The organism is Myxococcales bacterium (assembly GCA_016717005.1).
In the GTDB taxonomy this organism is placed as follows: Bacteria; Myxococcota_A; Polyangia; order Haliangiales; family Haliangiaceae; genus UBA2376.
In genome coordinates, this window is record JADJUF010000001.1 from 865,074 (window position 1) to 922,744 (window position 57,671).

Annotated in this window: 47 protein-coding genes and 3 pseudogenes (2 of these 50 cut by a window edge); 23 read left to right on the forward strand and 27 right to left on the reverse strand. The window is 74.9% G+C overall.

Annotated features, from left to right (window positions below; genetic code table 11):
• From IPL61_03665 to IPL61_03680, 4 genes are all read left to right on the forward strand, one after another.
• Nucleotides 1-1,688 carry the 3' portion of an ATP-binding protein gene (locus IPL61_03665; protein MBK9030430.1) on the forward strand. The gene continues 142 nt to the left of window position 1, outside the view, so only the last 1,688 of its 1,830 coding nucleotides appear in the window; its start codon lies off the left edge, out of view; it ends in the stop codon at nucleotides 1,686-1,688.
• Nucleotides 1,689-1,752: 64 nt separating this feature from the next.
• Nucleotides 1,753-2,037, forward strand: a complete 285-nt coding sequence (locus IPL61_03670) for a hypothetical protein (GenBank protein MBK9030431.1) — start codon at nucleotides 1,753-1,755, stop codon at nucleotides 2,035-2,037.
• Entirely contained in the window at nucleotides 2,034-2,576 is a 543-nt protein-coding gene (locus IPL61_03675; GenBank protein MBK9030432.1) for a hypothetical protein, read from the forward strand. The genes IPL61_03670 and IPL61_03675 overlap by 4 nt, the downstream gene beginning before the upstream one ends.
• Nucleotides 2,555-3,199: a class I SAM-dependent methyltransferase gene (locus tag IPL61_03680; protein ID MBK9030433.1), complete on the forward strand. Its 645-nt coding sequence runs from the start codon at nucleotides 2,555-2,557 to the stop codon at nucleotides 3,197-3,199. The genes IPL61_03675 and IPL61_03680 overlap by 22 nt, the downstream gene beginning before the upstream one ends.
• Nucleotides 3,200-3,576: 377 nt before the next feature.
• On the opposite strand, the gene IPL61_03685 is transcribed toward IPL61_03680, so the two are convergent.
• The 6 genes from IPL61_03685 to IPL61_03710 form a co-directional block, all read right to left on the reverse strand.
• The gene (locus IPL61_03685) at nucleotides 3,577-4,263 is read right to left on the reverse strand and encodes a hypothetical protein (protein MBK9030434.1); all 687 of its coding nucleotides are present in this window, start codon (nucleotides 4,261-4,263) and stop codon (nucleotides 3,577-3,579) included.
• 224 nt (nucleotides 4,264-4,487) lie between these two features.
• Complete coding sequence (locus IPL61_03690) at nucleotides 4,488-4,847, reverse strand: hypothetical protein (protein ID MBK9030435.1); 360 nt, start codon at nucleotides 4,845-4,847, stop codon at nucleotides 4,488-4,490.
• Nucleotides 4,844-6,985 (reverse strand): transglycosylase domain-containing protein, encoded by a 2,142-nt coding sequence (locus tag IPL61_03695; GenBank protein ID MBK9030436.1) that lies wholly within the window; start codon nucleotides 6,983-6,985, stop codon nucleotides 4,844-4,846. The genes IPL61_03690 and IPL61_03695 overlap by 4 nt, the downstream gene beginning before the upstream one ends.
• A gap of 259 nt (nucleotides 6,986-7,244) precedes the next feature.
• Nucleotides 7,245-7,715, reverse strand: a complete 471-nt coding sequence (locus IPL61_03700) for a hypothetical protein (protein MBK9030437.1) — start codon at nucleotides 7,713-7,715, stop codon at nucleotides 7,245-7,247.
• Nucleotides 7,712-8,293: a hypothetical protein gene (locus IPL61_03705; GenBank protein MBK9030438.1), complete on the reverse strand. Its 582-nt coding sequence runs from the start codon at nucleotides 8,291-8,293 to the stop codon at nucleotides 7,712-7,714. The genes IPL61_03700 and IPL61_03705 overlap by 4 nt, the downstream gene beginning before the upstream one ends.
• Nucleotides 8,294-8,356: 63 nt before the next feature.
• Nucleotides 8,357-9,028 carry a sigma-70 family RNA polymerase sigma factor gene (locus IPL61_03710; GenBank protein ID MBK9030439.1) on the reverse strand — a complete coding sequence of 224 codons (672 nt, stop codon included), beginning with the start codon at nucleotides 9,026-9,028 and terminating at the stop codon, nucleotides 8,357-8,359.
• A 152-nt stretch (nucleotides 9,029-9,180) separates the two neighbouring features.
• On the opposite strand from IPL61_03710, the gene IPL61_03715 reads away from it, so the two are divergent.
• Genes IPL61_03715 through IPL61_03735 form a run of 5 tightly spaced genes read left to right on the forward strand, consistent with a single transcriptional unit; the run spans nucleotide 9,181 to nucleotide 17,976 of the window.
• A complete protein-coding gene (locus IPL61_03715; protein MBK9030440.1) occupies nucleotides 9,181-12,192 on the forward strand; it encodes a hypothetical protein in 3,012 nt (1,003 codons plus the stop codon).
• The gene (locus tag IPL61_03720) at nucleotides 12,189-13,787 is read left to right on the forward strand and encodes a hypothetical protein (GenBank protein MBK9030441.1); all 1,599 of its coding nucleotides are present in this window, start codon (nucleotides 12,189-12,191) and stop codon (nucleotides 13,785-13,787) included. Before IPL61_03715 ends, IPL61_03720 begins: the two co-directional genes overlap by 4 nt.
• A gap of 48 nt (nucleotides 13,788-13,835) precedes the next feature.
• Nucleotides 13,836-14,927 (forward strand): MoxR family ATPase, encoded by a 1,092-nt coding sequence (locus tag IPL61_03725; GenBank protein MBK9030442.1) that lies wholly within the window; start codon nucleotides 13,836-13,838, stop codon nucleotides 14,925-14,927.
• 50 nt (nucleotides 14,928-14,977) lie between these two features.
• Nucleotides 14,978-15,880 carry a DUF58 domain-containing protein gene (locus tag IPL61_03730; GenBank protein ID MBK9030443.1) on the forward strand — a complete coding sequence of 301 codons (903 nt, stop codon included), beginning with the start codon at nucleotides 14,978-14,980 and terminating at the stop codon, nucleotides 15,878-15,880.
• Complete coding sequence (locus tag IPL61_03735; GenBank protein MBK9030444.1) at nucleotides 15,877-17,976, forward strand: BatA domain-containing protein; 2,100 nt, start codon at nucleotides 15,877-15,879, stop codon at nucleotides 17,974-17,976. The genes IPL61_03730 and IPL61_03735 overlap by 4 nt, the downstream gene beginning before the upstream one ends.
• Before the next feature lie 9 nt (nucleotides 17,977-17,985).
• Here IPL61_03735 and nagZ read toward each other — a convergent pair whose 3' ends face one another.
• Entirely contained in the window at nucleotides 17,986-20,127 is a 2,142-nt protein-coding gene (nagZ, locus tag IPL61_03740) for a beta-N-acetylhexosaminidase (GenBank protein ID MBK9030445.1), read from the reverse strand.
• Between the two features lie 1,067 nt (nucleotides 20,128-21,194).
• On the opposite strand from nagZ, the gene IPL61_03745 reads away from it, so the two are divergent.
• A complete protein-coding gene (locus IPL61_03745) occupies nucleotides 21,195-22,394 on the forward strand; it encodes a radical SAM protein (protein MBK9030446.1) in 1,200 nt (399 codons plus the stop codon).
• A 16-nt stretch (nucleotides 22,395-22,410) separates the two neighbouring features.
• On the opposite strand, the gene IPL61_03750 is transcribed toward IPL61_03745, so the two are convergent.
• Genes IPL61_03750 through IPL61_03760 form a run of 3 tightly spaced genes read right to left on the reverse strand, consistent with a single transcriptional unit; the run spans nucleotide 22,411 to nucleotide 24,927 of the window.
• Complete coding sequence (locus IPL61_03750; protein ID MBK9030447.1) at nucleotides 22,411-22,962, reverse strand: hypothetical protein; 552 nt, start codon at nucleotides 22,960-22,962, stop codon at nucleotides 22,411-22,413.
• 12 nt (nucleotides 22,963-22,974) lie between these two features.
• The gene (locus IPL61_03755; GenBank protein MBK9030448.1) at nucleotides 22,975-24,132 is read right to left on the reverse strand and encodes a radical SAM protein; all 1,158 of its coding nucleotides are present in this window, start codon (nucleotides 24,130-24,132) and stop codon (nucleotides 22,975-22,977) included.
• A gap of 15 nt (nucleotides 24,133-24,147) precedes the next feature.
• A complete protein-coding gene (locus IPL61_03760; protein MBK9030449.1) occupies nucleotides 24,148-24,927 on the reverse strand; it encodes a putative metal-binding motif-containing protein in 780 nt (259 codons plus the stop codon).
• A 335-nt stretch (nucleotides 24,928-25,262) separates the two neighbouring features.
• Between IPL61_03760 and IPL61_03765 the strand changes: the two genes are divergently transcribed.
• The 5 genes from IPL61_03765 to IPL61_03785 all read left to right on the forward strand — a co-directional run bounded on the left by IPL61_03765 (nucleotide 25,263) and on the right by IPL61_03785 (nucleotide 29,782).
• On the forward strand, nucleotides 25,263-27,059 hold the full coding sequence (locus IPL61_03765; GenBank protein MBK9030450.1) for a radical SAM protein: 1,797 nt from the start codon (nucleotides 25,263-25,265) through the stop codon (nucleotides 27,057-27,059).
• A gap of 31 nt (nucleotides 27,060-27,090) precedes the next feature.
• Nucleotides 27,091-27,621, forward strand: a complete 531-nt coding sequence (locus IPL61_03770) for a hypothetical protein (GenBank protein ID MBK9030451.1) — start codon at nucleotides 27,091-27,093, stop codon at nucleotides 27,619-27,621.
• Nucleotides 27,618-27,842, forward strand: coding sequence for a hypothetical protein (locus IPL61_03775; protein ID MBK9030452.1), 225 nt, complete (start codon nucleotides 27,618-27,620; stop codon nucleotides 27,840-27,842). The genes IPL61_03770 and IPL61_03775 overlap by 4 nt, the downstream gene beginning before the upstream one ends.
• The gene (gene hxsB / locus IPL61_03780; protein ID MBK9030453.1) at nucleotides 27,839-29,341 is read left to right on the forward strand and encodes a His-Xaa-Ser system radical SAM maturase HxsB; all 1,503 of its coding nucleotides are present in this window, start codon (nucleotides 27,839-27,841) and stop codon (nucleotides 29,339-29,341) included. The genes IPL61_03775 and hxsB overlap by 4 nt, the downstream gene beginning before the upstream one ends.
• 75 nt (nucleotides 29,342-29,416) lie before the next feature.
• Nucleotides 29,417-29,782, forward strand: coding sequence for a hypothetical protein (locus IPL61_03785; GenBank protein MBK9030454.1), 366 nt, complete (start codon nucleotides 29,417-29,419; stop codon nucleotides 29,780-29,782).
• A gap of 69 nt (nucleotides 29,783-29,851) precedes the next feature.
• Here the strand turns inward: IPL61_03785 and IPL61_03790 are convergent, their stop codons facing one another.
• Genes IPL61_03790 through IPL61_03800 form a run of 3 tightly spaced genes read right to left on the reverse strand, consistent with a single transcriptional unit; the run spans nucleotide 29,852 to nucleotide 31,719 of the window.
• On the reverse strand, nucleotides 29,852-30,418 hold the full coding sequence (locus IPL61_03790) for a hypothetical protein (GenBank protein MBK9030455.1): 567 nt from the start codon (nucleotides 30,416-30,418) through the stop codon (nucleotides 29,852-29,854).
• Nucleotides 30,415-30,999: a hypothetical protein gene (locus tag IPL61_03795; protein ID MBK9030456.1), complete on the reverse strand. Its 585-nt coding sequence runs from the start codon at nucleotides 30,997-30,999 to the stop codon at nucleotides 30,415-30,417. Before IPL61_03795 ends, IPL61_03790 begins: the two co-directional genes overlap by 4 nt.
• A 36-nt stretch (nucleotides 31,000-31,035) precedes the next feature.
• Nucleotides 31,036-31,719 carry a hypothetical protein gene (locus IPL61_03800; GenBank protein ID MBK9030457.1) on the reverse strand — a complete coding sequence of 228 codons (684 nt, stop codon included), beginning with the start codon at nucleotides 31,717-31,719 and terminating at the stop codon, nucleotides 31,036-31,038.
• Between the two features lie 23 nt (nucleotides 31,720-31,742).
• On the opposite strand from IPL61_03800, the gene IPL61_03805 reads away from it, so the two are divergent.
• The gene (locus IPL61_03805; protein MBK9030458.1) at nucleotides 31,743-32,729 is read left to right on the forward strand and encodes a hypothetical protein; all 987 of its coding nucleotides are present in this window, start codon (nucleotides 31,743-31,745) and stop codon (nucleotides 32,727-32,729) included.
• A 227-nt stretch (nucleotides 32,730-32,956) separates the two neighbouring features.
• Nucleotides 32,957-33,457, forward strand: a pseudogene (locus IPL61_03810) (DUF4157 domain-containing protein).
• A gap of 1,000 nt (nucleotides 33,458-34,457) precedes the next feature.
• Here the strand turns inward: IPL61_03810 and IPL61_03815 are convergent.
• The 5 genes from IPL61_03815 to IPL61_03835 all read right to left on the reverse strand — a co-directional run bounded on the left by IPL61_03815 (nucleotide 34,458) and on the right by IPL61_03835 (nucleotide 38,211).
• Entirely contained in the window at nucleotides 34,458-35,201 is a 744-nt protein-coding gene (locus IPL61_03815) for a hypothetical protein (GenBank protein ID MBK9030459.1), read from the reverse strand.
• 14 nt (nucleotides 35,202-35,215) lie between these two features.
• The gene (locus tag IPL61_03820) at nucleotides 35,216-35,410 is read right to left on the reverse strand and encodes a hypothetical protein (GenBank protein ID MBK9030460.1); all 195 of its coding nucleotides are present in this window, start codon (nucleotides 35,408-35,410) and stop codon (nucleotides 35,216-35,218) included.
• 14 nt (nucleotides 35,411-35,424) lie between these two features.
• Nucleotides 35,425-36,213 carry a hypothetical protein gene (locus tag IPL61_03825; GenBank protein MBK9030461.1) on the reverse strand — a complete coding sequence of 263 codons (789 nt, stop codon included), beginning with the start codon at nucleotides 36,211-36,213 and terminating at the stop codon, nucleotides 35,425-35,427.
• A complete protein-coding gene (locus tag IPL61_03830; protein MBK9030462.1) occupies nucleotides 36,210-37,622 on the reverse strand; it encodes an OmpA family protein in 1,413 nt (470 codons plus the stop codon). Before IPL61_03830 ends, IPL61_03825 begins: the two co-directional genes overlap by 4 nt.
• A gap of 295 nt (nucleotides 37,623-37,917) precedes the next feature.
• Nucleotides 37,918-38,211: a hypothetical protein gene (locus tag IPL61_03835; GenBank protein ID MBK9030463.1), complete on the reverse strand. Its 294-nt coding sequence runs from the start codon at nucleotides 38,209-38,211 to the stop codon at nucleotides 37,918-37,920.
• A gap of 84 nt (nucleotides 38,212-38,295) precedes the next feature.
• Here IPL61_03835 and IPL61_03840 point away from each other — a divergent pair, with 84 nt between their 5' ends.
• The gene (locus IPL61_03840) at nucleotides 38,296-39,162 is read left to right on the forward strand and encodes a hypothetical protein (protein MBK9030464.1); all 867 of its coding nucleotides are present in this window, start codon (nucleotides 38,296-38,298) and stop codon (nucleotides 39,160-39,162) included.
• A 53-nt stretch (nucleotides 39,163-39,215) separates the two neighbouring features.
• On the opposite strand, the gene IPL61_03845 is transcribed toward IPL61_03840, so the two are convergent.
• Nucleotides 39,216-39,983 carry a hypothetical protein gene (locus tag IPL61_03845; GenBank protein MBK9030465.1) on the reverse strand — a complete coding sequence of 256 codons (768 nt, stop codon included), beginning with the start codon at nucleotides 39,981-39,983 and terminating at the stop codon, nucleotides 39,216-39,218.
• A complete protein-coding gene (locus IPL61_03850) occupies nucleotides 39,980-41,068 on the reverse strand; it encodes a radical SAM protein (GenBank protein MBK9030466.1) in 1,089 nt (362 codons plus the stop codon). Before IPL61_03850 ends, IPL61_03845 begins: the two co-directional genes overlap by 4 nt.
• Before the next feature lie 287 nt (nucleotides 41,069-41,355).
• Here IPL61_03850 and IPL61_03855 point away from each other — a divergent pair, with 287 nt between their 5' ends.
• The 3 genes from IPL61_03855 to IPL61_03865 are packed head-to-tail and all read left to right on the forward strand — an operon-like array spanning nucleotide 41,356 to nucleotide 43,951.
• Nucleotides 41,356-42,174: a hypothetical protein gene (locus IPL61_03855; GenBank protein MBK9030467.1), complete on the forward strand. Its 819-nt coding sequence runs from the start codon at nucleotides 41,356-41,358 to the stop codon at nucleotides 42,172-42,174.
• Nucleotides 42,171-43,034, forward strand: coding sequence for a radical SAM protein (locus IPL61_03860; protein ID MBK9030468.1), 864 nt, complete (start codon nucleotides 42,171-42,173; stop codon nucleotides 43,032-43,034). The genes IPL61_03855 and IPL61_03860 overlap by 4 nt, the downstream gene beginning before the upstream one ends.
• Nucleotides 43,031-43,951: a radical SAM protein gene (locus IPL61_03865; GenBank protein ID MBK9030469.1), complete on the forward strand. Its 921-nt coding sequence runs from the start codon at nucleotides 43,031-43,033 to the stop codon at nucleotides 43,949-43,951. The genes IPL61_03860 and IPL61_03865 overlap by 4 nt, the downstream gene beginning before the upstream one ends.
• Here IPL61_03865 and IPL61_03870 read toward each other — a convergent pair whose 3' ends face one another.
• Together IPL61_03870 and IPL61_03875 are read right to left on the reverse strand one after the other, a co-directional pair.
• Nucleotides 43,952-44,587 (reverse strand): DUF4291 domain-containing protein, encoded by a 636-nt coding sequence (locus tag IPL61_03870; protein MBK9030470.1) that lies wholly within the window; start codon nucleotides 44,585-44,587, stop codon nucleotides 43,952-43,954.
• A gap of 53 nt (nucleotides 44,588-44,640) precedes the next feature.
• Nucleotides 44,641-46,823, reverse strand: a pseudogene (locus tag IPL61_03875) (radical SAM protein).
• 290 nt (nucleotides 46,824-47,113) lie between these two features.
• Between IPL61_03875 and IPL61_03880 the strand changes: the two are divergent.
• Nucleotides 47,114-48,935: pseudogene (locus IPL61_03880) on the forward strand (radical SAM protein).
• Here IPL61_03880 and IPL61_03885 read toward each other — a convergent pair.
• The 5 genes from IPL61_03885 to IPL61_03905 all read right to left on the reverse strand — a co-directional run bounded on the left by IPL61_03885 (nucleotide 48,922) and on the right by IPL61_03905 (nucleotide 57,265).
• Complete coding sequence (locus IPL61_03885) at nucleotides 48,922-49,494, reverse strand: SUMF1/EgtB/PvdO family nonheme iron enzyme (GenBank protein ID MBK9030471.1); 573 nt, start codon at nucleotides 49,492-49,494, stop codon at nucleotides 48,922-48,924. The pseudogene IPL61_03880 and the gene IPL61_03885 overlap by 14 nt on opposite strands.
• 157 nt (nucleotides 49,495-49,651) lie before the next feature.
• Complete coding sequence (locus IPL61_03890; protein ID MBK9030472.1) at nucleotides 49,652-50,398, reverse strand: hypothetical protein; 747 nt, start codon at nucleotides 50,396-50,398, stop codon at nucleotides 49,652-49,654.
• Nucleotides 50,398-53,805: a VWA domain-containing protein gene (locus IPL61_03895; GenBank protein MBK9030473.1), complete on the reverse strand. Its 3,408-nt coding sequence runs from the start codon at nucleotides 53,803-53,805 to the stop codon at nucleotides 50,398-50,400. The genes IPL61_03890 and IPL61_03895 overlap by 1 nt, the downstream gene beginning before the upstream one ends.
• Nucleotides 53,806-53,948: 143 nt before the next feature.
• The gene (locus IPL61_03900; protein MBK9030474.1) at nucleotides 53,949-54,365 is read right to left on the reverse strand and encodes a hypothetical protein; all 417 of its coding nucleotides are present in this window, start codon (nucleotides 54,363-54,365) and stop codon (nucleotides 53,949-53,951) included.
• Entirely contained in the window at nucleotides 54,362-57,265 is a 2,904-nt protein-coding gene (locus IPL61_03905) for a radical SAM protein (GenBank protein MBK9030475.1), read from the reverse strand. The genes IPL61_03900 and IPL61_03905 overlap by 4 nt, the downstream gene beginning before the upstream one ends.
• A gap of 13 nt (nucleotides 57,266-57,278) precedes the next feature.
• Between IPL61_03905 and IPL61_03910 the strand changes: the two genes are divergently transcribed.
• Nucleotides 57,279-57,671, forward strand: the start of a protein-coding gene (locus IPL61_03910) for a hypothetical protein (protein MBK9030476.1). It continues 693 nt past the right edge of the window; the window shows 393 of its 1,086 coding nt (coding positions 1-393); the start codon lies at nucleotides 57,279-57,281; the stop codon falls past the right edge of the window.

Below are 57,671 nucleotides of genomic sequence, written 5' to 3' on the forward strand. Positions count from 1 at the left end.
CCGGCACGACCTCGATGTTCATCCTGCACGGCAACGTGTTCGACCTGGCCCGCCTGGGCCCGGCCGACGGGCCCGACCTGCGCTGGGGCAGCCTCGCCGACTTCCTGGCCGAGCAGCTGTTCGGGCGCTGGGACCTCTTGCTCCACTACGACCTGGCGCGCGGCATCCGGTGCGTGGCCGGCAGCAACGGCAAGCGCCTGACCGAGATGGTCGAGAAGGTCAACCGCGTGCTCGGCGACGTCCGCCAGCTCAAGCGCGACCCGGTGACCGCGCTGGCCGCGCTCGACCTGTTCATCCAGAAGAACGTGATGGCGGACCCCGACCGGCGCCTGTCGGCGGCGATCGTGATCGATCACGCGTCGTTCGTCGCGCCGTCGGGCGATCGCCTGGCGCTGTCGGATCAGACCCAGCTGGTGACGCTGCTCAACTGGTCGTCGTCGCCGTACATCAAGCGCCTGAACCTCGCGGTCGTGCTGATCGATCCGCGGCTGTCCGAGATCAACGACCGCCTGGCCGGCAACCCCCACGTCGCCGCGATCGAGGTGCCGATGCCCGACGTCAGCGAGCGCGAGGCGTTCCTCGAGGCCGCGGTCAAGGGCGTCGACATCACCAGCTTCTCCGACTACGGCGTGGCGGAGCTGGCCAAGCTCACCGCCGGCATCGCGCTGACCGACCTCGAGGTGCTGGTGCGGTCGTCGCGCGAGAGCGGCCGCCGCCTCGACGCCACCTACTTCCGCGACCTCAAGAAGCGCCTGATCGAGCGCCAGGCCCAGGGCATGCTCGAGTTCGTCGAGCCCAAGTGGGGCCTCGACACGGTCGTCGGCCACGAGGCCGCCAAGCGGCGGCTGCTCGACGACGCCGCGCTGATCAAGAAGGGCATGCTCGACACGGTGCCGATGGGCTACCTGTTCAACGGCCCGGTCGGCACCGGCAAGTCGTTCCTGGCCCAGTGCGTGGCCGGCTCGATCGGCGTGCCGGCGGTGGTGCTCAAGAACTTCCGGTCCAAGTACGTGGGCGAGACCGAGGGCAACCTCGAGCGGGTGCTGGGCCTCTTGCGGTCGATGGGCCCGGTCGTGGTCGTGATCGACGAGGCCGACACCGTGCTCGGCGATCGCGACGGCGGCGGCGGCGACTCGGGCGTGTCGGCCCGCATCTTCGGCATGATCGCCAACCAGATGGGCGACACCCGCTACCGCGGCAAGATCATCTGGATGCTCTTGACCGCCCGCCCCGACCTCCTGCCGATCGACATCAAGCGCCAGGGCCGGGCCGAGGTCCACATCCCGCTGTTCTACCCGAGCGACGACGCCGAGCTGCGCAAGATGCTCAAGGTCCTGGCGCGCAAGTCGGGCGCGACCTTGCTCGACGAGGACCTGCCCGACACGCTGCCGCACAAGGGCAACCTCAGCGGCGCCGACATCGAGGGCATCGTCGGGCGAGCCTGGCGCACGTCGCTCCTGGCCGGCGCCGACCGGATCACCAAGGCCGCGCTGGCCCAGACCCTGGCCAACTTCATGCCGTCGACCCAGACCCTCGAGCGCGAGCTCCAGGAGCTGGCGGCGATCATCGAGTGCACCGACGTCGAGTTCTTGCCCCAGGTCAAGCGCGACCGGCTCGAGCAGCTCGGCGGCCGCGAGAAGGCCCAGGAGCGGGCCACCGCGATCAAGCAGATCATCGACGGGCGCTAGCCCGACCACGCTCCGCCCACCGCTTCTGGACCCGACAAACTCCGAGCACCTGAGAGGTTTCGCCATGGCCCGTGCCAGCTGGATCGACGACGACAACCACCCCGACCTCGACGCCCACGTCGGGCAACTCGAGCACTTCGCCGACGCCATCGCCGACGGCGTGGTCGACGAGGCCGAGCTCGCGACGCAGGAGGAGAACCTCAAGACCGCGATGCGCGCGGCCGAGGCGGCGCTGTCCGACGACCAGCACGCGCTGGTGACCAAGGTCCTGGCCGAGACCGTCGCCTACGCGGTCATGCAGGTGCTGCACGACATGGCGGCGGCCAAGGTCCAAGCCGCGGCCAAGTGACCGCGCCCTACGCCGACCGCGAGCGCTTCCTCGAGGCGTTCCGGCTGATCGAGCGGCGGATCGAGGACCGCTGGGAGATCCCGGTGGTCATCAGCGACGTGCCGGCGCCGTTCACCGGCGACCTCGACGGCGCCGAGATCCGCGTCGACCACGACCTCGATCCCGAGGACGCGCTGTTCATCGTCGTCCACCTGTTCGGCCACACCGTGCAGTGGAACGTCTCGGAGGAGGCCCGCGCGATCGCCAAGCACCCCGGCCCCTGGGACGACGCGAACCTGGCGGCGCTGCGCGCCTACGAGCGCGAGGCCTGCCAGTACTCGCTGACCCTGTTCCACGACGCCGGCGTCCACGATCTCGATCAGTGGCTCGCCGACTTCTCGGCCTGCGACTACGCCTACCTCGAGCACGTGTTCACGACCGGCGCCAAGCCGCCGTTCCGGACCTTCTGGCGGGCCGACCAGCCGGCGCTCGCGCCCCTGCCCATCCCGCCGTTCACGCCGACCCGCTGGTGGAACCGCTGGGACGGCGTGGTGGTGTGACCGACGACGCGCTGCGCGACGGCTACGATCGCTTGGCGGCGACCTACGCCGCGCGGCTCGGCCACGAGCTCGACGGCAAGCCCCTCGACCGCTGGCTGCTCGAGCGGGTCGCGCGGACCGCGGTCGGCCCGGTGCTCGACGTCGGCTGCGGCCCCGGCCACGTCACCGGGTTCCTCGCGGCCCACGGCGCGGACGCCCGCGGGCTCGATCTGGCGCCGGCGATGGTCGCGATCGCCCGGGCCCAGGTGCCGGCGGCGCGGTTCGAGGTCGGCGACCTGCGGGCCTTGCCCGACGCCGACGCCACGCTCGGCGCGGTGGTCGCGATGTACAGCCTGATCCACCTGCCGCGCGCCGAGGTCCCGGCGGCGATCGTCGAGCTAGCCCGGGCGCTGCGGCCCGACGGCCTGCTCTTGCTCGCCGTCCACGCCGGCACCGAGACCCTGCACCCCGACGCGCTCTGGGACATCCCGGTCGACATCGACTGGAACTTCCTCGAGCCCGACGCCCTGTTCGCCGCGGTCGCCGCCGCCGGGCTGGTCGCGCTCGAGCAGCTGGTGCGCTGGCCCTACCCCGACGAGCACGCCAGCCGCCGCGCCTACGTGCTGGCGCGCAAGCCGGGGTGATCGCACGCTCCCTCGGCGAGGTGCGCTGGCGGCGAGCGGCACGCGGCCCCAACCGACGGGGGCGCGGACCACCCTGCACGCCGAGGACGACACGGGCCCGGGCCGGCTCATTGGTCCACCATCCGGTCGTGGCCGCCGCGAAGGTGCGCGCGCGATCGCCGAGGACGTCGTAGTGGACGACGCGGAAGTCGCCGCGGTGGCCGCCAGCGCTGATCGCCGCGTGCACGACCCGCATGACCGCGGCGCGCCGGAACGACGGCAGGCCGCCAACGACCTTGAGCGTGACGTGCACCGGCACCGACGCCGGGAAGCGCGTGCGCGGCAGGTGCGCGCAGCTGCCCAGCGCTTCCGCGTCCATCCAGGTCGCCCGTTGCCGCTCAGTTCACCGGCGGCACCGCCTGGTCGAACAGCGCCGGCAGGTCGAGCAGCGAGCGGGCGCCGGGCGGGGCCTGATCGATGTCGGCGAAGTCGACGCTGCCGACCTTGGTCGCGAGATCGTACTCGCCGATCGCGTGATCGAGGACGACGTACAGCGGCCGGGCCATGGCCTCGGCGGTGGTGAAGCCGGGCACGAACAGGGTCAGCTCGAGCCGGCCGCCGGCGCGCGCGACCACGACCTTCATCTTCGGCGGCGTCAGCGTGAGGCCGTCCATCGTGATCACGATGTGCGCGACGTCGATGCGCTGGCGGAACGCGACGATCCGCCAGCCGGCCACCTCGGGCCGGGCGCCGTGGAGCGCCAGCACGACCGGGAACAGATCGATCACTCCGTCGGCGGTGAGCTCGAGGGTGTGGGCGTCGGGGCCGGCCGACAGCTCGGCGAACACGCCCTCGTGGACCCGCGCCAGCTCGGCGTTGATCGACGCGAGCGAGCGCCGCAGCTCGGGCTCGGCGCGCAGCTCGGCGGCGTGGCGCCGGAACCAGGCCCAGAACTGGGCCACGCCGGCGTCGGGTTCGACCGCGCCGCCGCTGGCCATCGCCGCGGCCCACGGGCGCAGGAGCAGCCGATCGCCCACGAGCGCGAGGGCGACCAGCGCGACGGCGCCGATGACGAACCACCACACGCCCGCCACCCTACCACCGTCGGCGCCGCCTGGCACCGCGACCGGCGTCAGCCGCCGAGGATGAGCGCCGGATCGCCGAGGGGCACCGAGCCCACGAGGCCGCCCGCGTCGACGGGCTCGGCCCGATCGACCTGCGTCACCCGCCGAGGTTGAGCGCCGGATCGTCGGGTGGACCGAGCCCCCGCGGCCGCCCGCGTCGACGGGCTCGGCCACCGCGACCTGCGTCAACCGCCGAGGATGAGCGCGGGATCGTCGAGGTGCACCGAGACCACGAGGCCGCCCTCGTCGACGGGCTCGGCCAGATCGTCGATGTGGACCCACCGGACCACGATCGATCGACCGGCGGCGTCCTCGACGGTGAGCGCCAGCGCGTCGCGGGCGTCGCGGTACGCGCGCCAGCGGGGATCGTCGGGGGCCACGGCCCCGGTCAAGCGCGCGCCCTGGGCGAACACCGCCCGCACCGCCGCGTAGGCCGCCGTCGGGGTGAACCGGCCGGTGACCACGACCTGGCCGACGTCGAACCCGTCGAGCGGCGACGTGCCGATCACGAACCCGGCGGCGCGGATGCGGTACGGGCCGGTCACGGCGACGGCGGCCGGGCCAGCGGGTTGGTCGGCCGCGCGTTCTTGAGCGCCCGGTCGGCCCGGCGCAGGCACTCGCCCTCGGTCTCGGTGCCGTCCTTGACGAACACCAGCGGCGTCGCGATCGCGGCGTCGTACTCCTCCTGGGTCAGGCGCTGGCGCTCGAGCATCTTGGCCAGGATGCGCGCGATCTTGCCCTCGGTCTGGCGCCGCAGCTCGCCCTTGCAGTACTGCTTGTAGCGGTCCTTGGGGTTGGGCAGGATCGACGAGAAGAACGCCGCCTCCTTGGGCGTGATCTCGGCCGCGGTCTTGCCGAAGTACTCGCGCGCGGCCGGGCCGATGCCGTACAGCGCCGGGCCGTACTCGATCGCGTTGACGTAGATCTCGAAGATCCGATCCTTGTCGAGGAACTTCTCGATCGCCCAGGTCAGGAACAGCTCCTCGAACTTCCGCACCAGGGTCTTCTGCCGGTACAGGAGCACGTTCTTGACCGTCTGCATCGTGATCGACGACGCGCCGAACTTGAACTTGCCGGCCTCGAGGTTCTTGACCAGCGCGGTGCGGAACTCGCGCGGGATGAACCCGTGGTGCTTGTAGAACGCCGAGTCCTCGGTGGTCTGCAGCGACAGGAGCAGGTACGGCGACACCTCGGGCAGCGGTACGAAGTCGGGGTTGTCGGGGCCGATCTCGAACGACAGCCACTCGCCGGTCTCGACCTCGACCCAGTGCTCGAACGGCTCCTTGAGCCGGGTCATGGCCGGCGACACCCGGCGGGCCCGGCACCCGTTGATCGCGACCGAGCCGCCGAGCTGCGTGGCCTCGAGCTCGGCCCAGTCGATCGCCAGGTGCAGGTCGGTGGCGAACATGCCGGTCAGCGCGAACCCGGCCAGGTCGGCGGTGACCTGGGGCGGCAGCGCGTCGAGCACCTGCTGGCACGGCACGGTCGGCACGACGAAGCGGCCGGCCAGCCGCGCCGGGCGCAGCCGCGGCCCGACCGTGACGTCGCCGGTGAGCGAGAACGGCAGCCCCCGGGTCCCGAACTCGCCGCGGGTGAGCGTCAGCGTGCGGGTCGCGCGATCGTAGGTGGCCGCCACCTCCCCCGACAGCGACTCGATCTGCACCGGCTTGTCGGCCAGCATCGGGTGGTTGATCGTCAGGTCGGCGACGTGGACGCCGCCGGCGATCGTGCCGACGTCACCGCGCCGCGCGATCGTGAGGTCGGCGTCGACGGTCGTCTTCGGGTAATCGACCAGGAGGTCGCGGCCCTCAAGGATCGGCCGGAGCCGGTCGAGGCTGAAGGCGTCGGCCTTGACCCGGACCTCGCCGGCGCGGGCCCGCGGCTCGACCCAGCCGCGCGCGGTCCAGAGCGTGCCGGCCACGCCGCCGTAGCCGCCGGCGAGGTTGACCGCGAGCTGCCCGGGCGCCGTGGCCTCGGCGACGGTCCCCTCGATGCCGGTCAGCGACAGCCCGGTCCAGATCCGCAGCTCGCCGCCAGCGACCGTCGCCTCGATCTTGTCGTCCTCGCGGCTGACCTCGAGCGTGGCCGCCCGCGCCGACGGCCCGGCGCCGCTGGTCGCGGCCAGGTCCTCGAGCAGCAGCTCCGTGCGGCCATCGCGGCGCACGCCCGAGACCGCGCCGACGGTGGCGCGCACGTCGTCGTCGTCGTCGACCAGCTCGATCGCGAGCTCGCGGAAGCGCACCGGCGCGCCGGCGCCCGCCGGCCGCGCGCCCGGCGTCTGCGGCGGACGGCCGAGCCCGTCGAAGTTGTGGGTCCCGTCGGCGCGGCGGTGGATCGTCACCTGGCCGCCGCGGATCTCGATCGCCGAGATCTGCGCGGCGCCGAGCAGCGACGCGTTGCCGTCGAAGGTCACGTCGATCCGATCGAGGCGGACCACCGGCTCGGCGCCGCCGCGGGGCCGGACCCGCACGTCCTTCAGGGTGGCGTGGCCGAACGACACGTCGATCGAGCCGACCTTCACCTCGGCGCCGTAGCGCGCGGCCAGGCGCGGGATCGCACGGGTGCGCACGTACCAGGCGCCGATCCGCGGGTACGCCAGCACGGCGGCGACGACCAGCACGACCACCGCAAGGACGCCGCCGATGAGCCATCGCTGGCGCCTGGAGAACCGAGAACGTCGCACGAAGACCGGCGCAGCTTACCGCAACCGGGCGCGCAGCGCCGGCGCCCGGTTGTTGCGGCCGGTCGGGCGTGGGCCCCGGGCGACGTGCCGTTGAGCCCGATCAGGTGGTCCGTGTGCCTGCGGCGGCGGGCCCGAGCGGACGCCGTGGAGCCCACGTCGCAGGCCACCGGATCGGGTCAGGGCGGATCGCGCGCCAGGGCCAGTGCGAGCTTGAGCGCGGCCCACCAGGTCGGGCCTCAGGCGGATCGAGGCCCCGGCGCTACTTGCAGTTGAGCGCGATCAGGTGGCCCTTGTTGCCGGGCAGCGACCGCCCGAGCATGAACCAGTCGCCCGCGTCGACGTTGATCTTGGTGTCGACCACCCGACGGCCGGCGGCGTCGTCGAGGGTGACCGCCATGGCCAGCCGCGGGCGCTTGCCGCCGCGCTCGGACACATCGCGGAGCATGACGCCGAGCTTGCCGTGGACCAGCTGGGCCTCGCCGACCTTCGCCGGCGCCAGCGTCAGCGACGTCGCGCCGAGGCGCTTGAACGCGTTCCACGACGAGAACGGCGGCTTCTTGAGCTTGCGCTCGAGCGCCTTGAGGTCGGGATCGACCGAGGGCCGATCGGTCACGGTCGCCTCGATCTCGACGATCGAGCAGGCCACGTCCGCGCGCGCGATCGGAGCCGCGGCGACGGCCGCCAGCCCAAAGACCAGGACCGCGATCACGCGGTGCGAGATGCTGCTCATATGCCCTCCGTGGGGTCGAGCTCGGTCGGCTCGATCCAGATGACCGCCGCCACCCCATCGTCGTCGCTGTCCTCGAACGTGAACACGGTGCCGGAGCCGTCGGTGACGTCGAGCGACTCGACCTCCGGCGGCGTACGCGCCAGCATGATCGGGGCGACCGACGGGACCTGGACAGTCTTGACGACGACCCGCTCGCTCGGCGGCGGCCGCAACGCCAGGGCCAGGGCCGCGACCGCGCCGGCGCTCACCAGGCCGGTCGCGATGTGGCTGCGGTGGCCGCCCAGCCAGCTCCAGAGCCGGGCCCAGGTCGACGGCGCGGGCGCCGCCTCCGGTCGGGCCACGGGCACGAGCGCGGACTCGTCCTCGCGATCGAGGCGGCGCTCGACCAGGTCCCACAGCCCCGCCAGCCGCGGCTCGGCCTCGTCGGCGGCCAGCTCGAGGTCCCCGCGCACCAGCTCACCCAGCTCGTGGATGGCGGCGGCGGTGCCGGCGGCGTCGGGGCCGAGGCGGGTGGCCGCGTCGGTGCCGAGCTCGCCGTCGGCGGCGAGCATCGAGTCGAGGGGATTGATCTTGGACACGGCAGGTTCGCGCTGGTTAGAAGAACGGGTCGAAACTATGACGCGGGAGCCAGGGGGCAGAATTCAATCACCCGGCGAATCTTCGGGATCACCCGGATCGTCACCGGCCGGGCCCGGCCCCGAGTACAGATCCGCCAGCTGGCGCTGCATGTTCTTCCGGGCATGGAACAGGCGCGACATGATCGTGCCCTTGCTGCACTGCATGGTCGCGGCCATCTCCTCGTAGGACAGGCCCTCGAGCTCGCGCATGACCAGGACCGCGCGGTGGTTGTCGGACAGGCCGTCGAGGGCCTCCGAGATGCGCTCGCGGATCTCGCGGTCCATCAGCGCGCGGCCCGGATTTCCGCCAATGATCTTGGGGAGTAAGGCGTCTTCGGAGATGGCGCCCTCGACCGCCGCGTCGGTGAAGTCGACCGGCTGGTGGCGCTTGTGCTTGCGGATGTGGTCGATCGCCAGGTTCATGACGATCCTATAGAGCCAGGTATAGAAGGACGCCTGGCCCTCGAACTTGTCGAGGTGGCGGTGGGCCTTGATGAAGGCGTCCTGGACCACGTCGAGCGCGTCGTCCTGGTTGCGGACCACGCCGAAGGCCAGGGCGTAGGCCCGACGGTGGTAGCGCTCGAACAGGGCGCGGAAGGCGTCCCGGTCCCCACGCTGGGCCCGCTCGACCAGCAGCCGATCGTCGGACGGCACCACGGCGGCCGGCCCAGGGCGCGCCGCCGCAGGTTGCCCCACGACGGCGGCGGTCGCCAGCCCGGCACGCTTCGTCACCCGCCGGTTATACCTACGCGACCGCGCGGCCGCTACCACCTGCGCGACCGCACGTGCCGCGCCACACTCAGCCCGATCAGCGCGCACATGCGGTGGTGTGCGCGGCGGACCGCCACGTGCCTTCGTTCGACTTCATCCGGACCTACTTCTCCGACGTGCGCATCCGCGTGCGGCGGCAGTTCGCCGTGGGCGCGCTCTACGGCCTGCTCGCGATCTGGATCGCGCTGGCCGTCGTGCTGCCGCTGATCGCGGTCGCGACCGCGCCGGGCCGGGTGACGTCGGTGGCGCTGCTCGCCGGCGGCGGCGTCGTGGCCCTGCTCGCGCTGGTCGCCGCGATCGTGATCGGCGTGATCTACCCGGTGCGCCGCTACGCCGCCGACGCCGCGGTCGCGCGCTGGATCGGCGCACGCGCGCGCCCGCTGGCGTCGGATCTGCTGTCGACCGTCGAGCTGCACGGGGCCGCGCCCGGCCCGCAGGTGCGCTCGACGGCGCTGGTCGAGGCGCTGACCGACGCGACCGCCGCGCGGCTCCGGGCGGTCGACGCCGCGACCCTGGTCGATCGGGCGCCGGTCCGGCGCGCCGGCGCCGCGATGATCACCGCCGCGGTCGCCGCGGGCGCGCTGGCGATCGGCGCGCACGGGACCCTCGCCTCGGGCTGGCACCAGCTGCTGGTCGCGCCGGTGCGGCCGTGGAACGGCGCGCAGGTGTCGTCGGTGCCGCTGGTCGGCGACATCGCGATCACGCTGACGCCCCCGGCCTACAGCCGGCGCCCGCCGCTCACGATGACCTCGACCTCCGGCGACTTCCGGGCGCTGGCCGGGACCACCGCGCGGATCGTCACGACCGTGCTCGAGCCGGCGACCGCGGTCGCGCTGGTGATCGAGCGCGGCGCGCCCGGGACGACCGCCGCGCCCGAGCTGGTGCCGCTGGTCGAGGGCCCCGACGGCCTGGCCGCCGAGCTGACGATCACCGGGCCGGCCCGCTACCGGTTCCAGATCGAGACGCCGCGCAAGCAGCGCCGGATCGAGATGGGCGCGCACGCGATCGAGATCGAGCCCGACGCGATCCCGACGATCGCGCTGTACGCGCCGGCCGACGAGCTCGACGTCACCAACATGAAGCGCATCGAGCTGGCCTACGTCGCCGAGGACGATTTCGGCGTGACCGCGGTCGAGCTGGTGTGGGAGATCGCGGGCAAGGTCGACGGCAAGTCGATCGCCGCGCTGCGCGACGCGCCGGGCCGGGCCCAGGGCAAGCTGGTCTGGGACCTGGCCGAGATGACGTTGCCGCCCGGCGCCGAGGTCACGTACCACCTCGAGGTCGTCGACAACGACACCATCGGCGGGCCCCACCGCGGGCGGTCGCGGCCGTTCCGGCTGCGGGTGTTCTCGCCGCGCGAGCGCCACGAGCAGAACCTGGCGCGCCAGGCCGAGCTGGCCGAGAGCGTCGTGACCAACCTCGGCCACCGGCTGGTGGCGACCGACGGCGAGGTCCCGCGCGACGAGCTGCACCGCGGCCTCGACGCGCTCGCGATCGACGCCGGCACCCTGGCCGCGGCGTTCGCCGACGACCCGCTGGCCGATCCGGCCCTGCGCGCGGTCGTCGCCGGCCTGCGCGATCGCCTGACCAAGCTGGTCGGCGCCGAGGAGCGCCTGCTCGACAAGCCCGACGCCGCCGGCCGCGGCCGCCCGAGCCGGCCCAGCGCCAAGCTCGGCCCGCTCGACAAGCAGATCGTCGGCGAGCTCGAGGACGACGCGATCCTCCTGGCCGACTGGCTCGAGCGCGAGCAGCTCGAGAGCATGCTCGACATCGCCGACGAGCTCGACGCCCACCAGCAGCGCCTCGCCGAGCTGCTCGCCGAGTACGCCCGCACCGGCGACGACAAGCTCAAGGCCGAGATCGCGCGCGAGCTGCACACGATCGATCAGAAGCTGGCCGAGCTGGGCCGGGCCCGCGCCCGGGTGGCCGAGGACGTGCTCGATCAGTTCGTCCACGCCGACGCCGTGGCCGAGCAGCAGGTGGGCTCGTGCATGGACGAGGTCGCCGCGCTGGTCGCCGCCGGCGACGCCGCCGGGGCCCAGGCCGCGCTCGAGCGCTGCCGCCAGCGCGCCAGCACCGCCAGCCAGTCGCTCGAGAGCGCGCTGCACCAGCTGCGCGGCGACCGCATGGGCGAGGCCGAGAAGAAGCTCGACGAGCTGATGAACGAGCTCGCCGACGTCGCCGGCGATCAGGCCGACATCGCGGCCGAGGCCGACCGCATCTTCGAGCGCTACGCCGACCGCGCCGACTCGCTCACGCGCGATCTGGGCAAGGACGCGCGCCACCGCCTCGGCGGCACGGTCGACAAGCTCAAGGATCGGCTCGCGGCGATCCCCGACAGCGGCCTGACGCCGTTCGCGCGCGAGGAGCTCGAGATCGTCGACAAGCGCCTGGCCGATCTCGAGCGCATGCTCGACGACGGCGACGTGGCCGAGTCGCTGGGCATGGCCAAGCAGGCCGCCGACAGCCTCGAGACCGTCGCCAGCGAGCTCGACGCCGCGATGGCCGACGATCCGTCCTCGCCGTTCGCCCAGGCCACCGCCGACGCGATCGACGCGGTCGAGCGGGCCCGGCCGCTGGCGCAGCGCCTGGTCGACGAGCTCGAGCACCTGACGCCGTCGCCGGACCAGATGCTCGGTGACGACGACAAGCGCCGGCTCGACGCGCCCAAGCGCCGCCAGGCCAGCAACCGCGATCGAGCCAAGGCCCTGGTCGAGCGCGCCCAGGGCGCCGACGGCCTGCCCGGCGACGCCGCCGAGGCGATCAAGGATCGCGTGCGCGAGGCGACCGGGCCGATGACCCAGGCCGAGAAGCGCATGGGCGGACGCGATCCCTCGGGCGCGCGCGACGCCGCCCGATCCGCGGCCGACGCGCTCGCCAAGGCGCGGCGCGAGGCCCAGCGCGCGGCCCGCCAGGCCCAGGCCCAGGGCACCGGCGCGGTCGGCGACGAGCCAGTCCGCATCCCGGGCGCGGATCAATACGTCGCGCCCGAGGCGTTCCGGCAAGAGCTGCTCGAGGGCATGAAGCGCAAGGCGCCGGCCGGCTACGACGAGGCGCTGCGCCGTTACTACGAGGACCTGATCCGATGACCCACGCCGGCGCCCTGGCCGGGCTGGTGGTCGGGCTGATCGTCACGCTGGCGGCGGCGCCGGCCGACGCCCGCCGCGATCACACGCTCTCGGGCGACGCGACCCGGGCGGCCCGGATGCTGTCCGAGGCCCGGCTCGACGAGGCCCGCCCGGTCGTGGCCGAGCTGGTCCGGCGCGCGCCCGACGCCGCCGAGGTCCGCTGGCTCGAGTCGCAGGTGGCGTTCCTCGACGGTGACTACCCCCGGGCGGTCGAGCGCCTGACCGGCGTCGACGACGCCGAGCTGGGCGGCGAGGTCGGCGTGGCGCGCGTGCTGCTCACCCGGACCCGCGACCTCACCGCGGGCTTCGTGCGCCGGGACTCGCCGGCCGGTCACTTCGAGTTCGCGTACGCGCCCGGCATCGACGAGGTCCTGGTCGATCTCGCCGGCGAGGCGCTCGATCGCGCCTGGGCGCGGATCGGCGACGACCTCGGCTACCACCCGACCCGCAAGGTCCGGGTCGAGCTGCTCGGCGCGCCGGCCGACCTGGCCAAGGTGTCGCCGCTGACCGAGACCGAGATCGAGACCACCGGCACGATCGCGCTGTCGAAGTACGAGAAGCTGATGCTGGTGTCGCCGCGGGCGACGCTGACCGGCTACCCGTGGCTCGACTCGCTCGTGCACGAGTACGTCCACTACGTCGTCGCCCACGCGTCCCACGACGCGGTGCCGGTGTGGCTGCACGAGGGCCTGGCGCGGTTCGAGCAAGCCCGCTGGCGCGCCGAGCCGGGCGCCACGCTGACGGCGATCGAGCAGCAGCTGCTGGCCGGCGCGCTCAAGAACCGGCGGCTGATCGAGCTCGACGCGATGCACCCGTCGATGGCGAAGCTGCCCAGCCACGAGGCCGCGGCCCTGGCCTACGCCGAGGTGTTCACGCTGGTGGCGTGGCTGCACGGCAAGGTCGGCTACCCGGGCCTGCGCCAGGCGCTGACGCTCCAGGCCGGCGGCAAGAGCGCGCGCCGGGCCCTGGCCGAGGTCACCGACACGACCTGGGCCACGCTCGAGAAGGAGTGGCGCGCGCACCTGCGCACGCTCGATCTCTCGGGCGGCCGCGCCGCCGGCGTCCGCAGCGCCAAGCACGCGCGCATCCGGTTCGCCAAGGGCGGCGCCGCCAGCGACAACGTCGGGCTCGACGAGATCGCCAGCGCCAAGGCCCGCAAGTTCGCGCGGCTCGGCGGCATGCTGCGCGCGCGCGGCCTGACCGCCGCGGCCGCGGTCGAGTACGGCAAGGCCATGGCCGCGACCAGCGGCACCGACCCGGTCGTCGCCAGCAAGCTGGCCCGGGTCTGGGTCGAGCTGGGCGAGTACGCCAAGGCGGTGGCCCTGGCCGAGCCGCTCGTCGCCGTCGACGACTCCGACGCGGTCCCCGCCGTCACGCTCGGCCTGGCCCGGGCCGGCCTGCGCGACGCGGCCGGCGCGATCACCGCGTTCGAACAAGCCGTGCGCGTGTCGCCGTTCGATCCCGCGGTCCGCTGTGGCCTCGCCGACGGCTACGCCGCCGTGGCCGATCCCCGCGCCGCCCGCGAGCGCGCCGCCTGCACCCGCCTTCACCCCTGACCCTCCGCCCTGACCGCGGCCGCCGCCGCTTGCGAGATCGCCGCCCCGATGAGCCAGTCCTTGACCGAGTTCGAGACCAGCGAGACCACCGTGACCAGCGACCACCCGACCGAACCGGTGACGCTGGTCGTGGAGCCGCCGGCCGAGGACCAGACCGCCGTCGACCTGCGCGCCGTCGCCGACATCGCCCGCGCCCACGGCGAGCTGTGCGCGCAGATCGAGAAGCGCATCGTCGGCCAGCGCAAGGTGGTCGAGCACCTGCTGACCGCGCTGTTCGCCCGCGGCCACTGCCTGTTCGTCGGCGTGCCGGGCCTGGCCAAGACGCTCTTGATCTCGACCCTGGCCGAGACCCTCAACCTGTCGTTCCAGCGCATCCAGTTCACGCCCGATCTGATGCCGGCCGACATCACCGGCACCGAGGTCCTCGAGGAGGATCAGATGACCGGGCGCCGGTCGTTCCGGTTCATCCGCGGGCCGGTGTTCGCCAACCTGGTGCTGGCCGACGAGATCAACCGGACGCCGCCCAAGACCCAGGCGGCGCTCCTGCAGTCGATGCAGGAGTACCGGGTCACCGCCGGCGGCACCACCCACGACCTGCCGCTGCCGTTCCTGGTGTTCGCGACCCAGAACCCGATCGAGCAGGAGGGCACCTACCCGCTGCCCGAGGCCCAGCTCGATCGCTTCATGTTCCAGGTCGACGTCGACTACCCGACCGCCAGCGAGGAGGAGGAGATCGTGCGGATGTCGACCTCGGGCCACACCGCCGAGCTGACCCGGGTGCTGTCGCCGGCGCGGATCCTCGAGCTGCAGGCGCTGGTGCGGCGCGTGCCGGTGGCCGACCACGTCGTGCGCTACGCGGTGGCGCTGGCCCGGGCCACCCGGCCCAAGGACGGCGTGGCGCCGGCGTTCGTGAAGGACTTCGTGCAGTGGGGCGCGGGCCCGCGCGCGTCGCAGTTCCTGATCCTGGCCGGCAAGGCCCGGGCGATCCTCGACGGGCGGTTCGCGGTGTCGATCGACGACGTCGCCGCGCTGGCCCGGCCGACCCTGCAGCACCGGCTGATCCTGAACTACCGCGCCGAGGCCGAGGGCGTGCGGCCGGGCGACCTGATCGATCGCCTGCTCGGCGTCGTGACGCCGTAGCCGGCGGCGCCCGTGCTCTCGCGCCCGCCTCCGCACCGACCTCGCACGCCGTGAAGCTCGATCCGTCTCTCCTCGCCAAGCTGGGCTCGCTCCCGGTCAAGGCGCGCGTCATCGTCGAGAGCGCGCTGTCGGGGATGCACCGCGCGCGCCTGCGCGGCTCGTCGGTCGAGTTCGCCGAGCACAAGGAGTACTCGCCCGGCGACGAGCTGCGGCACATCGACTGGAAGGCGCTGGCCAAGCTCGACCGCTACTACGTGAAGCAGTTCGAGCAGGAGTCGCAGCTCACGGTCTACCTGGTGCTCGACGCGTCGGGCTCGATGCGGTTCGCGGGCGCCGGGCTGCCCAAGGTCGAGTACGGCGCGCTGGCGCTGGCCGCGCTCGCGTACCTGGTGAGCCAGCAGCAGGACAAGGTCGGGCTGTACGTGTTCGGCCCGCGCCCGGCGCCGCTGCACGTGCCGCCCCGGGCCAAGGGCACGCACCTGGCGGATCTGCTGGCGGTGCTCGACGCCGCGATCGCCGACCCGACGACCGGCGACGACTCGCCGGCCGACGCGCTCGATCGGATCGGCGAGCTGGCCCGACGGCGGCGCGCGCTGGTCGTGCTGGCGTCGGACCTGTTCGATCCCGACGACCGCACCGTCACGGCGCTGCGGCGCCTGCGGGCCCAGCGCCACGACGTGGTCGCGCTGCACGTGGTCGCGCCCGAGGAGCGGACCCTGCCCTACGAGGGCCTGACGATGTTCGAGGGCCTCGAGGGCGACCACAAGCTCCTGGCCAACCCGACCGCGATCCGCGCCGACTACGTCGCGCGCATGGACGCGTTCCTGGCCCGGACCGCGGACGAGCTGGCGGCCGGCGGCGTCGACTACCACCTGACGCCGACCGATCGGCCGCTCGATCAGACCCTGCTCGCGGTGCTGACCGCGCGCGGCGGCCCGCGGGAGCGCCGGTGACGTTCCTGGCGCCGCTGATGCTGCTGGGCCTGGCCGGCCTGGCGATCCCGGTCGTGCTGCACCTGATCGGGCGCCGCCGCGCCCGGGTCGTCAAGTTCGCGGCCCTGGCGTTCCTGATCGGCTCGCGCCGCAAGACCTCGCGCCGGCTGCAGCTGCGCGAGCGCGCGCTGCTGATCGTCCGGGTGCTCGCGTGCATCGCGCTGCCGCTGGCGATCGCCAAGCCGTTCACGTCGTGCCGCGCGCGCGGCCCGACGGTCCAGCGCGGCCCCCAGGCGGCGGTGTTCGTCATCGACGACTCGTTCACCAGCGGCTACCGCCTGGGCGGGCGCTCGATCCTCGCGCGCGAGGTCGAGGCCGCGACCCGGATCCTCGGCCAGCTCGGCCCCGAGGCCGAGGTCGCGGTCGTGCGCGCGTCCGAGGGCGCGCCCAGCGTCACCGAGCTGTCGCGCGAGCAGCTGCGCCTGCGCGACGCGCTGCTCGATCTCGAGCCGAGCGCGCGCCCGGCCGATCTCCGCCGGGCCCTGGCGCGCGCGGCCCAGCTGCTCGACGGCTCGAGCCACAAGCAGAAGACGGTCTACCTGGTGTCGCCGCTGACGGTCAACGCGCTGCCGGCCGGCGACGCGCCGTGGGCGGCCGACGGGCCCGCGCTCGAGGTCGTCGACGTCCGCGGCGGCGCGGCGCTGCCGAACCTGGCCGTGACGTCGCTGACCGTCACCCCCGATCCCACCGCCGGCCCGCGCGGCATCGCGATCGTCGCCGAGATCGTCAACCACGGGCCGACCCCGGTCGCCGACGTGCCGGTCTCGGTCGAGGTCGCCGGCGCGGTGGTCGCCCGCGGCCAGCTCGACCTCGCGCCGGGCGAGACCCGGGGCAAGCGGTTCCTGGCGACGATGCCGGCCGAGCAGCGCTCGGCGCCGGTGGCGGTGTCGATCCGCGCCGACGCGCTGCCGACCGACGATCGTCGCCACGCGATCGCGCGGCTGCGCGACGACGTGCGCGTGCTGCTGGTCGACGGCGACGCCCGGGCCGATCGCCACGAGGACGAGGTGTTCTACCTCGAGGCGGCGCTGCGCCCGGGCGACCGCGGCGAGGCCGGCACCGTCGTCACCAAGATCCTCCCCGACGATCTCGACGACGTCGATCTGGGCGCGTTCGACGTGGTCGTGCTGGCGAACGTCGCGGCCCTGCCGAGCCCGCGGGTCGAGGCCCTGGCCGCGTGGCTGCGCAGCGGCGGCGGCCTGCTGGTCGCGCCCGGCGATCACGTCGATCCGGCGGCCTACGAGGCGACGATGCTGCCGCTCCTGCCTCAGAGCCTGCGCGATCCGATCGACACCGCCTGGGGCGCCGCCCCCGACGAGCGCGCCGCGCGCGCGCTGCACCTGACCAAGTGGGAGGCCGACCACCCGATCTTCGCGCCGTTCGCGGAGGACGCGCCCGGGCTCGCCGACGCCGCGTTCACCAAGGTCATGCTGCTCGGGCCGACCACCGCGACCACCGACCGCCGGGTGCTGGCGCGGTTCACCAACGGCGCGGCCGCGATGGTGCTCGCGACCGTCGGCGACGGCCAGGTGCTGCTGTACACGTCGACGATCGATCGCGACTGGAACGATCTGCCGGTCCTGCCCGGCTACCTGCCGCTGATGCAGGAGTCGGTGCGCTTCCTGGCCCGCCGCCGCGGCGACACGCTGACCAAGAGCATCCTCGTCGGCCAGGGCCAGGGGCTGCCGACGCTCGAGCTGAAGAAGCTCGAGGTGCGCGGCCCCGACGGGCTCACCACGGTGTTCGAGGGGGCCCGGCTCGACGGGCGCCCGACCGTTCGGTTCGGCGCGGCCGAGCGGCCGGGCGTGTACCGGGTCATCGGCACCGACGGCACCGGCGCGACCCGCGACCGCGACGAGCTGGCGTTCGCGGCCAACCTCGACCCGCGCGGCTCGGACCTGTCGCCGGCGCCGCCGTCGGTGCTGCCGGTCAGCGGCGCGCCCGGCACCACCGGCGGCAAGGCGCCGCTGCGGCGGGTCGAGCTGTGGCACGCGGTGGCGGCCGCGCTGCTGGCGCTCCTGGTGCTCGAGTCGATCCTGATCCAGCAGAAGCGCTGACCGGGTCGGTCAGCGGCCGGCCAGGCGATCGGCGAGCCGCCGGTGCGCGAGCGCGCCGACCTGGGCCAGGTCGACCGGCGGCAGCGCCGCGCGCGCGGCCACGTGGGCGGCGGTGAGCGCCCGCACCCGCGCCGCCGACTCGCCCAGCCGGCGCCGCAGCTCGGCGTCGCGCTCGCCGGCGCTGATCAGCGCCGCGCGGGCCTCGGCCTGGTGGCCGGCGTCGCGGCACAGCAAGAGCGCGTCGCAGCCGGCCCGGATCGCCCGCACCGCCGCGTCGCCGACGCCGAAGTGATCGGCGATCGCCCGCATGTCGAGATCGTCGGACACGATCACGCCGCGGTAGCCGAGCCGCTGGCGCAGCAGGCCGGTCACGACCGCCGACGACAGCGTCGCCGGGACGCTGGCGTCGAGCGCGGCGTAGACGACGTGCGCGGTCATCAGCATCGGCAGCCCGGCCCTGGCGGCGGCGGCGAACGGCGCCAGCTCGACCGCGTCGAGGCGGGCCTGGGGGTGGTCGATGCGCGGCAGCGCCAGGTGGCTGTCGGTGGCGGTGTCGCCGTGGCCGGGGAAGTGCTTGCCGCACGCGAGCACGCCGCCCGCGGCCAGGCCGGCCGCGGTCGCGAGCGCCCGCCGGGTCACGGTGTCGGCGGTGCGGCCGAACGCGCGGTCGCCGATGATCGGGTTGTGCGGGTTGGTGTGGACGTCGAGCACTGGCGCGAAGTCGACGTCGAAGCCCAGCGCGGCCAGCTCGCGCCCGAGCGCCAGCCCGATGGCCTCGGCCAGCGCCACGTCGTCGCCGGCCGGGTGGTTGTCGAGCGCCAGCATCGGCGGCCACTGCGTCGCCGGCGCGCGCACGCGCTGGACCACGCCGCCCTCTTGATCGACCGCGATCAGCAGCGGCAGATCCGGCGGCGCCGCCGCGTGCAGCGCGCGGTTGAGCTCGACCAGCGCCGCGAGGTCGGTGACCTCCTGGGGCACCGGGCCGGCGACGACCTCGGTGACCAGGTTGCGCTTGAACAGGATCGCCGCGCCGATCTGACCGCGGGCGATCTGCGCATGGAGCTCGGGGGAGACCGTCGGCCCCGGGAAGCCGTGCCACAGGACACGACCGACGTCATCGACGAGCGACTGGCTCACCGCGCCAGTGTACTCGCGCCCGGGCCCGGCGGCGGCTGCGGGATCGGTCGCCCGACCGCGCCGCGTCAGTTCAGGCCCGTGCAGGTCATCTCGGCGCAGCCGGTGGTCCGCTGGAACACGGTGACCTCGAAGAAGTCGGGCACGCCCGCGCGCCGGACGATGAAGCCCTGTGGCATGTCGCCGGCGCCGACGACCCGGAGCGCGGCGGAGGTGCCGACCAGCGTCGGCCCGGACGCGGCCATGCCGGTCGCCCCATCCACCAGCACGACCCGCCAGCCGCCGGCCTGCTGGCCGCCGACCACGTTCCAGGTGCAGGTCCCGTTCGGACACGGTGCCAGATCGCGGTCCTGAGGCGGATTGGTGCACGCCGGCCCCGGCGCGTCGGTGGGCGTGCGCGCGGCGCAGGTCGGGAAGCGGTTGTCGGTGCAGTTGAGGGGCGTGCCGCCGGTCGGGCACGGGGTGCACGCCAAGGGCGGCAGCGTCACGCCGCCCGAGATCGCCACGCACCCCTGCGTCGCGTTGCCGTCGAAGGTCTCGGTGCAGGTCACGACGCCGGGCTCGCACACGCTGCCGACGGTCGTCACCGGCAGGCACGCCCCGCCGCCGGTGGCGGGGGCGGGGACCCCGTCGCAGCCGCTGTCGATGCCGTCGCAGGCCTCGATCGCCGGCCGCGGGCGCCCGTAGAAGTCGCTGTCGGCGCAGTCGACCCCGTCGGAGAAGTTCACGCACACCGGCGCGCCCGGCGCGGGCGCCCGTGCGGGCGCAGCGGGCGAACCCGTCGTTGTCACCGTCCGCCGGCCCGCCGTCGTCGCACTGCCGGTTGCAGTCCTGATCGACGCCGTCGCACTCGATGTCGGCGGCGGTCGGGTGGATGTCCTTGGCCTCGATGGTGAACGTGTCGTTGGCGTCGTTGCCGCGACCGATCACCGAGCCCTCCTCGAGACAGTCGCGCTGGCCCGGGTAACGTGCGCAGGTCTTGAGGTTGACCGCGCCGACCGTGCCGTCCGGCCCCATGCAGGTGATGAACTCGTCGCCGTCGAGGTCGAGGTCGCGCAGGTCGCAGCGACCGCCGCGCGGGATCGCGCAGGCCTCGTCGACCCCGTTGCAGGTGGTGTCGGTGACGCCGGGGTGGATGTCCCCGGCCATCACCACCTGCCCGAACAGATCGTGGACCTCGCCCTCGTCGAGGCAGTCGCCGGCGCACACCTTGACGCCGTCGCCGTCGACGTCAGCGGTGTTGGCGACGGTCGTCGAGCAGCAGTCGGTGTCGTCGATCGAGCAGTCCTGGGCGCTGGCGTCGTCTGACGGGAACACGTCGGGGCGCCGATCGTCGCAGTCGATCGCGAGGTCGGGCCGACAGTCGGGCGCGGCGCCGCCGGTCGGGGCCGGGAACGTGTCGCAGTCGGCGTCGGTCGGCGGCACGATCGCGCGATCGCGGATCGGGCCCGGGACCGGATCGGTCGGATCGGCGCGCCACCACGCGCAGCCGGTGCGGGTGACGCCGTGGTCGTCGTCGGCCGCGACCAGCACGACGTCGAAGCGCCGGATCTCCCCGTCGACGAACCGGGTGGGGCTGGTCGCGTGCGCGAACCCGACCAGGGCCTCACCGGGGTCGGCCGGGTCGCCGGTCAGCGTCCAGGCGCCGACCGCGAACACCAGCTCGTCGTCGAGCGAGATCTCGCTCGACGGGTACAGCGCCACCTCGTGGGTGCCATCGCCGAAGCCGTCGGGGAACGTCAGCGCCGCGGCGTCGAGCTCGAGCGGGGCCCGGCGCCACCACGTCGGCGTCACCACGCTCCCGGGCCGCGCCGTGGGCACCTCGGCCGCGCCGACACCGACGTACACCTCGAGCCGCGTCGCGGCCGTGGCGTCGCTGGTGTGGATCGACAGGACGATCGCGGTGTCGCCGGCGCACCCGGCCACGGCGGCGGCGGCGACGGTGGACAGCGCGACGCGACGACACAGAACGGCTGGCTCGAGCATGCATCCCCCAGGGCAAGCTAAGCCGTCATCGTACCGCACCGAGCTCGGCGCCGAACACCTTTGTCGCGCCGCCGCCCCGGGCTACCGTGATCGATGTCGTGCTCGCCGAGTTCCAGCGGACCTACGACCTCGACCACCCGACGGTGATCGCGGCCCTGTCGCCGTGGACCGTGTCCCAGGTCGCGATCAGCGCGATCCGCTCGGCGATCGATCTGGTCCTGGTCGCCGCCGCGCGCCGCCTCGTGGTCGCGATCGAGGCGCGCGGCGCCGGCGCCCACCTCGCCGCCACCCGCGACCTGCAGCTGTCGTACTACGCCGACGACGGCGTCGATCACGGCGCCGCCGCGGCGGTCGTGCGCGCGCTCGCCACGGCCCTGGCCGGGTTCGAGGCCGGCGCGCCGCCGCGCCGCCTGCCGGTCGTGCCCAGCGCCGGGCATCGCTTCGTCGAGCTGCGGATCAACCGCACGTGCAACGAGCGCTGCCGGTTCTGCAACACCCCCGCCGACTCGCCGACGGTGCTCGACCAGCCGGCCGAGGTCTACGCGCGCATCGCGGCGGCCGCGGCCGCCGGCTGCGCCGACCTGCTGCTCACCGGTCGCGAGACCACGCTGGCGCCCGAGCTGCCCGGGTACGTCGCCGCGGCCCGGGCCGCCGGCATCGGCAACGTGCGCGTCCAGACCAACGCCACGACCCTCGGACACGGGCCGGTCCTGGCCGCGCTCCTGGCCGCGGGCGTCACCGAGTTCGAGGTGTCGCTGCACACGCTCGCGCCGGCGACGTTCGCGGCGCTGATCGGCCCGGCGGCGCTGTTGCCGCACACGGTCGCGGGGCTCGACGCCCTGGCCGCGGCGCCGCAGGTCGGCGTCACGATCGTGTGCGTCGTGACCGCGGTCAACCTCGACGAGGTCCCCGGCCTGGTGGCGACGATCGCGACCCGCTGGCCGGGCGTGCGGTCGCTCGTGCTGTCGCCGGTGGCGCCGGTCGGCGACGGCGCCGACGCCCTCGAGCTGCTGGTGCCGTACGCGCGCCTGGGCCCGGTCATCGCCGACGGCCTGCGCGCCGCGGCGCGCCTGGGCCTGGCGGCGACCGTGCCAGCGCGGTGCGGGCTGCCGCCGTGCGCGCTGCCGGCCGACGTGCGCGATCGCCACGAGGCGGTGCGCAGCGACCGCGGCGGCCCGATCGAACCGGGCAAGCGCAAGCCCGCCGCGTGCGCCACCTGCGCGCTCGACCGTCGGTGCGGCGGCGCCTGGGCCCGCTACCTCGACGTCCACGGCGACGCCGGCCTGGCCCCGATCTGACCTGGCCGGCCCGCGGCTACAGATCGTCGGAGCGGTTGGCCGCGGGCGCGCGGATCCCGACCTCGAGCGAGCTCCACTCGGTCGCCTTCCACAGGCCCTTGTCGTTGCGCGCCAGCGCCACCGGTCGCGGCGTGTCGGCGCCGGTCGAGTAGACGAACAGCTTGGCGCGATCGTCGCCCTGCAGGCTGTCGCGCTGCTGCTTGACCCGCACGATCAGGTCGCCGGGCGGCAGCACGTAGCCGTCCTCGAACCGCGTGCCCTGCACGTACGAGCGCGCGATGTGGGCCTTGCCGCCGAGGCGGTCCTTGAGGTTCTGCAGGATCGCGCGCCGCGGGCGCCGGCCCTTGTAGCCGGTCGGGTCGTCGTCGAGCAGGTCCATCGCGATCGCGACGGTGACGAACGGCAGGCCCTGGGCCGGGTCGCGGGCGTAGCAGGCCAGCGCGATCGCGAACGCCGCGGCCCCGCCCTCGGGCGTCCGCGCCACCCGGTCGCGCATCGCCAGGTAGTCGTCGATCGTCGCGGGCATCGGGCCGATGGTGATCTGGTGCTCGATCGAGGTCGCGGTCATGACCCGACGATATCAGTCCTCGCGCTCGGGCTCCTGCGCGACGCCGTGGTGCTCGGCCAGGCGGGCCTCGTGGCGGCGCTTGGCCTGGTAGCGCCGGGCGCTGGCCTCGGTCACCCGCCCGACCGAGATCAGGCCGTCGGCGGGCGCCGGCGTCGACGGCGCCGGCACCCGCTCGAGGCGGGCGGCGAACGCGCGCCGCCACGCCGCCAGGTCGCGCAGCGCGTAGCTGGGGTCGTCGGGATCCTCGATGATCGTGCGCACGATCGCGTCGGGGTCGACGAACTGCGCCGCCAGCTCGGCCGGATCGTAGGCGGCGCCGCGATCGAACAGCCCGCCGCAGATGTCGCGCAGCGTGCAGGCGTCGCACGCCGGCGCGTAGATGTGGCCCCAGTCGGTCTGGCGCACGGTCTGCTTGTCGTCGAGGAAGTGGACGATGCGCTCCTCGCCCTTGACGATCTTGCGGGTCTCGGTCGAGGCCCACCCGAACGAGCCCAGGTAGCACAGCGGCACCTTCTCGACCCGGAACGTGCGCCCGCTCTTGTGCAGGTGCCGCAGCGCCCGCTCGAGCGACAGCTCGAAGTCGGCCAGGCGCGGGGTGAACTGGGCCTGGTTGACCTCGGCCCGGCCCATCGACGGGTCGAGGTTGTTCCAGACGAAGTGCCGGACCTGCGGGTGGTGGCGGGTCAGGTAGCGGACGTTGGCGTCGAGGTGATCGGCGTTGTGGCGGTTGATGACGCAGTTGACGTTGACCTCGATGCCGGCGGCGTGGGCGCTGTCGAGGGCGGCGAGCGCGGTCGGCAGCGTGTCGGCCTGGCCGCGCAGGCGCGCCTCGATCTCGGGCCGCACCGAGTAGATCGACACGTGCGCCAGCTGGACGCCCGCGTCGGCCAGGGCCCGGGCGTAGGCCGGATCGGCCAGGCGGGTGCCGTTGGTGATGATCCGGACGTGCAGCCCAGCGGCGCGGGCGTAGCCGGCGATCGCCGGCAGCTCGGGGTGCAGCGTCGGCTCACCGCCGGTCAGGATCACGCCGTAGTAGCCGCGCCGGACGAAGTCGTCGACCAGCGGCCGCATCGTCGCCAGGTCGTGGACGAACGGCGTGGCCGGGTTCGAGCAGAACCCGCAGAAGTGGTTGCAGTGCCGGACGACCTGGATGTAGCCGAGGTTGGCCACGGCGGTCGGCCTGGCTCACTGCCAGTCGTAGAGGCCGTTCGACAGCTCGAGGTTGAACGCCGCGCAGGTGTCAGTGCCGCCGGTGGTGCGCTCCACGACGACGTAGTAGTCGGCGCTGTCGTCGGCGCACGGCGACACGTTGTCGACCGGGGTGCCGGTCCAGCACGGGCACTGGCCGGTGAGCACGCCGCCGATCGCGGACCGCAGGTCGGTGGCCCACTCGATCGTCGTGAACTGCCCCGGCGGCGTGATCGCCGTGCCGCAGTCGCCGCGGAACGCCCGGATGCGGAACTCGTCGCCCGGGTTACCGATGAACTTCGCGTTGACGTGGTAGTTGTCGCAGGAGCTGTCGGGGGTGTCGACGCCGCGGAACCGGTACCAGACCTGGCGGCCGTTGGGGATGTTGCCCATCACGTTCATCGCCTGGCCGACGTCGGAGAGGTTGCCGACGTCGATCGCCGTGCCGCACGACGTGCCCTGGCCCAGCACCGGCGCCGCGACGCACTCGCAGCCGGGCACGGTCGGGTCGAGATCGAAGTTGCCGTCGGGGCACACGCACGATCCCATCATGCACACGTTGCCGGCCTGGGCGCCGGAGCACAGCACCGCGGGGTCGCCGTCGTCGACGGTCATCGAGCAGTCGTCGTCGACGGCGTTGCACACCTCGGGCGCGCCGGGGTGGACGTCGGGGTTCTGCTCGTCGCAGTCGGTGCCGGCCGGGTAGGTGTCGCCGTCGATGTCCAGGCCGACCGGGACGCAGACCTCGTTGCGGCAGACCGTCCCGGGCGCGCACATCGGCAGCGGGTCGGGGCCGGGGTGCCGCCGTCGACCGGGCACGCCGGGAACGGCACGCACTGGCCCTCCTTGCAGTAGGTCAGGCCCGGGCAGGTCACGCCGGCGCAGGCGTCGACGGTGCCGTCGGTCGGGTCGCCGACGTCGCCGCTGGCGTCGGCCTCGCCGCCGGACTTGCTCGACGCGCACGCGCCCAGCGCCACCGAGGCCAGCGCGAGCAGACACGTGCGGACGGCCCCCAGGGTGGTCATCGCGGCGAGCGTACCGCAACCGCGCGACCGGATCCAAGGCTATCCTGGGGTGGTGGTGATCCGCGCCGCCCGCCGCCGGACCGCGCCGTGAAGGCCCTGATCAAGGTCGGCTACGGCTGCAACGACCACTGCACGTTCTGCCACACCCTCGACGTCCGCCACGTCGACGCCCCGGCCGACGAGATCGACCGCAAGATCGACCGGGCCCGGGCCCTGGGCCACACGATGGTGGTGCTGTCGGGCGGCGAGCCGACGATCCGGCCCGAGCTGGTGCGGTGGGCCCGGCGCGTGGCCGCGCGCGACATGGACTTCGGCCTGGTCACCAACGGTCGGGTGCTGTCGTACCCGGCGGTGGTCGCCGAGCTGCTGCGGCTCCGCCTGCGCTACGTCTACCTGTCGCTGCACGGCGGCACCCGCACGATCCACAACCGCCTGGTCCGCGCCGACGCCTTCGCCGAGAGCCACGGCGCGCTGGCCCAGCTCACCGGCCACGGCCTCGACCTCAAGGTCAACTGCGTCGTGACGCTGCAGAACCAGGATCACCTGCGCGGCGTGGTCGACGCGGTCCTGCCCTACCCCGACGTCACGCTCAAGTTCTCGATGGTCGAGCCCAAGGGCGGCGGCGCGGCGCTGTTCGAGGCGCTGTCGCCGCGCTTGACCGACGCCGCGGCCCGGGTGGTCGACGCGATCGAGTACGGCCTGGCCCGGGCCGGCGCCGCCGGCCCGCGCTTCGCCCACGGCGGCTTCCCGCTGTGCCTGGTGCCCGGCCACGAGCACCGCTACGCCGACCTCAAGACCGATCAGTTCTGGACCATGATCGAGGTCGGCGAGCCGGACTTCTTCCCGGTCGACGACGACAACAAGCTCCAGCCCGAGGCCAGCTGCGCCGGGTGCGCGCTGCGCGGGCCGTGCCCGGGCCTGTACCGCGGCTACCACGCCGCGCTCGGCGCCGACGAGCTGCGCCCGCGCGCCGCGGGCCTGCGCGGCAACTCGTTCGACTACACGCTCGAGGCGGTGGTCCGGCCCAGCGCCGACGCCGCGACCTGCCCGGTGCTGCGCCTGGGCGTGACGCCGTGGGATCGCGGCCGCCACCTGTTCGTGGCCCACGGCGGGCGCGTGGCCCGGTTCCGCGCCGACACCCGCGACTTCAGCGACGTCGACCTGGTCGCGATCAAGCACGGCGCCGGGCAGGTCTACCTCGACGTGTCGCGCAAGGACGCGCCCGACGACTTCGCCCGCGACCTCGTCAAGCTCGAGCGCAGCCCGCGGTGCGCGCCGTGCCCGGAGTTCGCGCGCTGCACCGGCCTGTACCAGCCGGCCGCGACCGAGGTGTTCGCCGCCGACGACGCGATCGTGGCCGGGTGGCTGGCCGAGCTGACCGGCGCGGTGGTCGACGTCGGCTGCGGCGATCTCGATCGCTACGACGCGATCCTGGCGGCGCGGGTCGCGGACGGCGCGGCCCGCTACCTCGGCGTCGAGCCCGACCCGGCCCGGGCCGCGGCGGTGGCGGCGCGGCGGCCGTGGGCCGAGATCCGGACCGCGACCCTGGCCGAGCTGGCCGCGCCCGGGGCGTTCGATCACGTGCTGGCGCTGCGCAGCTGGAACCACCTGCCCGACGCCGACGCCGCGTTCGCGCAGCTCGTGGCCCTGGCCCGGCCCGGCGGCACGGTGATCGTCGTCGACAACGTCGCGTTCGGCCTGGCGCGCACGCCGGCGCAGACCGCGCGCGCCCGGGCCAGCGCCGCCGGGTTCGAGCACCACCGGGATGACGCCTCGTCGGCGATCGTCGCCCGGGCCGCGCGCGCTGGCGTGGCGGTCATCGCGCACCACCCGGTCGGCCCCGCCACCAGCAATCAGTGGGCGGTACGGCTGCGCGTGCCTTGACGGTGACCAGCGCCCCCGGTACCACCGTCGGATGGCCGCCCTGCCCTCGATCCCCGCGGAGCTGGCTGGCGCCGACGTCGCCGCTGGCGTCGCGCACCTGACCATCCGCGAGGAGCTCTACCCCCTCGACGCGGTCTTCGCCGCGGCGTTCACCTTCATCAAGGACTGCTGGGTGGTGGTCGATCGCGCCGACGCCGAGCGCTGGCGCGTGGTGCTCACGCCCAAGGCCGCGGGCGCGACCGCGGCCGAGCTCGAGGCCTGGGTCGGCGGCTTCGCCAACGAGCTGCTCGCGTGCGCGTACCGGCACCGGCTGGCCAAGGACAACCGCGCCACCGTCGAGGCCGTCACCGCCGCGGCCCTGGCCGGCGCGCTGGGCCCGCCGTCGCTCGACGAGCTCGAGGACTTCGACTTCTCGAACGAGGCGTTCGAGGATCCGCTCGGCATCGCGCAGTCGTGGGAGGACAAGTACGGCAAGAAGGCCAAGGCCGGCGACGACGCCCCGGCCGGGGCCACCGGCGACGGCGACGGCGACGGCGACGGCGACGACGGCGGTGCGCCGTGACCGAGGTGCGGTTCCACAAGGACGTCTACGACGGCCGCGCGGTCGACGCCGCGCTCCAGCAGTTCGCGCGCTACGCCCGGCTCGAGGCGATCGAGGAGCCGAGCTACTGGGTCGTGCGGGTGAGCGCCGCGACGCCGGCGCGGGAGCGCACGGTCGCCGGCGAGCTCGGGAACCAGGCGCTCGGGGCGACCTCCGCCGGCCGCAAGGCGGTGGCGCCGTGAAGCTCGCGCCCCTGGCCGAGCTGTCGACCCGCCACGCCGCCGCGTTCCGGTTCCGCGCGATCGGCGAGCAGGTGCTCGTCACCAACCAGGAGGGCCGGTGGCTGCTCCTGACCCAGCCCGAGTTCGACGCGTTCACGCGCGGCCAGCTCGATGAGGGCGGCCCGCTGTTCGCCCGGCTCAAGGACGCCAACTTCCTGCGCGACCACTACGACGTCCGCGCCGCCGCCGACATGGTGCGCGCGCGCAAGCGGTTCGTGCACCACGGCCCCAACCTGCACATGGCGGTCGTGACGCTGCGCTGCAACGAGACCTGCGTCTACTGCCACGCGTCGCGCGCCGACATGGACGCGGTCCACACCGACATGACCCGCGCGGTCGCCGAGCAGACCGTCGACTTCATCTTCAAGACCACCAGCCCGTTCGTGACGATCGAGTTCCAGGGCGGCGAGCCGCTGGTCAACTTCGACGTCGTCCAGCACCTGATCGAGTACGCGCTCGACAAGAACCGCGCCGCCGGCAAGCAGCTCGAGTTCACGATGGTCTCGAACCTGGCGCTCATGGACGACGCCAAGCTCGAGTACCTGCTCGGCAAGCGCGTGCAGCTGTGCACCAGCATCGACGGGCCCGCGCCGCTGCACGACAAGCAGCGGGTGCTGCCGATGGCGTCGTCGTACGGCCACGCGTCGCGCTGGATCAAGCGCATCAACGACGCCTACGCCGCCGCCGGCCTCGACCCGACCCTCTACCACGTCGAGGCGCTGCTCACGACCACGCGCGCGACGCTGCCGCTGTGGAAGGAGGTCGTCGACACCTACGTGGCGCTGGGCTGCCGGGCCCTGTTCCTGCGCCCGGTCGATCCGTTCGGCTTCGCGGCCCGGACCGGCCCCAAGATCGAGTACCCGCGCCACGAGTTCCTGGCGTTCTACCGCCAGGCGGTCGACTACATGATCGAGCTGCACCAGGGCGGCGTCGAGATCCTCGAGCGCTACGCGGCGATCTTCCTGACCAAGATCCTGGGCGGGGTCGACCCCAACTTCCTCGACGTGCGCTGGCCGGCCGGGGCCGGGCTGGGCGCGCTGGCCTACGGCTACGACGGCCGGATCTTCACCTGCGACGAGGGCCGGATGCTCGACGCGATGGGCGACGACGCGTTCGCGGTCGGGCACGTCGCGACCTCGCGCTACCGCGACGTGGTCGGGCACGAGACCATCCGCGCGGTGACGATCGCGTCGAACCTCGACGCCACGCCCGACTGCGTCGACTGCACCTACCAGCCGTACTGCGGCGTGCCGCCCAGCCACAGCTACAAGACCCAGGGCACGATCTTCGGCCGGATGCGCGAGAGCGCGCTGTGCGAGGTCTACAAGGGCATCCAGGACTACCTGTTCGAGAAGCTGGCCACCGGCGACGCCGGCGTCCGCCAGGTCCTCGAGCGCTGGACCACGCACCGGCCCCGCGAGCACTTCGTCCAGGGATCATCCGGCCCCGCCGCCGGGTGATCGCACAATCCGGTGGCGCCCCCGCCGGGATCGGCGGTAACCTCGGACGCTGCGGAGAGCTCCGCGCAGGCAGTCATGGGCGACAACGACAACCTCTTCGACCCCAAGCGCCCGCCGGCGTCGCCACCGGTGGCGGCGGACGGCGTGGTCGACGACGACGCGGCCATCCCGGTGTTCAAGGGCAAGCCGGCCGACGGCCTCCTGCCGGTCGAGCGCGACGTGTCCGACCGAGCCCGCGACGGCGCCGACGCCGCGCCCCCGGTCGGCGGCGACGATCCGATCCGCGCCCAGCACGCCAGCCACGGCAGCCACGGCTCGCACGGCAGCCACGGCTCGCACGGCAGCCACGGCTCGCACGGCAGCCACGGCTCGCACGGCAGCCACGGCTCGCACGGCAGCCACGGCTCGCACGGCAGCCACGGCTCGCACGGCAGCTGGTAGTCGGCGCGCGCCGTCGCGCCGCGCGCGACCGCAGCCGCCCCACCGCCGCGGGCCCGCCGCGCGCGCCCGTCAGCCGAGCGGCGCGAGCTCGCCGGCGCCGAAGCGCGCGAGGTAGACCGCGTCGACGCCCGGGCAGGTCCCGCGGGCGCGACAGGCCGTGCACGGCTCGGCGTGGGCGCGCCGCTGCTCGGTGCGCGCGGTCGCGGCGAACGGTCCCAGGAGGCAGTAGGGCGCGTCGACGAGGACCGACGCGATCCCGAGCGCACGGGCCCGAGCGGCGGCGTGGAGCGCGTGCGGCAGCGCCATCGCCAGGCGCGGGATCGTGCGTGCGACGGCGTCCGCCGGCACGTCCGCGGCGGCGAGCACCCGCAGCCGCCAGGACGTCACGCCGTGGGCCGCGAGCACCACGGGCATCGCCGCCAGCGCGCGGTAGCTCGAGCGCGTCAGCGGCGTGTCGACCTCGAGCGTCGCCCGGTCGGCGCGGGCCCGGGTCAGCGCCGCGACGGCCGCGGCGAACGCGCCAGGCTGGCCGACGTGATAGTCGTGGGCGGCCGCGTCGGGACCGGCCAGCTCGATCCGGACCGCCGCGGCGTCGTCCCCGTCGGGGATCGCGTCGGTGATCGCGTCAGGGCTCACGCGGGGACGACGTACACGCCGCCAGGGAACCGGCGGTGACGCTCGGCCTGGCTGAGCAGCCCGAGCCCGTCGCCAGGTCGCTGCGCCAGCACCTGCGCGAGCTGCCGGATGGCGAGCTCGAGATCCGGCGGCGTCGTGCGCGCGCCGCGCCCGGAGTTGACCAGGTACAGGTGCCCGGCGCCGGTGGCGGCGATCCCCGGCGGCGACGCGGCGTCGTGGCGGAGCAGATCGACCTGCGCGCGACGGCCGTCGGCGTGGGCGAGCACCATCGGCAGGCCGCCGCGGAACACGCCGTGGACCCGGGTCACGGTCCACGCGCCCAGCGACGTGCCGGCGAGCGGGCCCAGGAACGCGGTCGCCGCGGCGTCGGGCGCCGGCGGCAGATCGTCGTGGACCCGCGCGGTCACCGGCGCGGCCGGGCCGCTCGGCGAGACGCCGTGATCGTCGAGCGGCGGGGGCGGGCTCTGCCGGGGCGACGCGGTGGCGGTGCGCGCCAGCACGCCACCCGCGACCACCAGCGCCGCGGACTGGCCCAGGCCGGTCAGGAACGCGCGGCGGTTACGAGGGCGGTCGTCGGACATCGCTGCCAAAAGCGTACGGGGCCGGCGCGGTCGGGGTCAAGCCGGATCGGCGAACGCCAGGACGCATGCGTCGGGCGCGGCTTCGCCCGGCGCGGTCCGCCGGCCGGTGCGATCGATCGCCACCGCCTGCCCCAGCCGGGCGATCAGCTCGTCGGCGCCGGCGCGATCGTGGGCCCGGTACGCGGCGATCACGCGATCGGCGTACGCCAGCGACGGCGCGCAGTCGAACGCGCACGGGACGTGCGACAGCCACCCGCTCACGTGATCGCGCGCGAACACGTTGGCGCGCGCGTCGAGGCGGCGCGATCGGGTCGCGGCCTCGCTGGCGGCGATGAAGTCCTCGTGGGCGCGCGCGCCCGACGCCAGCACGTCGGCGCCGCGCGCGATCCGCGCCACGAACGCCTCGACGCAGCACGTTGGGAACCCGAGCGCGGCGCCGAGGCCGCGGTGCGGCGCGGGATCGAACGACACCTCGGCCCGGGCCGGCTGCCCCGGCAGCGCCTGGGCCTCGAGCGCGCGCAGCGCGCGGGCGGCGGCCGGCGTGGCCGCGATGTAGACGATCGTGCGATCGGGCAGCGCGGTCAGCTCGACCGCGAACCCGCGGCGGCGCGCGGCGGCGGCCTCGGCCAGCGCGCGGCGCGGCGCGCGCTGCAGCCGCAGCGCCGGCTTGAGCCCGGCCACCAGGGCCAGCCACTCAGGCGGGGTCGGATCGCGCCACACGCCGCGATGCTACGCTGGCCGCCGTGGCGCACGCACCCTCGGACGCGCACGCCGACGAGCGCCGGCTCGGGGCGGCGCTGCGGGACGCGGCGACGGCGCTGGCCCGGGCCCGCGATGACGCCGCGGCGCTGGCCGCGCTGGGCGTCCAGCTCGACGGCACGCCGCCGTCGGCCCTGGTGGCCCAGGAGCCTGCGCCCACGGTCGCGCTCGATCGCTCGATCGAGGCGTGGGGCTTCGCCGCCGGGATCCGCCGGGTCGCGTTCGTGACGGTGGCCGCCGACGCGGTCGACCGGACGCTCGCGCAGTTCCCCGGCGCCCACGTCGAGCGGCGCGCGCGCCAGGTCGAGGTCGGCCCGCAGGATCGCTGGCACGACGATCGCGCCCGCGGCGCGCCGCGGATCGAGCTGTACCTGGCGCGCGATCCGGCGCTGGCCCGCCGCGCGGCGACGCTCCAGGCCGACGATCCCACCCGCCACGGCCCCGAGCTCGGCGCGCTGCTCGGGTACCCGCCGTGCTGCGTGGCCGCGTTCCTGGCCCAGGCCGAGCGCGGCGACAACTCGCTCAACCGCTACCTGGCCGCGGCGCGCACGCGCGACGACGACGACGGCGCCGCGTGGCCGTGGCCGCTCAACGATCTGCACCTGCGGCTGATCGCGTTCTACCCGTGCAGCTACCGCTGCCCGGCGGCGCTCGCGGTGGCGCGCGCCACCGTCGAGGCGATCGCCGCGGCGCGGCCGGCGGCGGCCATGGCCCTGGCCGCGGCGCTGACCGCGACCGTGCTCTACGTCGATCACGACCATCAGGTGTGGCTGCGCGACGCCACCGGCGCCGGCACCATCCGTTACCGCGGGGTGACCGCGATCGGCGCCGGGCGCGCGCTGCCAGCGCTGGCGCGCGTGGTCGCCGCCGGCGATCGCGTGATCCGCGCGCCCGGCAGCGTCGCGATCGCCCACGGCGATCACGCGGTCGCCCGCCTCGGCCCGCTCGGGCTCGTCGCCCGCTTCGGCTGAGCACCAGAGGTCCGGGCTGCCCCGCTGCGCCTGGCGGTCACGATCCGCCCCGACCTCGACGCCACCGAGCCCGCGTGACGGCGCGCCAGGAATCATCGGGCGACGTCCAGGCCGCGGTCCTGCGACGCGGCGCCACACCCGTGCGCGGTCACATTCGGCACGAGCTGAATCCACCCGGATGAGCGCCCGGGACACCGGAGCGCTCAGAAGGAGACTGGAGGCAAGCCATGCGCGATCGGTACGCTGGGAGAGATGCGGGCACCGGGACCTCCTCGTCGAGCCCGGGACGGGCGCCCGGCAAGCGGACGCTGACCGAGCGCTTCCCGGTGCAGCGCCGAGCGCAGCCGGTGGTGCCCACGACCAGCCCGGCCGAGGTCCAGACCATCGCGCGCCGCGGCGTCGGGGGTAGCGCCGGGCCCTTCCCGTTCCTCGACGAGATCCAGGGGGCCCTCGGCGCTGATCTGTCCGGCGTCCGCGCCCACACCGGCGGCGAGGCCGCCGAGGCCACCGAGCAGCTCGGCGCGACCGCCTACGCCTCGGGCAACGACGTCGCGTTCGGGGAGGCGCCGAGCCTGCACACCGCGGCGCACGAGGCGACGCACGTCCTGCAGCAGCGCGCGGGGGTGCACCTCGCGGGTGGCGTCGGCCAGACCGATGACCCGTACGAGCGCCACGCCGACGCGGTGGCCGACCGCGTGGTCCGCGGCGAGTCGGCGACCGCGCTGCTCGCCGAGATGACCGGCGGTCACACGACCTCGGCCGTCCAGTTCGAGAAGCCCGGAGGCGAGGGCGGCGACACGATCGAGCGGGCGGCCGATCTGGCCGACAAGGGGCTCTACGCCAACGACGCCGTCGAGATCGCGCGGGGGGGCCTCAGCGCAGGCGAGACCGCGGCCGAGGCGGCTGCGCAGGCGGCCAAGGGTGGGCCGATGTCTGGCACCGCCGTCGCCAGCAGCGCCGTGGCGCCGTTTTCGCTCTTCTTCGGTGCGATGGAGGCGATCGAGGGTTGGAAGTCGGGCGATGCGACCAAGACGTTGCACGGCGGCCTGTCGGCGGCGGGCGGCGCCACGACGCTCGCCGGCGCCGGCGCCGGCGCGCTGGGCGCGACCGGCTTCGCTGGCGTCGCCGCCGTCCTCGGGCCGCTGCTCGGCGCCGGTGCGCTCGGACTGGAGATCGGCGCCGCGATCGCCCCGGCGGTGTTCGGCAATCCCACGTCCGCGTCCCTCACCAACGACCGCTCCGACGCCAACATCGACGACCCGGAGAAGGTCCTGATGTACCTGCCGACCTCGGGCAACGAGCTGTTCGACGGCCTGATGGACGTGATGACGGGCGGAGACACCTGGAAGAACGCCTGGGACAAGGGGCTGGCGGAGCAGCGCAAGCTCGAGCAGATGCGGATCATGAGGGAGCAGCCGGAGCGGGCGCTGCAACTCGCCAACCAGGCCCTGCTGAAGGCGATGATGGGCGGCGATCAGCGGCAGATCGACCAGGCGCGCGCCGCGGTGAAGGCCGCGGGTGGCGACCCGGGGCCCGCCGTGGACGTCCAGCAGATCCGCGAGACCGAGCAGCAGCGGCAGGCCTGGTACGCGAAGTGGGATCCACTGGTGGCCGAGCTCAACAGCGCCACTGACGACGACGCCCGGGCCGCGGTGAAGCAGAAGATGAAGGCCCTCGGCCCCAAGCCGGGCGCCGGCGGCAACGGCTGACGTCTGGCGCGCGGCTGAGTCAGTCGGGGAAGAAGTTGCCGCGGTCGGGATCGGACGGCGGCGGCTGCGGGCAGGTCGCGCCGCGCCGGTCGTGGCGGTAGGTGAGCTGCGCGAGCGCGCCCGCGCGATCGAGCCAGAGGTCGGAGCACCACAGCTCGCGGCAGGCGGGCGGATCCTCGAGCTCGTACCAGAGCCGGACCCGGCGCTCGCCGTGGTCCAGGATCACCGCCGACGGCGCGTCGCCGATGGGCGCCTGCGGCCAGTCGGTGCGCAGGGCGGCGACCCCGGCGGGCGTGTAGCCCATGCGGCGCGGCGGATTGATCATCGCGACGCCGGCGAGCGTCGCCAGGAGCGGGCCGAGCTCGTCGTCGGCGAGCGCCGGCAGCGCCGGCGGCGGGAAGGCGGCGACCACCGGCCCCTCGTCGAGGCGGATCTTGTCGAGCGGCTGGCCGTCGAACCAGCCGCGCAGCTCGCCGGCGGCGTCGAGCACCACGACCACGTGGTGACCGCGCACCGTCACGTCGCGGTAGCCGGCCACCGGCCCCCGGCAGTCGACCGTCGCCGCGAGCTCGGCGATCGCGGGCGCGATGGCGCCGCCGACGCACGCGGGCGTCAGCCCGTTCCCGGGCGCGGTCACCGCGTCGAGGAACTCGGTCGACGGCGGGCTCGCGTCCGCCGGCGGTGGCGCGGGCTCGGCCGGCGGCCCCGCCTTCTTCGCCGAGCCGCACCCGGCCAGCAGCAACCCGATCCACAGCAAGCGCATGCCGCATCGTCGCATCAGTTCGGTGCGGCGTGCAGCACGACCGGGTGCCCGGCGCTGTCGACGATGACCGGGATCGCCGAGCCGGTGGCGAAGGCCGCGCTCGAGGGGTCGGCGTGGTAGGGCGAGATCACGCCGATGGCGACCGCGTCGGTGCCGACGCCGATGACGAGGTTCTGCCCGGTCACGTCGATGTTCGCCCCGACGTCCATCAGGCCGGCGCCGATCAGCAGCTGCGGGGTCGCGTCGGCGGCCCCGACAGCGCGATGATGACGCCGCCGCGCACCACGAAGTCGTGGAGGCTCGCGCGCCAGGCGTCGCCGGCGGCGGCCAGCTCGCCGTCGTCGGGCGGCTGCGGCGCCACCAGGACGACGTCGATCTTCCTGAGCGCGACCAGCGGCGCGGCGCCGAGGTCGACCTCGGTCCAGGGGCGCCCCAGCGTGCTGATCGCCGCGCTCAGCGCCTGCTCGGCCGCGAGGCTCGCCGGCGCCGACGCCTGGCCACGCCACACCCCAACGGACAACGCGGGCGCGCCGCTGAGGTTGATCGAGTTCGCGAGCACGCGGACCGCGGCGGCGTGCCGCACGGTGTAGTCGTGGCCGATCAGCACGACGTGGCCCGAGACCTCGCCGTCGCAGAACCCGTTGGTGCAGATGCCGCTCGCGCACACGTTGCCGCACTGGCCGCAGTGGTCCGGATCGGTCCGCGGATCGACGCAGCCAACGACGCAGCGGATCTCAGGCAGCTCGCAGACGAACGCGTCGGGCGCCGCGTCGGCCGGCGGCCCGGCGTCGGCCGGCGGCCCGGCGTCGGCCACGGGCGCGGCGTCCGCGCCCGCGTCGAGCGCGCCGTCCACGATCAGCTCGCAGCGGTCCCCCTCGAGCTGGTAGCCCTGCGCGCACGAGCCCTGGACGAGCGAGTCGTAGCAGCCGCTCGCGACCAGCGCGACCAGCGCGATCAGCCACGCGCAGGCCCCGGCCGGCCCGGACCACACGCGCTGGCGACGACCCGTCATGGGCCCCTCTGACCGCGTTCGATCACGAACTCGACGCGGCGATTGCGCGCGTGGGCCTCGAGGTCGTGCCCGGGATCGCGTGGCCGGGTCGCGCCGTAGCCGACCGCCTCGATCGCGTCGGCGGGCACCCCGGCCTCGATCATCGCCTCGCGCACGCGCTGGGCCCGGGTCGTGCTCAGCCAGACGTTGTACGCGGGCACCCCGCGCACGTCGGCGTGGCCCTCGATGACGAGGTGGACCCACTCGCCGTGCGCCAGCCAGGCCCGGACGATCGCGGCGATCACCGGTCGGCCGCGGCGCTTGATGCGCGCGCGGTTGACGTCGAACAGGATGCGCTCCTCGAGCACGATCCGGTCCTGCTCCACGACGAACAGGCCCTCGTCGGGGCAGCCATCGGCGTCGTCGACCCCGTTGACGGTCTCCGCCTGGTCGGGACACGCGTCGTCGCGGTCGACGATGTCATCACCGTCGCGGTCCGGGAGCGCGCAGCCCGGCGCGGCCAGGTCGAGCGCGCACCCGGCGTCGAGGTCGACGACGCGATCGGCGTCGGGCTCGACCCGGGCGATGGACTCGATCGCGGCCGGCGCGCGCCGCGCCCGCGCCTGGTGGCCCCCCAGGCGCAGCTCGAGCCCGGCCAGCACGATCGCCGCGCTGCCCGGATCGACGCCGCCGTCGCCGCCGATCACCTGGAGGTAGCGCAGCGACGGACCGACGCGCAGGGCGCCGAGCGACAGCAGCTCGGCGCCGCCGCCGATCTCGACGGTCGGGACCCACGCGTCGCCGCTCACCCCACCGCCACCGGCGGCCTCGATCCACAAGGCGCCGGCGAACAGCCGCACCGCCGCGCTGCCAGTGGTCAGCCCGCCGCGCCCCGGATCGGCCACGCCGTCGCCTGGCGGCGGGCCGTTGCCCAGCGCCCCCGCGCGCAGCCGCGCGCCGACCGCGACGTGCCCGCCGATCCCGAGATACACCCCGATCGCCGGCATCGCGCCGGCGTCGAAGGAGTCCATGTGCGGCTGCGAGATCGGCAGCGCGGCCGGGACCTCCGCCGCCACCCACGGCGAGGCGGTCGCGCCGCGCGACCCCATCGCACCGCACGCCCCGAGCGCGAGCGCCCAGCGCGCGATGCCACGCGCCATCACGGGCATCCTCCCGCCGGGGTGAGCCGCGGCGCGCGCGAGGTGGGATGGCGCACGCGGCCCCGGCCCCGACACGCCCTCGCCTGGCCGTGCCGCCGGCGAGGCAGGCGTGCACCATCGCTGGCGCGCACGTCCGCGACGGCGCGCGCGCGATCGTTCGGCGACATGGATCTCACGCTCCTCACACCTGCAGCCGTTGCAATGAGGAAGCCAACACGCGCGGCGCGCGTGCCCGCGCCCGCCGCGAATTGAAAGGAAGCGCTCGATCATCCTCGCGCCGCGATCGATGCTGTCGCGCTCGCCCGCGCGCGGCGCCGGGGCTGCGCGCGACGTGCGTCGGGCATCTCGTGAACCGCGTGCGCGCCTGCGCGCGACCGGCGCAAGGCATGCGGGGTCGGCGAGGATGGCTGGCTACGGGTGTGCGCCTGCGCGTTGCAACCCACCTCCGTGGGTGACGTCCTGACTCTGGCGAAGGACGGCGGCAGCGCAGCGCAAGCGTCGCGACTCACGACTTGAGGATCGGCACCGAGGGCGGCCCCGTGCAGATGTCGGTCGATCGCCGCCATCACCCCTCGCCGACGTGGTCGCCGACCTCGCGCACCTGGGCGCTCACGGGCTCCCTTGAGGTCAAGGCGTGCGCCCCGACCTCCAGCGGCACGTCGGTGCGCAGGAACATCCCGAACGGGCTCACGTCCTGGGACTCGGCGTGCAACCTGAGCCCGCCCCCGGTCACCTCGACGGCGAGGTCGAGGACGATCCGGACGGTGCGACGGCGCATCGCCTCCCGCCGTTGCCGGTTTTCGACGCGGCTCAAGGCGCATCGGCCGTGGTGGTCCCCAGCGAGGTCGATCAGGAGCACCCGACGATGTGATCGAGCCTGCGCCCGGACGCGGGCGCGTCGGAATCCGAGGTCGCGGCTCGCGTCGGCCGTGTACGCTGCGTCATGAGGAAGCTCGGGTTCGCGATGGTCGTGACGTTGCTGGCGGCGTGCGGTGGCGAGTCGTCCAGCCCCGCGATCGATGCCGCCGTCGCGGTCGACGCGCTCCCGCGCGACTGGGTCGTGCTGATCGCGCAGGACTGGACCCTGCCGGCCGGGACCGAGAACATGGTCAGCTCATCGCGGATCCTCGACCAGGACCTCTACGTCCGCGCGATCCGCCCGCTGGCGCCGGCGGGCACGCACCACACGCTGCTCGGCCTGGCGACCGGGTCGGGCGGCGGGCCCGGCACCAGCCCCGACGGGTTGATCTACGCGTCGGGCGTCGGCACCGACGCGCTGATGATGCCGCCGGGCGTCGGGCTGCGGCTCGAGGCCGGCAAGCAGCTCACCCTGCAGCTGCACCTGTACAACACCGGCGACGCGCCGCTGTCGGGGACCTCGGGCATCGAGGTCCTGCTCACCACCGCGGACCAGATCGCCGACCTCGCCGAGATCGAGCTGGCGGGCCCGCTCGGCCTGACGATCCCACCGGGGGTGCACACGATCAGCGGCACCTGCACCGCGACCTCGCCGCAGACGGTGTTCGCGATCTTCCCGCACATGCACCAGCTCGGCACGCACTTCCGCGCCGAGGCCCGCACCGCCGCCGGCGCGGTCACGATCCACGACGACCGCTACAGCTTCGACGAGCAGCGCATCTCGCCGATCACGCCGCTGCCGCTCGCGCCCGGCGACACGATCACCACCGACTGCACCTGGGACAACACCACCGGCGCGACCGTCACCTTCGGCACCAGCAGCGACGCCGAGATGTGCTTCTCGATCCTGTTCCGCTACCCGGCCACGGGCGGCGGCTACTGCGGCGCCTGAGGCCGCGCGGTCCTGCGCTCGTCCAGGACGCTACCGACGCGGAGCCGCGGCGATCACGGGCACGGGATCGTGTAGGCGACGAACTCGGCCGGGCCGACGTCACCGTCGCCGTCGCCGGACGGGGTCTGGGCCGCCGCCACGAGCGCGCCGCCGTCGGCGGTCGCGTACGGCACCGCCGCGAGATAGATCGTCGTCGGGACCGCGCCGAACGCCGCGGCCAGGTCGATCGCGCCCTCGAGCACGCCGCCGTTGGCGCCGGTGGCGGCGGCGTAGCCGGCCCCGGTGAGCTGGGTGTCGGCGCCCACCGCCTCGAGCCGGAACCAGCTCTCGAAGTCGTTGTCGTTCTCGTCCGCCAGGAACAGCAGCGGCCCGGCGCCGACCGCGACCAGGCCGGCCTTGGCGAACGGCGCGCCGCCGGTGCCGGGCCCGGGCGGCGTCGCCGACACCAGCACGAAGTGATCGCTGCCCTCGCCGGCGTCGTCGGTCGCGACGTAGAGCGTGCCGTCGGCCGAGTACGCGACCGCGAGGCGCACGCTCGTGACGCCGCCGGCGATCACCGTGGCGCTGGCGTCGAGCGCCCCGTCCATCACGAACGCCTGGGTCGGGCAGGCCGCGTCGGGCCCGCCGGCGTCGGCGACGAGCGCGTCGGGCAGCGCGCCCGCGTCGGGCCCGGCGGCGTCGGCCGCCGGCGCGTCGATCAGCGGCGCGCCGTCGATGCGGGCGTCGATCGGGCGGGCGTCGGGCGTGACCGCGGTCGGCCCGCACGCGGCGCCGACCAGCCCGGCGGCGAACAGGCCGACGGTGAGCCGCGCGCGCCTCACGCCGGCACCGGCACGAACTCGTCCCAGCCGTAGCGGCGCAGGTAGTTGGTCCAGACGCCCTCGCACACGCCGTCGTAGCGACAGCGCCCGCACTCGGCGCGCTTGGCCCGCAGCGCGTCGTCGAGATCGGCCCGGGTCACGCGCACCGCCGCGGGCGCGCCGTCGCCGTCGGCCTGGACCCGCCGGGCCGTCAGCTGCGCGGCCGGGATGAGCTGCTCGCTGGCGGCGGTCGGCGGCTCGTAGTGGGCGTACTTCTCGACGTAGCCGCGGTTGAAGTCCGGCAGCGCGGTGGTGGTGCACAGCGGGATGTCGACCAGGAACGCCGGCGGATCGCGCTCGAGCCGGCCCTGCTCGGCGAGGAACGTCGCCGCGGTGGCCGCGATCTCGGTGTAGGTCGGGAAGATCTTCTCGAAGTAGGTGTCGGCGCGCCCGTTGGCCTGCATGACGTTCCAGACCACCTGATCGACGCCGAGCTGCCGCAGGAACCGGTAGATCTCGCCGAGGTGCGGCAGGTTGCGCTTGGTCACCACCGTCGACGTGTGCAGCTCGATGCCGCGCGGCTTGTAGCGCGCGATGTTGCGGATGCCGGCGACGGTCTGGTCGAACGAGCCGGGCGTGCGGGTCAGGCTCTCGTGCAGCTTGGCGGTGTGGCCGTGGACGCTGACGTAGAACCGGCCCATGCCCGCGGCCAGGAGCTTGCGCAGGTAGGGCTCGTAGGCGATCGCGCGGGCGTTGGTCATCACGCTGACCCGGCGCACGCCCTGATCGCGCGCGATCTTGACCCACCGCGGCAGCGCCGGGTTGGTGGTCGGCTCGACGGACGTGAAGCACACCTCCTCGGTGTCCTGGTGCAGGCCGGCCAGCCAGCGCACGGTGGCGTCGGTGGTCTGCGAGTTGGTCTCGTAGCGGCCGTCGCGATCCTCCTCCATGCAGAAGATGCAGTTGTTGTTGCAGACCGCGCCGGTGAGGATGTGGACGCGCTCGGCCTGACCGGCGATCCGGGCCGCGATGCCGTCGGGGCCGCTGGGGCCATCGGCGCCGCTGGGCGCCGCGGACGCGCAGCCTTCGGAGACAGCCTCGGACATCCGCCCGAGCATACCCGGTTCCAGTAAGCTGTCGGGGTGGATCGTCCCGCGCGCCCGCAGCGCACCGCCAAGGTCGCCCTCGACCCCGGCGACGAGCTGATCCACCGGTTCGCGACGCCGGCGCCGGGACCAGGCCGGACCACCGCCGCCGCCGAGGCCGCGCTGGCCGCGGCCGCCGCGACCGGGCCCCGGGCGCTGGTGCTGGCGGTGGCGCGACCCGATCGCCGGGGCGATCTGGCGTCGCTTGTCGCCCAGGCCCGGGCCACGTCCGCGGCGGTCACCGTCGAGTGCGAGGCGGCGGGCTCGACGCCGCCACCCTGGCGCTCCTGGCCGCGGCCGGGGTCGCGCGCGTGCGCGTGGTCCACGGCGGCATGCGCGAGCCCGTCTACGAGCGCGTGCTGCGCGCCCCGGGCACCTGGCGCGCGGCCGCGGCCGGGCTGGCCGCCGCGCTCGCCGGCCCGCTCGCGATCGAGCTGGTGATCCCGGTGGTGCGGTGGAACCGCGCCGACGTCGTGCCGCTGGTCGAGTGGGTGATCGCCCTGCCCGGCCAGCTCGCGCGGCTGGTGCTCGCGATCCCGCGCGCCGCCGACCTGCCCCGGTCCGCGCGCGCGCGCCTGCTCGCTCACGGCGCGGTCGCCGAGCTGGCGGCGGCCGCGTTCGCGGTGGCCGCGCGGGCCCGGATCGCGTTCGGCTTCGACGGCGGCGACGGGCCGTGGCCGTGCGCGGCGGGCGATCGCCTCGATCGGTTCGCGACCGTCTGGCACGACTCGCTGCGCCGCGCCGCCAGCGAGCCGACCCGTCCGCTGGTCCGGATCGACGCGTGCGCCGCGTGCGCGCTGGCCACCACCTGCCGCGGCGTCGAGCCGGCCTACCTCGACACGTTCGGCGCGGCCGCGCTGGCGCCGGTGCCCGTCGCCCGGGCCGCGGCCTGGCGGCTGCGTCCCGATCGCGGCGGCGGCGAGGTCGAGTACGCGCAGGTCTCGCCGTTCACCAACGTCGCGGCGGGCGCCGGGCGCGCGCTGATCCGGATCAACGGCCACTGCCAGATGGCGTGCGCGTTCTGCTTCGTCGATCGCGGCGTCGGCGACCTGCCGCCGCCACGATGACCGCCGAGCTCGATCGCCTGGCGGCCCGCCAGACCGACCACGTCGTGCTGTCCGGCGGCGAGCCGACGCTGCACGTCGAGCTGCCGGCGATCCTCGCGCACGCGCGCGCGCGCGGCTTCGCCACGATCGAGCTCCAGACCAACGGCGTGCGCTGCGCCGATCGCGCCTACGCCGAGACGCTGGTCGCGGCCGGGCTGACCAAGGCCACGGTGTCGCTGCACAGCATGGAGCCCGCGACCTCGGACGCGATCACCCGCATGCCCGGCGCGTTCCCGCGCACGGTCGCCGGGCTGCACAACCTGGCCGACCTCGGCGTCGACACCCAGCTCGCGCACGTGATCAGCGTCGACAACTACCGGGCGCTGCCGACGTTCACCGCGGCCATGCTCGACGAGTTCGCCGGCGCCGGCCGCCGCCTGAGCGTGTGCTTCGCGGTGGCCCAGCGGATCAGCGATCTGGTGCCGCGCTGGGTCCTGCCGACGTTCACCGAGATCCGCCCGTTCGTCGCCGCCGCGCTCGACGCCTGCGACGCGCGCGCGGTCGGCTACGGCGGCCTGATCGGCCAGGGCGGCTACCCGCCGTGCGCGCTCGGCGGCGAGCTGCGCTACTACCGCGGCGTGCTCGACAAGATCTACGCCTCGGCCGACGCCGACGCGCAGTTCGCCAAGGCGCCGCAGTGCGCGCGCTGCGACTTCGATCGGCTCTGCCTGGGCGTGCGCCGCGACTACCTGGCGCTGCACGGCGACGCCGAGCTGGTGCCGTTCGCGATCGCGCCGGAGGTGGCCGCGACCCTGCCGACGCCGCCGGCGCCCGCGGCCGCCCCCGACGACCTGGTGCCGCTGCGCCGGCGGGCGCCATGACCGGGCTGCTCGACGTCATCCTGCTCTACGACTGCAACCTGGCGTGCGACTACTGCACGATCACCCCGGCGATGCGGGCCCGGGCCCTGCCGACCGCGGCGGTGGTGCGCGAGCTGCGCGCCGGCCGCGCCGACGGCTACGACCGGGTGCAGTTCACCGGCGGCGAGCCGACCACCCGCGGCGATCTGCTGGGCCTGATCAAGACCGCGCGCGCGCTCGGCTACGTCGGCGTGCGGGTCCAGAGCAACGGGCTGGTGCTGGGCCAGGGCGGCAACGCCGCGCGCCTGATCGCGGCCGGGTGCGACGACGTCCACGTGTCGATCCACACCCACGACGCCGCCGCCTACGACGCGCTGACCCGCGCGCCCGGCGGCCACGCGCAGATGGTCGCCGGCCTCGACGCGCTGGTCGCGACCGGCGTCGCGGTCACCGCCGACGTGATCATCAAGACCGACACCGCGCCGCGCCTGGCCGACGCGGTGGCGTGGCTGGCGGCGCGGGGCGTCGGCGCGATCGACCTGTGGTTCGTGTCGCTGACCGACGGCAACCGCGCCAACCTGGCGTCGATGCCGCGCATGACCGAGGCCATGCCCCACGTCGCGGCGGCGCTCGCGGTCGGCCGCGCCCAGGGGCTGCGGATGCGGTCGCTGCACATCCCGCGGTGCCTGCTCGGCGCCGAGCGCGCGCACGCGTTCGATCCCGGCGCCGACCGCGTCAAGGTGGTGTCGCCCGACGCCGTCTTCGAGCTCGCGCACTCCAAGCTGACCGGCCAGCACCACGCGCCGGCCTGCGACGGCTGCCCCGATCGCGCGATCTGCCCGGGCGTGCGCGCCGACTACCTCGCGCGCTACGGCGACGCCGAGCTGGCCGCGGCCCGGGGCCAGGCGCCGACGCGCCGCAGCCTGCCGCTGGCGTAGTCACATCCCCAGCGCCGCGCGCGCGGCCGGCGGCACCGGGTAGACGTCCTCGCGCGGCGTGATCAGGGCGGCGTCGCCCCCGCGCCCGGCGGCGCGCTGGGCCGCGACCAGCGGCGACACGTCCTCGATGCGGACGATCCACGCGCGCGCGTACTGCGCCAGCGCGGCGCGCCGGAGCCCGAGCTGCAGCGCGCGCCGCTCGACCGGCTGGCCGGCGGGCGCGTGGTCGGGATCCCACTGCAGGCGCACGTCGCCGCGCGCGACCTCGGCCTCCCAGGCCGCGCGATCGGTCACGCCCGACGCGGTGAACGACGACGCCACCGCCTGGGCCAGGATCGCGTCGAACGCGTCGCGCCGCAGCCAGATCGCCAGGACCACCTCCTGGCCGGGCTTGGTGCCCCAGCCCGAGCGGTACATCATCCACAGGAAGTTCGGCTTGATCCAGCTCATGCGCCCGAGCGAGAACGCGCCGCCGAACCAGCCGTGGCGGGCCGCGAACTCGCCGATGTCGGGGCGGTAGGCCTGATAGACGACGACGGTGTCGGCGTCGAACTGCGCGAGCACGTGCTTGCCCGCGCGCGGCCAGCGGGCGAGCTGGGTGGCGTAGGACTCGAGCGCGAGCGCGGACGTCGACATGGCCCGAGCTTTATAGTGTCCACCGTACACTATGTCAAGCACCGTCGGCGGGGCTAGCGTTCGACCCGGCGCACCAGCGCCTCGGCCGAGACGATCCACGGCGGTTCGGGCACGTCGTCGAGCTGGTAGAAGCCGCCGCAGAACGCGCGGTGCGGGCACGGGCCGCAGGCGGCGGTGTGGACCCGCCGCTCGGCCAGGTACGCCGCCAGGTTCACGGTGTCGTTGTTCACGAACACCATGTGCCGGCGCAGCTTGTTGAGATCGCCGGCCAGGTAGCGCTCGTAGCCCGGCGCGTAGCAGAACGGCAGGTTGATGACCTGGATCTTCATGCGCTCGGCGAAGGCGTCGATGAAGCGCATGACCACCTCGGCGGCCTCGGCGGTGTCGGGCGCGTGCCGGGTCGTGGCCCGCCCGAACGGGGTCAGGAACTGGATGTTGAGCCAGCGCAGGCCCAGCGCCAGCGCCAGCTCGCCGACCGCCGGCAGCTCGGCGTGGTTGTGCTTGGTCAGCGTGATGTTCATGCCCAGCTCGACGCCGGGCGGCGCCGCGGCGACGCAGTGCTCGATGCCAGCCACGGTCTGCTCGAAGGCCTCGGCGACGCCGACCTCGCGGCCGTGCGAGCGCGCGGTGGCGCCGTGGACGCTGAACAGGAGCGTGGTCAGGCCCGAGGTCACCAGCCGCCGCGCGAACTCGGGGTACGCGCACAGCCGGCCGTTGGTGGTGACGTTGACGCGGTCGTAGCCGAGCGCGCGGGCGTAGCGGACCAGCGGCACCAGCTCGGGGTTGAGCGTGGGCTCGCCGCCGTCGAAGTCGACCATGTGGACCCCGGCCTGCCGGTACTTCGCGAGGTGCTCGCGCTGCCGGGTCGGGTGGCCGTCGATCTGCGTGCGGGTGCCCACCGCGCAGAACGTGCAGTGGTTGTTGCACACGTAGGTCACGTTCATGATCAGCTTGTGCGGGCCGCTCGAGGCGGCGAGCCGCGCCTGGAACGTGCGCATGAACCGATCGAGCGTCGCGCGATCGAGCGTCGACAGCGCCGGGCCGCCGCCGCGCTGGAAGTGCGGCCCCCAGTCGTCGACCACCGGCAGCGAACGCCCGGCGGCCAGCGCGGTGCCGGGCAGCGGCGTCGCGTACTGCACCGCCGGCCACGCGCCGTGCTCGTCCCACAGCTCGAGCGCGAACCCGAGCGTGGCGTTGACGTCGTCGCCGGTCTCGCCCGGCAGGCCGATCATGTAGTGGACCAGGAGCGGCACGCCGGCCTTGTGCGCGTCGGCCGCGACCTGGCGGATCCGCCCCAGATCGAGCTGCTTGCCGACCGCGGCGTCGAGCACGCGCTGCGATCCGCTCTCGGCCGACACGCTGACGGTCGTGACCCGGCCGCGCATCCGGGCGAGGTGGCGCGGCTCGAGGTAGTCGGCGCGCAGGCCGTTGGGCAGATCGAACGCCAGGTCGTGATCCTCGAGCAGCGCCAGCAGGCGGTCGAAGTGCGCGGCGTTGACGTTGGCCAGCTCGTCGAGGATCGCCAGCCGGGTCGCGCGGTGGTCGCGCGCCAGCGCCGCGAGGTGGGCGTCGAGGCGGGCCGGGCTCAGCGGCGCTGCAGCTTGGGCTCGCCCGGGAGGCGCCCGGGGTTCGAGCTGCAGTGCGCGCAGGTGAAGGGGCAGCCGCGCGAGGTGATCACCGGCAAGGTCCGGCCGTCGATCGGGAACGCCCAGCGGCCGCGGCCGAGATCGGCGACGACGCGCGCGGCGAAGGCGTCGCGGGCCGGCAGCTCGACGAGATCCCAGGCCGGCAGCGGCAGCGCGTCGAGGTCGGGGCGCGCGCCGTGGTGGGTCACGCGGCCGGCGGCGGCGACGACCGCGGCGATCACCGTCGGCACGGTGACCTCGGCCTCGTACTTCACGTAGGCCGCGACCTCGGGGTACGCGGCGAGCACCGCGCGGTCGCCGGTCTCGACGTAGTGCTGGCCCGACTGGTAGCAATCGGCCAGGACGATCGGCGCGCGGCCGGCCAGCCCGGTCAACAGCTCAGCCAGGACGTCGTCGCGGTGCGGCGGCCGGTGGAACGGCGTGTACGCGACCACGATCGCCTCGAGGTCCGCGGCGCCGGGGACGGCGGCGAGCACCTCGGCCACCGGCGCGCCCAGGTGGGCCCGGCCGTCGGCGCGCCAGGCCAGGCCGCTGCCGGGCAGCGCGAAGGCGTCGACCAGCGCGACCTCGTCGCCGGCGGCGCGCAGCACCGCGGCCAGCTGCACGGCCCCGAGGTCGGCGTGGAACGGATAGTCGATGAAGTCGCGCGCGACCGTCAGCGGCGGGTGCACGACCGCGATCCGACGCCCGGTCACCGGCGTGGCTCCCCGGCGTCCGAGGACGACCGCCCGACCGGTTCACGGACCATCGCGGTAGTGTATGTCCTCGGCGGCGCCGCGGGGGTCGGGTTTCGGGTCGGGTTTCAGACCGCCGTGACGACGTCGTGCGCGCGCGGCGGCCTTGATCGGCGACACCACCAGCGTGGGGTACACTCGCCCGGGTGACCGACGCCACCCTCGACGACGTGCGCGCCCGCGAGGCGGCCGCCCACGACCAGCGCAACTGGGTGCGGCTGACCTACGACTGCAACGACCGCTGCATCTTCTGCCTCGACTCGCGCGCGCACGACGGCGAGCTGCGCGACCCCGACGAGGTCAAGCGCCAGATCCTCGACGGGCGCAAGGCCGGCGCGACCCGGCTGATCCTGTCGGGGGGCGAGCCGACGATCCACCCGCGGTTCGTCGACTTCGTGCGCCTGGGCCGGCTGGCCGGGTACCCGCGCATCCAGACCGTCACCAACGGCCGGCTGTTCGCGTACAAGGACTTCCTGACCCGGGCGCTCGACGCGGGCCTGACCGAGATCACGTTCTCGATCCACGGGCCGAACGCCAAGATCCACGACGCGCTGGTCGGCGTGCCCGGCGCGTTCGAGCAGGAGGTCGCCGGGCTCGAGCACGCGCTCGCCGACGGCCGCCCGATCATCAACATCGACGTGTGCGTCAACCGCGGCAACGTCCGGCAGCTCCCGACCTTGATCGAGACCTTCGTCGCCAAGGGCGTGCGCGAGTACGACCTGCTGCACGTGATCCCGTTCGGCCGGGCCTACACCGACGGCAAGGAGATCCTGTTCTACGACCTGGCCGAGATGCAGCCGTACCTGCAGGCCGCGTTCGCGTGGGCGCGCCAGCCCGACATGCACATCTGGCTCAACCGGTTCCCGCCGGCGCACTGCGAGGGCTTCGAGGATCTGATCCAGGACCCGTACAAGCTCAACGACGAGGTCCGCGGCCGCCAGGAGGAGTACGAGCTCCTGCTCGAGCGCGGCCAGCCGCTGCACTGCCGCGCGCCCGAGCAGTGCCGGCACTGCTACCTGCAGCCGCTGTGCGACACGCTCGACGCGGTCCGGGCGACCGCCGCCGGGGCGTTCGAGGTGGTCCGGGTCGACACCCGCTGGGAGGCGACGCGGCCGCCGATCTACGGCGGTGATCCGGCGAGCGCCAAGCGCGCCGCGGCGCTGGCGGCGGCGATGGCGGCCACGACGCCGACGCGGGCGAGCGGCCACCGGCGACGGCAAGCGCCGGCTGCCGGTGCTGGGCCGCGCGCTCGAGCCACGGCTGCCGGCGCCCGCGCTGGCCCGCCACGGCGGCGCCCGTCAGGTCGAGGTCGTCGCCGCCGATCTCGCGAGCGCCCGGGCCGCGGCCGCGGCGTTCGACGGCGTCGCCGAGCTGGCGCTCGAGCTCGATCGCTACGACGACCTGGCCGCGGCGCTGGTCGACGGCGCAATCGACGGCCGCCGCCTGACCCGCGCGGTCGCGCCCGACGCGGCGACCGCGGCGGCGCTGCTGGCGATCGCCGGCGCGTTCGAGGTGGTCGTGCCGCTGCGCGCCGACACCGCGCCGTGGCTGCGCGGCCTGACCGAGGTGTCGCCGCGCCTGGTCGTGCGCCAGCCCAGCTACGACCGGGTCAGCGACGCGCAGGTCCACGACGTCGATCTGCGCGCGTTCTTCGACGCGTTCACCGCCCCGGTGCCGGTCGAGAACGTGCCGGCCTGCATCCTCGGCCGGGCGCCGCGGCCGGCGCGCGCGACCGTCGACACGGCGATGATGCGCGCCGACGGCCGGCTCGAGATCTTCCGCTACACGCGCCGGTTCGTGGCCGAGCACTTCCACAGCCAGGCGCTGCGGTGCCGCGGCTGCGTCGAGGCGCCGCGCTGCCGCGGCCTGCACGTCAACTACATCCGCGCCCACGGCTTCGGCGCGCTGACGCCGATCGCGCCGGGCGCGGTCACCGCCGCGGCCGTGACGGCCGCTACGGCGCCGTGAGCCGACAGCAGCGGAAGCCGATCGTCGGCAGCACGGTGTCGACGGTGGCGCGCGAGGTCCGGAAGCCGCACGTCGCGCCCAGCCCGGGGCTGTCGTAGGCGCCGCCGCGCAGCACCGCGATGTTGACGCCGGCGCTCTGACCGGTGATGTCGTCGGTCCACTCCTTGACGTTGCCCGACATGTCGAAGACGCCAGCGGTCGAGGCGCACGTGCCCATCGCGCCGGTGGCCAGCACGACGTCGTCATCGGCGCCGCCCGGGATCCCGTCGTGGCTCTCGGTGTTGCACTGGTCGGGGGCGAACAGCCCGCCGTACGGGTACGCGGTGGCCGGGCTGCCCTCGCACGCCGACTGCCACTGCGCCGGGGTGCACAGCACCTTGCCGGCGGCGGCGCACGCGGTCGCGGCGGTCGCGAACGTGGCGGCGCGCCACGGCTGCGCCATCGGCTTGGAGCAGGCCCGAGCCGAGGACGCCCCGGCCGCGAGCGCGGTGGCGTCGGGGCGCGACGCCTCGTACTGATCGATGTAGAAGTCGAGGCCCGCGACGGTGACGTGGGCCATCACGTCGATCACCCGGCCCGGTCCGGTCGCGTCGTCGACCACGCCGTTGCAGTCGTTGTCGAGCCCGTCGCACGCCTCGGGCGAGCTGGGCTGGGCGTCGGGCAGCGCCGACAGATCGCAGCTGGTCCGGGTCGGATCGGCCGGGTCGCACCGGCGCTCACCGACGTCGCGGCACACGCCCAGGCCGCCGTCGTCGCACGCGGCGCCGAGGTCGGGGAAGCTGTCGTCGATCACGCCGTCGCAGTCGCCGTCGGCGCCGTCGCACAGCTGCTCGGACAGGACGATGCCGCTGGGCACGCTGGGATCGAACTCGACGCCGGCCCCGTACGCGCAGTACCAGCGGGTCACGCCGCCGCGGGTCGCGCAGGTCATGGTCGTGCCCTCGCACGGCGTCCCGGGCGTGGTCCGGCACTGGCCCGGTCGGCGGCGGCGGCAGGGTCTCGTCGACCACGCCGTCGCAGTCGTCGTCGACGCCGTTGCAGTCCTCGGCGATCGTCGGGAACAACGGGCACCGGTACTCGCAGGTCAGCGGATCGGCGTCGTGGTCGGCGAAGCCCGGCTGGCAGTCGACCAGCGTGCACGCGCCGGCCACGCAGGTCTGGATCGCCCCAAGGCCGACGCAGCGGTGGCCGCAGGTGCCGCAGTTGTTGGGGTCGTTGTCCTTGTCGAAGGCGTTGTCGACCACGCCGTCGCAGTCCTGATCGATCTCGTCGCAGGTGTCGTCGGGCCCCGACGGCACGCACGCCGTCGCGTCGGGATCGCCGCCGCCGCCATCGCCGCCGCCGCCACCGTCGCCGAGCCCGCCGTCGCCGTCGGCGCCCGGGCGGTTGAGGTCGAACGGCGACACGTCGCAGGCGCCCGCGGCGAGGCCGACCGCCACGACCACGACCAGCCACGCGCGCATCACGCCCGCCTCCGCCGTGAGGCCAGCGCCAGCGCGAGCGCCAGGCCCAGCGCCGCGCCGCCGCCGCCGCCACCGGCCGCGCACCCGCCGCCGGCCGCGGTCACGATGTCGGGTCGGTAGGTGGCGCGATCGATCGCGCAGCGCGGGCCCTCGGGCGCGACCACGCACGTGAACCCGGGCGAGCAGTCGATCTCCTTGCACGGGTCGTCGATGCAGCCGCCGCCCTGACAGACCGCGCCGGGGCCGCAGGTCACGCCCGCGCACGGGTCGGCGGCGCACGCGCCGTTGGCGCACGCCTGACCGCCGGGGCAGGTCACGCCCGCGCACGCGTCGGGCACGCAGGTGTCGTCGGCGCTGCAGCGCTCGCCGTCGGGACACGCGCCGTCGTCGCAGTTGCCGCGGCAGGCCCCGGCGTAGCAGCTGCACCCGAGCACGTCGGTGCAGCCGGTCGCGCAGTCGACGTCGGCGCACGGATCGGCGACGCAGGTCGAGGCCACGCAGATCTCGCCGCCCGGACACCCGAGCACGTCGCAGTCGACGCAGGTCCCGAGCCGACAGACCTCGAGCGCGCCGCAGGTGACGCCGGCGCACGGGTCGACGCACTGGTTGGCCTGGCACAGCTCGTCGGGCGCGCAGCCGGCGCACGCGTCGGGCACGCAGAACGGCCCGGCCGGGGTGTCGGCGCAGGTCAGCCCGGCCGGGCACGGGAACTCGCCGCCCGTGCACGGGACCCGGCACGCGCCCTCGACGCACGAGGTCGTGCCGGGGCACGGAGCCAGGTCATCGGCGAGGCCGTCGCAGTCGTCGTCGAGGCCGTTGCAGGTCTCGGTGCCCGGCTCGATCGCGCCGACGCACACGATCATCCCGGCGATGCAGGCCTGCGTGCCGAGCTGACACGGCGCCATGTCGTTGGTCCCGCACGGCAGGCCGATCGCCGGATCGTCCTCGTCGAACGCGCCGTCGCAGTCGTCGTCGAGCCCGTTGCACAGGTCGACCAGCGAGGTCGGCACGCAGCCGGGGATGCACGCGATGCCATCGTCGATCGCGCCGTCGCAGTCGTCGTCGAGGCCGTTGCAGACCTCGGGCATCGGCGCCGCGCCGGGATCGGTGATCACGCACTCCACGCCCGAGCCGTCGGCCGCGCACACGTACGTACCGGTGCCCAGGCACGCGCCGAGCTCGCCGTCGTCGCACGCCAGGCCCCGGGTCGGGAAGTCCTCGTCGACCAGGGTGTCGCAGTCGTCGTCGAGACCGTTGCAGGTCTCGAACACGATCGAGCCCGAGACGATCGTCGCGAGCGCGTTGGCCAGCGCGTTCTCGTCGCCGACCAGGAACGCGGTGCCGGTGCCGCCGGCGGCGGCGACCGCGTCGAGCTGGGCCTGCTCCGAGGCCAGCACCGAGAACCCGACCACGAACGTGTCGACCCCGGCGCCGCGCAGGGCCGCGGCGGCCGCGACCGGGTCGCCCTGGCAGCTCTCGGCGCCGTCGGTGAGCAAGATGACGCCGTAGCGACGGCAGCCGCCGGTCGCGGCCGCGTCGCACGCCTTGATCGGAGCCAGGTAGTCCTGGGCCGCGGCCAGCGAGTTGGCCAGCGGCGTCGGGCCGGTGCCGCGCAGCTCGCAGTCGCCGCCCGGGCAGTAGGCGCCGATCGCCTGGCCCGGATCGAACGCGGTCTCGCGGCCGTCGAGCCAGCTGAGGTAGCGATCGGGATCGGCGCCGAAGCCGACCAGCACGTCGGCGCCGCGCCGCGGCGGGCCGCAGTTGCCGGCGTAGTTGACGCACTCGTCGCCGGGCGAGGTGGCCCGGACCGCGATCGAGCCGAGGCTGCCGCCGTTGACGTTGCACAGCGACGCGCCGGTGTTGTTCGTGGGGTCGTCGTAGCTGCAGCAGATCGACGCGCACTCGAACCAGCCCGCGACCTGGCAGCTGCGATCGATCGCGGTGTCCTGGTGGTAGCGCGCCAGCGCGAAGTCGATCTCCGGGTACGCCGCGATCACCGTCGACAGCGCGCCCTTGGCCTGGAACAGGCGCGAGTCGTCGGCGGCGCCGTCGCCGTCCTGATCGAGGCCGGGGTGATCGAGCGAGCCGTCGCCGAAGGTCGGCACGCCGGTCAGCGAGCCGAGCATCGAGCCCGAGGTGTCGACGACGACCATGAACCGGGCCCGGGCGTCGGTGACCGGGCCGACGCACGCCGGCACGTCGGGCGGGCAGCTCTGGGGCACGCCGCCGACGCAGGCCGGCATCGGCCCGCCCGCGCACATCAGCGGCGGCAGACCCTCATCGATCAGGTCGTCGAAGTCGTTGTCGAAGCCGTCGCAGAACTCGCCGACGTACCCGCCCGAGATCTGGAGCTCGCCGACGCCGCCGCCGGCCTCGCCCTGGCAGATGGCGCAGGTGCCGCCGAGCGCGCCGCCGACGCTGAAGACCGACTCGTCGGCGATCAGGCCGTTGACCGACAGCACCGAGATGATGCCGCCGCCGCCGCCGCCGCCGCAGTCGTCGCAGGTGCCGCCCTGCTGGGCCGGGGCCGCGCACTCGCCGGTCGGGTCGGCCGCCAGGCCCTGGGTGTCGCCGCCGAGGCCGCCGGTGGCGGTGATCCGGGCGGTCGCGGTGATGGCCACGTTGTCGCCGACCAGGAAGACGGTGCCGCCGGCGCCACCGCCGGCGGAGTCGTTGCCGTTGCCGCAGCCACGGCGGCCGTTGGTGTCGACGCGGCCGGCGATCGTGATCTGGCCGGTCTGGGTCGCGTCGAGCGCGGCCAGGACCACGCGCCCGCCGCCCGGGCCGGCGGTGTTGACGGTGGTGCCGTCGCCGTCGCGGCAGCCCTTGTCGCCGCCGGCGGCGCCGAACTCGGGCTGGTAGATCGAGTGGTAGAACTCCTGCCCCGCCACCGTCGGCAGCCCGTCGTTGCCGGCGCGGCAGTTGCTGGTGTCGCTGCACGACGGCACGCCGCCGGCGTCGTAGACCACCGAGTTGCCGCAGTCCTCCTCGAAGTCGCGCGGGAACGACTGCGTGCCGGTGATGTCCTTGGTGCCGCGGCCGCCGCGGCCGAAGTGCGCGCCGCCGCCGCCGGAGTCGCGCACCGCGCAACCGCCCTGCCCGCCCGCGGCCGCGTTGGGACCGCCGCCGTCACCGCAGATCAGCGTCTGGTAGCCCGCGCCCTTGGCGACGATGCGGGACGTCGCGTCGATGGTGATCATCGGCGCGCGCAGCTCGAGGTTGCCGGTGGCGAGCTTGCTGCCGCCGGCGTACGGCACGACCTCGATCGTGCCGCCGTTGCGCACGGTCACCGACGCGAACGTGTGCACGCCCGACAGCTGACAGGTGATGCCGTCGACGACCAGCGTCGGTCCGGCGATGTTGCACGGCGCCGCCGCGACCGAGCGCGGCACGGCGAGGACGGCCATCACGAGCGCACACGCGCCGATCAGGCCAGGACGGACAGGGGACCCCACGCCGACATGGTCGCACTTGGGGGCGATCGCGTCGGGTCGCGGTGGGGTGCCGATCCGACGGCACCCACACCGGGGCCCCATGTGGGCGCCGTCGGTCAGCGGTAGCGCGGGGCCAGCGCCGATGAGGCGGCGTGGCGAGGCGCGCTGGCGCGATCGAGCGGCGCGCCCGCGGCCGCCAGCGCGTCGACCGCCGCCACGGTCAGGCGCATGACCGCGGCGCCGTCCTCGGCGGCGATCGGCGCAGGCCCGCCGTCGCGCACCGCGCGGTGAAAGCCGCGCAGCATGCGCTCGAGCTCGCCGCCGTCACGCGGCACCGCCCGCGCGGCGCCGTCGATCGTCAACGTCGGGACCCGGCCGTCGCGGCGCCAGTGCGCGCCGGCCGCGCCGACGATCAGCGCGTCGACCGCGGCGCCGAGGTTCCAGATCACGCCGATCGCCACGTCGTCGGCGCCGACCAGGTCGAGCCGGAGCAGCGCCGGGCGATCGTCGCCGGTCCACGCGGCCCCGATCACCCGGTGGCCGCGCCGCCGTGGGCGTGGGCGATCACCGCGAGGTGGTAGAGGCCCTCGAACACCGGCGCCCGGTGCCAGGCGTGCAGCGCCGCCGGGGTCCGGCGATCGGTCAGGCGCACGATCGTCAGCGCGCGCCCGCGGGCGGCGGCGAGCGCGTCGTCGAGCCCCGGCGCGAACCGGTCGTTGTGGGCCGGCATCAGCGCCACCCCGGCGGCGGCGGCGCGGGCCACGAGGCCCTCGGTCTCGGCGACCGTGCCCGCCAGCGGCTTCTCGAGCAGGATCGGCAGCCGCGCGGCCAGCGCGCGCTCGACCGCCGCGACGTGGCTGGTGGTGCTCGACGCGATCACCACCGCGTCGGGCCGGGTCGCGTCGAGGGCGGCCGCGAGCTCGGTGAACGCCGGCGCGCCCGCGAAGTCCGCGCGATCGGCGACGTCGGCGTGGGGCGAGCACACCCCGGTGACGGCCCAGGCGCCGGTGGCGTGGGCGGCGCGCGCCAGCGCTCGGGCCCGCGCGCCGCAACCGACCATCAACAGCCGTAGCGGCCGCGCGCCGGCGCGCACGACCGGCGGCGGCGGCGGCGCGCGCACGATCGTCGGCGGCCCCGCGGCCTCGGCGGCGGCGTCGCGCAGGAGCGGGTGGACGTCGTCGAACGCCATCGGCTGGCCCCAGGGCGGCCGGCGGGCGTGGGCGAGCAGCGCGGCCCGCTCGTCGGGACCCAGCGGCGTGCCCGCCACGGCGCTCAGCTCGCCGAAGCCCTCGCGCGCGGCGTAGGGCTTCCACAGCCCGGTGCAGTAGCGCGCGAACCGGCACGCGCCGCAGCCCGGCCCCTGCTGCTTCTGCGGCGCGTCCTCGGCCTGGGCCTCGTGCGCGAGCTGCATCAGATCCGACCACGCGACGAACGGCCCCAGGAAGCACGGCGGCACGCCCTGGCGCGAGCCGATCACGAACGGCTGGCCCAGCGCCAGCGCGCGCCAGCAGGCGGCCTGGAGCTGCGGCGCGACGTCGGTGAGCCGCGGCACCAGCGCCAGGTGCTCGAGCGCCTTGTACTGCGGCGTCACGAACGCGAACGAGATCATGACGCGGCCGGCGAAGCGCGCGTGGATCTCCTCGACGAACCGGGTCAGGAGCGCGGCGTTGCCGGCGTGGATCACGTGGTTGACGACGGTGATCACGCCGCCGGCGACGAGGTGACCGATCGCGGCGATCGTGCGCGCGAAGTCGCCGACCTTGCGGGTCGCGGCGCTGGCGCTGGCCTCGTCGTGGCCGTGCAGCGACACGAACGCGTGGGTCAGGCCGGCGGCGATCAGCGCGTCGACCCGGGCCCGGCGATCGAGCAGCACGCCGTTGGTGACCAGCTCGATCTTCTTGACGCCGGCGCGGCGCGCCACCGCGACGTAGGTCGGCAGCTCGCGGGCCAGGGTCGGCTCGCCGCCCGAGAACGACACCCGCTCGACGCCGCGGCGCGCGGCCCGCGCGATCTCGCGCACCATCCGCGCCGGATCGGCCCAGACGTTGGGCGTGCTCTCGTTGGCGCTGCAGAACCCGCAGTCCTGGTTGCAGTGCACGGTCGGGCGCAGCACCAGGAGCCCGGCCTGGCGCGCGGCCGCGCGGGCGCGGTCGTCCCAGACCCGCAGCGGCGTGGTGCGCTGCGCGTACAGATCGGCCGGCCGCTCGGTCAGCGGCCGCAGGTCGCGGTCGCCGTGGGCCGCGAGGTACGACGTCGGCACGCCCGGGCACTGGGCGGCGACCGCGCACCCGGCGCACGCGGCTGGCTGGGTGCAGCCGCTCACGGCCGTCGCGCGGCGCGGATCGAACCGCACCGCCGCGCGCGCGCGCGGCGACGACACCAGCGCGCACAGCGGCAGCGCCGCGGTCACGTCGATCGGCGCGCGCACGCCCAGGCGCGCGGCGGCGGCCAGCGCGGCCTCGAGCCGCGGCCCCAGCTCGGCCAGCGGCGGCGGCGCCAGCGCCCGGGGCATGGCGTGGCGCGGCAGCCGCAGGCGCACCGCCCGCAGCTCTGGCACCGCGCGCGCGAACAGCTCGACCACCGCCGCCAGGTCCTGCAGGCGCGCGGCGACGATCGGCACCTCGAGCTCGATCGCCACGCCGACCGCGGCCAGGGCGCGCACGGCGACCAGCGTCGCGACCAGCGCGCCGTCGCGCCCGACCGCGCGGTCGTGGACCGCCGGCACCTGGCTGACCACCGGCACCAGCGCCGCGTCGACGCCCGCCGCGGCCCACGCGCGCGCGGCGTCACCGTCGACGATCGCGTCGACGTGGCCGGCCACGATCACCTCGCTCGCGCCCGCGGCGCGGACCTGAGCCACGATCGGCGCCAGCGCCGCGAGCGCGCCGCCACCGCCGCGCACGACCACCCGGGCCGCCCCGCCGCGCAGCGCCCGCGTGAGGTCGGGCGGACGCCCCACCGGGGGACAGATCGCGCAGCGCGCGCCGCAGCCGCGGCCCAGCTCGAGCTCGATGGTCCGCTGCGACCGTGGCCGCGGCGAGGTCACGGCCGGCGGTGCGGGCGGCGCGGCGAGCCGCGCCAGCACGTCGGCCAGCGTCACCGCGGCGCCGTCGCCGTCGCCGAACGCGTCGAGCAGCGCCCGGAACACGCGGCGCTCGTCGCGGCCGTGGGTGGCGTCGCTCGCCGCCGCGGCCAGGGTCGCGAACCGCGCCACGGTCGGATCGCGGAACCGCCACGCGCGATCCGGAAAGTAGCCGAACCGCTCGGGCTGGCCGCTGGCGCCGTCGTCGACGGCGAGCAGCCCGTCGCGCGCCGCCAGGTAGTACAGCGCGGTGTCGGGGTAGAGCCGGACCTTCGCGGTCAGGATCCGCCCGCGCAGGCGATCGAAGTCGGTGGCGACGACGCCGTCGTAGGCGCCGCGCAGGTCCGCCATCGTGGTCCACGGCGTGAACAGGATGAACCCGAACGACGCCTGGGCCAGATCGAACGCCGGGTGCGCCGCCCAGCCGACGCAGCGCCGCCAGGACCTCGAGGTTCTGCGCCACCGTCACGCCCTTGTTCATGCGATCGAGCTCGGCCTGGGCGAAGCTCTCGATGCCGATCAGGAACGGCGTGATGACGATGCCCGCGCGCGCGGCCGCGGCGAGCGCGCGCTCGAACCGCCGCGCGCCCGCCAGCAACCAGTCGGCGCGGGTCTGGAGCAGCAGCGTGAAGCCGCCGACGCGCTCGGCGGCGCACCGCTCGAGCAGCTCGGTCAGGTAGCCGAACGGGTTCTGATCGCGCAGCACCAGGCGCGTCACCGTCGGGGCCTCGCGCCGCACGTACGCCAGCTGCGCCAG

Excerpts from the sequence above, each read along its gene's own strand:
- IPL61_03760 (MBK9030449.1), bottom strand. The coding sequence starts at position 24,927 with ATGTGCGCGCCCGGGACGGTCTGCCGCAACGAGGTCTGCGTCCCGGTC.
- IPL61_03890 (MBK9030472.1), bottom strand. The coding sequence starts at position 50,398 with ATGCGCGCGTGGCTGGTCGTGGTCGTGGCGGTCGGCCTCGCCGCGGGC.
- IPL61_03700 (MBK9030437.1), bottom strand. The coding sequence starts at position 7,715 with ATGAGCAGCATCTCGCACCGCGTGATCGCGGTCCTGGTCTTTGGGCTG.
- IPL61_03725 (MBK9030442.1), top strand. The coding sequence starts at position 13,836 with ATGAGCCAGTCCTTGACCGAGTTCGAGACCAGCGAGACCACCGTGACC.
- IPL61_03815 (MBK9030459.1), bottom strand. The coding sequence starts at position 35,201 with ATGCGCTTGCTGTGGATCGGGTTGCTGCTGGCCGGGTGCGGCTCGGCG.
- IPL61_03840 (MBK9030464.1), top strand. The coding sequence starts at position 38,296 with ATGAGGAAGCTCGGGTTCGCGATGGTCGTGACGTTGCTGGCGGCGTGC.
- IPL61_03885 (MBK9030471.1), bottom strand. The coding sequence starts at position 49,494 with ATGGCCCACGTCACCGTCGCGGGCCTCGACTTCTACATCGATCAGTAC.
- IPL61_03770 (MBK9030451.1), top strand. The coding sequence starts at position 27,091 with ATGGCCGCCCTGCCCTCGATCCCCGCGGAGCTGGCTGGCGCCGACGTC.
- IPL61_03820 (MBK9030460.1), bottom strand. The coding sequence starts at position 35,410 with ATGGACGTCGGGGCGAACATCGACGTGACCGGGCAGAACCTCGTCATC.
- IPL61_03670 (MBK9030431.1), top strand. The coding sequence starts at position 1,753 with ATGGCCCGTGCCAGCTGGATCGACGACGACAACCACCCCGACCTCGAC.
- IPL61_03905 (MBK9030475.1), bottom strand. The coding sequence starts at position 57,265 with ATGGCGGACCTGCGCGGCGCCTACGACGGCGTCGTCGCCACCGACTTC.
- IPL61_03750 (MBK9030447.1), bottom strand. The coding sequence starts at position 22,962 with ATGACCGCGACCTCGATCGAGCACCAGATCACCATCGGCCCGATGCCC.
- nagZ (MBK9030445.1), bottom strand. The coding sequence starts at position 20,127 with ATGGGGCCGGACGGCACGGTCGGCGCGGTCAACCTCAAGACCTGCGCA.
- IPL61_03825 (MBK9030461.1), bottom strand. The coding sequence starts at position 36,213 with ATGACGGGTCGTCGCCAGCGCGTGTGGTCCGGGCCGGCCGGGGCCTGC.
- IPL61_03795 (MBK9030456.1), bottom strand. The coding sequence starts at position 30,999 with ATGTCCGACGACCGCCCTCGTAACCGCCGCGCGTTCCTGACCGGCCTG.
- IPL61_03865 (MBK9030469.1), top strand. The coding sequence starts at position 43,031 with ATGACCGGGCTGCTCGACGTCATCCTGCTCTACGACTGCAACCTGGCG.
- IPL61_03785 (MBK9030454.1), top strand. The coding sequence starts at position 29,417 with ATGGGCGACAACGACAACCTCTTCGACCCCAAGCGCCCGCCGGCGTCG.
- IPL61_03870 (MBK9030470.1), bottom strand. The coding sequence starts at position 44,587 with ATGTCGACGTCCGCGCTCGCGCTCGAGTCCTACGCCACCCAGCTCGCC.
- IPL61_03830 (MBK9030462.1), bottom strand. The coding sequence starts at position 37,622 with ATGATCGAGCGCTTCCTTTCAATTCGCGGCGGGCGCGGGCACGCGCGC.
- IPL61_03895 (MBK9030473.1), bottom strand. The coding sequence starts at position 53,805 with ATGGCCGTCCTCGCCGTGCCGCGCTCGGTCGCGGCGGCGCCGTGCAAC.
- IPL61_03860 (MBK9030468.1), top strand. The coding sequence starts at position 42,171 with ATGACCGCCGAGCTCGATCGCCTGGCGGCCCGCCAGACCGACCACGTC.
- IPL61_03850 (MBK9030466.1), bottom strand. The coding sequence starts at position 41,068 with ATGTCCGAGGCTGTCTCCGAAGGCTGCGCGTCCGCGGCGCCCAGCGGC.
- IPL61_03720 (MBK9030441.1), top strand. The coding sequence starts at position 12,189 with ATGACCCACGCCGGCGCCCTGGCCGGGCTGGTGGTCGGGCTGATCGTC.